This window comes from Bacillus sp. mrc49, from assembly GCF_002803435.1.
The window spans coordinates 1-40,634 of the sequence record NZ_PHNG01000697.1 but is presented as its reverse complement, the minus strand read 5'-3'; the positions used below and the strand labels follow the sequence as shown (position 1 = coordinate 40,634).

Sequence of the window (40,634 nt, the reverse complement as noted above, 5' to 3'; positions counted from 1 at the left end):
AAAGGCGACCTCGCTTGAAGTGCTATTGATCGTTCGTGATGGCTTGATCATTTTCCGGATCACGGATGATGGCATCGGCTTTAACACGGAGGATGCAAAAGCCGGATCTTACGGACTGCAAAACATGCATGAGCGGGCCGTAGAGTTGGGGGGGACCATGCAGCTCGTAAGCGTTCCGAATAAAGGGACAAAGCTCGAGGTGAAAATCCCCTTGATACATACAGGAGGTGATCAGGATGATTAAAGTATTATTTGTCGATGACCATGAAATGGTTCGGATTGGGGTGTCGGCCTATTTAACGGCCCAAGCGGACATCGAAGTGATCGGGGAAGCGGACAATGGTTTGAAGGCAGTCGAACTGGCTTTGGAATTGCGTCCGGATATCATTTTGATGGATTTGGTCATGCCGGAAATGGATGGCATAGAAGCGACGAAGCGAATTATCGAAAAATGGCCCGAAGCCAAGATCATCATCGTGACAAGCTTTCTGGATGATGAAAAAGTGTATCCGGCCTTGGAAGCCGGGGCAACGAGCTATATGCTGAAAACCTCGAAGGCAAGCGAAATTGCCAGAGCCGTCCGGTCCACCTTCCAAGGACAAAGCGTACTGGAGCCTGAGGTGACCGGGAAGATGATGGAGAAGTTACGCCGCCCGAAGAAAAACGAGCTGCATGAACAATTGACAAACCGTGAAATGGAAATCCTGCTTTTAATGACACAAGGGAAAACGAATCAGGAAATAGCCGATGAACTATACATTGCCCTGAAAACGGCCAAGGTGCATGTTAGTAATATATTAAGTAAGCTTGATGTGCAGGACCGTACCCAAGCGGTGATTTACGCATTTAAGCATTCACTCGTCGATGATGAACAATAAAGAAAAAAAGGGCCATGCCAAAAGGATAAATCAGCCGAAAAGAACAAATGAAAAAATCAAGATTGCTGTTAAATCAGCATCTTGATTTTAATGATGGGGTGTCAATCAGTCTAAATCGGACTTATGAGACAGCCCCTTTTTTTTATGGTTCTAGGCAGTACTAGAGAAGGCGGGAAATCGCCATACAACGTCTGTGAACGGGAGATGATAAACCTAGCCCCTCTTGGATTCTTGTAGCCCCAGTCCTTATGTTTCACTCTTTTTATTCAGCTTATGATTAACCAACAATAAACCGATTCCAACGATTCCAACAATAATGGTCATTATGAAGGCTTCAGATGTTCTGGTGTAGACACTATATAGAAAGCACGCCAAGAACATGACACTGATAAGAGTGTGGAATAAACGATATTTCGACATTAAAACACCTCTTTAGTAAAAGGGACTTCATTCATAACTTTATAGTAATACAAAGTCAGAGGAAAATAATTCCAGTTTTGAAATGGGGCGTTTCAGGTTTGAGATGCTTACTTTTTTACTGGATGAGTTGAATCGTCTACACTTATCTGTAATAAACGATTCAGTGTTTTTTACAATGACTCTATTCCATATTAAGGAGAAACCGTAGAACTTTACAGTTCAATCAAGCTTCCTCTGCCGTATCAAGCCTTGTGCCGTATATGCGATAAAGCACCAAGGCGAAAACCATGCCGATAAAGGATATCGAGGAGATGAACAAGTATAAAGTCTTGCCTCCGAATGCCTCATAAATGGATCCGCCTACATAAGAAGCGATGATCCCTGATACCCCGAAGAATAATAGCGCCAGGACAGTCTGGCCTGTAGCGCGCCACTCCACCGGAACGATGCGGTACAGGTACTGAATCGCCGCAGAATAGAATATCGGGAAAGTCAGTATTTGCAAGACCTGCAAATAAGCCAGCAGATGCGGATCGGTAATCCAGGCAGAGACGAAATAGCGGATAAAGAAAAACGCCGCTGCAAACGAAATGATGATGATTTCCTTGCCTTTGCGCAGCCACCAGAAGCTTAGGGCGAATACGACGATTTCACTTCCTGCCGCCAGGAACCAGGTCAAGCCGACAAGCTTGGCGCTTCCTCCAAGCTCGCGGATATACACACCAAGGAACGTATCATTCATTCTTGCTGGAACAGCACAGATAAACACCAACAATAAAAAAAGCAGCGTCTCCTTATTGCTGAAAAAGTGCTTCAGGCTCTTCAAGGTGACAGGTTTCCCCGACACCGGTGCATCCGGCATCATCCAGCTAATGATGAAGCTGATCAGCCCGATCCCGGCAAAAAGAAAGGCCAGGCTGTTTGCTCCGAAATAGGACATCACATAGCCAGTGATCAGCGATATGACCGCATAACCCAATGCGCCATAAGTCCGGATCGAGCCATAGCTGATTCCTGATTTCTCCGCAATCGTAAAGTTAAGGCTTTCCGTCAGGGGATCGATCGGCATCAAAAAGAAATAAAGCAGCATGGCAAACAGGATCAGCTGGAGATAGCTGCTTGAGTCATATAGAAAATAACCGATTACACTTGAGAAAAAAATGAGTAACAACAGGACTTTGCGGATCGTCCGCGTTTTGTCGCTGATCATTCCCCATAATGGCTGGGTAATCAGGGTGACAAATCCTCCTGTACCGATGATGAATCCGATTTGGGCTGGCCGCAAGCCTTGATCTGCCAAGTACACGGGAAGAAATGGAATGAAAATGGCAAGCAGTCCAAAATATAAAAAGTTAAAACTTTTTAATAATCGTAAAGCTTTCATAAAAAAAATGATACCTCGCCTGTTCTATAGATTGGATGGGTTCAACCTTGCTATTGTAACATTGATGACAGATTTTGAAAAAAAAGTTTTATGGTCAATTCAGCCGAAATCTGATTATTGCTGGAAAATAGTTACTTTACCTTTTTATAAATGGATGAAGATGATAAAATTAACACTAAATGTTAACGTGGAGGGATGTATGGGAGTGATCGATCAGGATACAAAAGTGGTTCAAGAATTACAGGAGCTAAAGCAAAAGGTCAGCCATCTGGAAGACTTATTGACTGAGCAAGCGAATAGAAAGGAAAAGCCAGGTGTCGTTCGAACCTTTTTGGACGCAGTGGTGTCTTTGCTATTTGGATTATTTATTGTGGGACCCGTTGCAGTGGTCGTGATCGGGGTGCTGATGGTTGCGGCATCATGGTTAGGGCTGGATAGTTGGTAGTTTACGAGAGTCGCGGAAAATAGAGGAGCCGAGGGGGGATTTGGCAGATGGATTTAACTATTTTTTTGGCATTCAGTGCGGGCATACTATCGTTTATATCTCCATGTTGTTTACCGTTATATCCTGCCTTTTTATCTTATATTACAGGTTTATCAGTTAGTGAGTTAAAAGAAGGAAGCAACACCTTCAATCGAAAGGCATTGCTTCATACCTTTTTCTTTTTGGTCGGGTTTTCCATCATATTTGTGGTACTTGGGCTTTCGACCACGATTTTTTATGACCTTTTTTATGAATATATTGATTTGATCAGGCAGGCAGGGGCTATATTGATCGTCATGTTCGGACTGATCCTCATCGGATTTTTCCAGCCGAAATTCTTGATGAAGGATAGGAAAATCCATTTTAAAAACCGGCCATCGGGATATATCGGTTCGATACTGATTGGTATTGGCTACGCTGCTGGCTGGACTCCATGTGTCGGTCCGATTTTGGGGGCAGTCATGGCTCTCGGTTTATATACGGGACAAGGCCTGCTCTATATGATTGCTTATATTCTTGGATTTTCCATCCCATTCTTCATCATGTCATTTTTCATCGGCAAATCAGGCTGGATCAGGAAGTATAGTCATGGATTAACTAAAATGGGCGGATATCTCACGATCGTTATGGGGATTTTCTTGTTTTTTGATTGGATGACGAACATCACGACTTTCCTGACAAACCGTGTATTCGGCGGTTTTACGGGTTTTTGAGTTCTTGGATGATACATAAAAAACGAAAAGAGGATGGCCGCTTAAAGCTTTGCGGTATATCCTCTTTTTTGATGAATCGTTTTAAATAAATCATGCCAAACGGATCTCCCACATTCGGAATCATTCCACTTTGCGAAAAAACTAGATAGATTTTGATTGCTCACAAATTCAATGGTTTGATACCTTAGCCGGTTCCTTTCCACTTCAGGCACTCGCTTTCCGCGGGCGGTAGGGGAGCCACCTCGGCTCTTGCGCCTGCGGTTGTCTCCCCTAGACCGCATTTCCCGCAGGAGTCTCGCCCCTTCCGTTCCAATCCACTTTGCGTGAAAACGCAGATAGATTTTGATCGCTCACAAATTCAATGGTTTGATACCTTAGGCGGTTCCTTTCCACTTCAGGCACTCGCTTTCCGGGGGCGGTCGGGGAAGCCACCTCGGCTCTTGCGCCTGCGGTTGTCTCCCCTAGACCGCATTTCCCGCAGGAGTCTCGTGCCTCTCGTTTTGCTGTCCATTGCATGGAAAGTAAAGTGGTTTTCCCAGATATAACAACAAGCTTTATTTCGAATAGTATTTGACTGGTTCCATACAGCGTGCAACCACAATTTGCTAATATTTACGCCTCTTAAAATACTATCCTAAAAAAGTTATTGACAAAGCTACTCGGAGTCCGTATAGTATTGAATATTATAAAAATATTCAGATATAATTTTTTGAAACGCAATGATCAGGAGTAGTAAAAGCTCATCATTCGGTAAAGAGAGCTGCGGGGTGGTGCAACGCAGTCCAATGAGACTTTGAACTTGCCTGGGAGTGGTAAAGCAAGGGGGTAAAGATTATCTTTTTCTCTTTGTTTTGACGGGTAACCTTCGTTACAGGGTTTGAGAGCAGGGTTCTAAAAGAGCCAAAAAGAGTGGTACCGCGGTAAGCATAAGGCATATCGTCTCTTTCTTCATTTGATTATGAAGGAAGAGACGATATGCTTTTTTTGATATTTTGGGAGGTAAGGATATGGAAACGGACAAAAGGAATTTACAGAGGACCATGACTTCACGGCATATTACGATGATGGCATTAGGCGGGGCAATCGGTGCCGGTTTATTTAAAGGGAGCAGTTCAGCGATTGATATGGCAGGACCGGCCGTCATCCTTGCATACTTGATAGGAGGGATCATCCTTTTATTCATCATGCAGGGTTTAGCTGAAATGGCGGTTGCAAATAGCGGTGCAAGAACATTCCGGGATTTGGTTCAGTCGATTTTAGGAAAGTATCCAGCATACTTCCTGGATTGGATCTACTGGAAGATGTGGGTATTGAACATTACGGCGGAATCGATCGTTGCGGCGATCTTCATACAATATTGGCTGCCTGGATATCCAATCTGGATGTTGGCGTTAGCTGTTTCCGTGTTAGTCACGGCGGTTAACTTGCTGTCGGTAAAGGTTTTTGCGGAAACGGAGTATTGGCTTGCCTTAATTAAAATCACCGTCATCATTGTCTTCATCCTGGCTGGATTATTGTTATTGCTTGTAACGTTTGGCGACCATGCTGCAGTCGGTTTTTCCAACTTGACTGACAACGGCGGTTTCTTCCCGAATGGATCGAAGGGATTGATTACGGCGATGTTGGTGGTCATCTATTCATATGGTGGCACGGAAATTATCGGGGTCACATTGGCGGAAACGAAAAACCCTGAAAAAGTGGTTCCAAAAGCGGTTCGCAGTACATTGATACGGATCATTTCCTTCTATATCATCCCATTTTTCATCATCGTCAGCTTGATTCCTTGGAACGAGGTGAACGGTGTACCGGAAAGTCCGTTCGTGATGGTCTTTCAAATGATAGGGATTCCAGGCGCCGACCACATTATGAACGCCGTTGTTTTACTGGCGATCATATCATCGATGAACTCAGGGTTATATGGTTCATCCCGCGTCCTGTATACACAAGCCGTGGACGGTCGCATCCCGAAAATCTTCTCCCGCTTATCCAAGAAGAAGGTCCCGGTATACGCAATTCTAATGTGTACGTCCGCTTTATATATCGGTGTATTGATTTCTTTATTTGCCGGCAGCAAGACTTTCGATTTCTTGATGGGATCGCTAGGATACACGGTCTTGTTCATCTGGTTGATCATCGCCTTCGCCCATTTGAAGTCACGTAAGCAGCAACAAGGAAAACCAAGTGCCTATGCGGTCAAATGGTTCCCCTATACGACCTGGGCTGCAATTATCGCATTACTGATGATTTTGATCGGCATCATTTTCACGACGTCGATGATCGTCACGATGATTACCCTTTGCATTTACATCTTTATTACCTTAACGTATGTATCGAAAAAACGTCATCACAAAATCTAGCATGCAAAGCCATGGCAGCTGACCATGGCTTTTGCTTCGGACATTCGGAAGGATGGGAAATCTGGCGCAGCAGTAGTTCAAGGGAATCATTAACATTCGCATATAAAGCGTCCATTAAGCGAGAAATGTAGTATAATAATCCTTGGAAAATAACCATAATATTGAAAGTCGGCGCAAACTATGAAAAACAATTCTATTTTACCCTTGCACCCGCTATGGTATTCATTGCTGCTGGTGCTTACTAGTTCCATTTATTCGATCATCAATCAATCGTCAGGTCATGCTGTCGATGTTACGACAATGATAGATGGAGAGATTCCTTTTATTAAAGAATTTGTCGTTCCGTATTTATTGTGGTATCCCTATATTTATGGATTGCTGATTTACTATTGTTTTGTTGACCGTAAACACTATTTTGTTGCATTAGGCAGTTTAGTATCGGGAAAGCTCGTCTGTTTTCTTATCTATTGCCTTTGGCAATCGACAGTCCCCCGTCCGGAAGTGATGGGAAATGATATCTTCGCCCATTTGATGCGCGTCGTTTATAGTCATGATCAGCCCGTCAACTGCTTGCCCAGCATTCATGTACTGACAACATTCATCATGATGATCGTCGTTCATAAACGGAGGGAGCAGCATAAGTGGGAGCATGCTGGCGTAACGGCATTCGGAACACTGATTATCTTATCGACCCTATTCACGAAGCAGCATGCCGTTCTGGATGTCCTGGCGGGAATACTCCTTGCTTGCGGAATGTACGCTGCCATACAGTACATGTTCCAAGCCATATCTGCTTATCAGGCAAACCATTTTCCAGCAAGGCAAATGAAAAAATGATTGAAAAAAAAGCCACTGTAAAATATTCGCTCCCGTGAGCTGATGTTTTACAGTGTTTTTTTGTGTGGAAATATATTTGGGAATTTGTGTTAAAATGAATGGAAACAGTGGAGGAGAGGAAGAAAGTGCCTCAATATCTTAATCGAATTGCGGAAGACTTGGTTCTTGAGAAGTTGGAGAATTATTGGTCGGGTTTTGAACTTGTTGCATATGCCTTATATGACAAGAGAAATGTTTATCTATTCAATCATCCTAAATTCAGTAACAATCCACAATGTACCTATCATATTTTAAGCTGGGATATACAGTTTATTGGAGATACAATGATTCTGTATGAAGAATATCCCACTGCAATTGTTAATTTGGATTCTTATAAGGATTACGAGGATTTATATTCCGTATTAATTCACGAATTATTTCACGGCTATCAGTATATAAAAGATGAAAACCGGTTTCCTGATGAAATGATGGGAGTCACATATCCCCTGTCACAAGAAAATGTGGAATTACGAAATCAGGAACGAACAAATCTTTATCGTGCGTTGTTGGAACATAACATAGTAAAGAAGAAGCACTATATTCATACTTTTATTGCCTTAAGGGAAAAAAGAACAGCCAAGTTTGAAGAATACCTAACCTATGAGAAATTGATTGAAACGATTGAGGGACCCGCGTGGTATGTTGAACTTAGAGCGTATTCGGAAAAAGCACCGATAGATGACGATTCCGTACTAAAAAAGTATGCACAACAGCTAATAAACAAATATGAATCTACCTCAAGTATCAGAAGGAGTTGTTATAGTTCCGGTTTGTTTATTTGTTTGTTACTGAACGAGCTCTCACCAGGATGGATGGAAAGTTTTTTTGATAAAAAGGAAACATTATATGAGCTATTAATACAGCAGGCCGGTGACTATATGGAAATTTCAATAGCTGATGTGAAAATAGGTACTGAAACTGTGGAAGTCGTTAATCTGGCTATAGAAAAGAAAAGGAAAGCATTTGAAGAGTTTAATAAACAAGAAGGAATTCATGTATATATTGAAGGGGAAATAACTGCTGTATCCTTTGACCCGATGAATATCATTCCTTTAGAAGATAGGCTTTTACATAAGAGCTTTATAAAAGTAAGAATGAACAATGAAGATTTTCTAATTCAACAACCGGTTATTACTCATGTCGATGATGGTATTCATAACATAAATAAATTACATCTGATAGTAGACTATATACCGATTGAAAACATTGATTCGCTTATCATTGATGGTGTTGGAGTGATAAAGGGAAGATATAAGAAACAAGGAAATATGTTGCATGTACTTATTTAAATGGAATCTTATCTAGGCGATTAGCTGGAAATGCACAAGTAAAGCTTGGTTCACGAATGATAAAAGTGGTCGGAACTTGGTCAGATTGGGAATCTTACGCATTTCGTAGATACATCAAAAAGTTTGGTGGATAAATTTCAACTTACGGTGGAATTGGCTGAGTTTCAATGTAAATCAAATAGTAAGGGACGAAGGAGGAATGTAGTGTGAACACGTCGTTGTCCAAGGATAGTCAGCATTTCTTGGGAAATCTCAGGTTATACCTTATTGCAAATGGAAAGAATACGGATGAAATTGAGGAGATCATGGAGGAACTGGAGGTTCACCTTACAGAGGCTGAAAGTAACGATAAGAGTGTCGAACATATTGTAGGCAGTAGCCCAAAAGAATATATGGAGCAAATTTCTGCTGAAATGCCGGTTGATTTTATGGGCTCGCTAAAATATATCGTAATGATTTTATTCGGTGCAGCTTCTTATTTGATAATGGATAAAGCTCTAAATGGCGGAATCGAATTTTCTTTTTTGGAGCTCATTGGTTATCCTTTGGCCGGAACTCTTTCAATCGTAGTTTATATGATATCTTTTAGGTATATGGCAAGTCACACATTATCCATGGTAAGGCAAAGTGTACTCCTATCCACCCTAGGCATAATTTCAATAGCGTTGTTTGCAAGTGTCATGATTCTCAGTGGAACACATAGCACACCTTTTGTAAAACTTGAAAATACAGGTAACGTTGTTGCCGTGATAGCAGCTATTTCGATATTAATCATTTTATCCATATGGAGTGGAACGTGGATTTCGATCATCATCCCCATCCTTCTTTTTGGTCCCACCCTTATATTGGACAACACCCATTATCAGGAAAGTGTAAAGGTGGTGTTGAGCAGCCTGATAACGATGCTCGGCATCCTGCTTTATTGTGGAATTACTCTCAAGAAATTGAAAAACGTGCAATCATAAATGAAAAAGGCACCAAACTTCCTCTAGGGGAGGTTTGGTGCCTTTTCGCTTTACATTTCTGCTTCCACTTCCAAGGATGATTCTTGGCTGAATTGCTGCTTATCAAGGTCTCCCGTAATTTTACTTGTCAGGATACCTGAAGTCATGCTGCCGCTGACATTCACGGCCGTTCTTCCCATATCGATCAATGGCTCGACGGAAATCAACAGACCCGCCAAGGCGATTGGCAAGTTCATTGCCGATAAGACGAGGATGGCAGCGAAGGTTGCCCCTCCGCCTACTCCGGCAACTCCGAACGAGCTAATCGCTACAATCGCGATCAACATGGCAATGAAGGATGGCGTAAGCGGGTTGATGCCCACTGTTGGTGCGATCATGACCGCTAACATGGCCGGATAGATGCCGGCACAGCCGTTTTGCCCGATCGACAAGCCGAACGAGCCGGCAAAGTTGGCGATACCTTCGGAAACTCCTAGCTGTTTCTGTGTTTGGATGTTCAATGGCAGAGCACCTGCACTCGTTCTTGAAGTGAAGGCAAATGACAATACAGGGAAGGCTTTCCTCATATATACCATTGGATTCAGCCCTGCAAGCGTAAGCAATAATAAATGGATGAGGAACATGACAATCAGTGCCGCATAAGAAGCTCCGACGAATTTCCCTAATTTCAGGATCGCGTCCAAATCACTTGTCGCTACCGTCTTGGTCATGATCGCCAAGATGCCGTATGGTGTCAAACGCAGGATCAGCGTTACGACGCGCATGGTGATGCTATGCAATGTATCTACTATTTTTGCGAAAAATTCAGCATGTTCCGGCTGCTTTCTTTTGACCCCTAAATAGGCCATACCAAGGAATGCAGCAAAAATCACGACGGAAATCGTTGATGTCGGGCGAGCCCCTGTTAAATCGAGGAACGGATTTGCCGGGATCAACTCAAGGATTTGCTGTGGCATCGTTTTATCCTGAATGGTTCCGTATGTCTCGGATATTTGATCTCCGCGGCTTAACTCTGCTTCGCCTTGCTCGATTTGCACGGCCTCCAAGTTGAAGACAGTTGCCGAAGTGATTCCGACCGCTGCGGCAATCGCAGTGGTTCCAAGCAGGATTCCGATGATTAGCACACTGATCTTACCGATATTGCTCGTAAGCTTCAATCGTGTAAATGCGGACAAGATCGAGATGAAAACAAGCGGCATGACGATCATTTGCAGGAACTTTACATAGCCGGAGCCTACAATGTTAAACCAATCGACCGATTTAACGATTGCGTCTGACTGCGGTTCATAGAAATACTGTAAAAGAAGGCCGAACACAATACCTAATCCAAGCCCGGTAAAGACCTTTTTCGTGAAAGAGATGTGTTTCTTATTCATGTAGAATAAAACGCCTAAAAGAATGAGCATTATGGCAAGATTTAAAAACACGTAACCTATCATATATATTCCCCCTAATTCCGATTAACCTAATACGAATAATGAATATGATACAGCATCCCTTGCTTTTTTACCAGAAGAAAATTATATATTTTTGACTTTTCAAGTAATTCATGAATGCATCCCCATCCAGAGGAAGCTGGACAAGCTAGGGTGCAAATCTTCCATTATATAGTTCCCAGGAAGGATAAGCCGTTGGTTTTCTTGAATGATATAAAAGGCCGCATATGCTGCTTAGTGTTTTTTAGAAAGGATGAAGGAATGATGGAGATATACATTGACAGGCTGAATGTAGAGGATGCAAATGAATTATATGCATTTGAGTGCAAGAATCGAGCGTTTTTCGAGCAAACGATTTCAAGCCGGGGGGATGATTATTATCACTTTGGTACGTTTATGATCAGGCATATGGAATTATTAAAAGAACAAGAGGATGCGATCTCCTCATGTTATTTAATTAAGGAAGACTCAGGAACGATCGTCGGCAGGATTAATCTTGTGGATATCGACCCAATTAAAGGTACGGCTCAAGTCGGTTATCGAATCGGTGAAGCGTTTACGAAAAAGGGGGTGGCAAACGAGGCTTTACAGCTTTTGGTTAAGGTGGCACCGGAAATGAAGGTGACTCAGCTACATGCCAAAACGACAAATGTCAATATTGGCTCCCAAAAGGTATTGGCGAAGAATGGCTTTGAACGAATCTCCGTTAGTGAGGAAATCAGTGCGGATTCCAGTGAAAAGCTAACACTCTACCATTATAAAAGGAACCTATAAATCATTTTTATCCGTTTAATGGACAGCCCACATGGACAAAAAAAGTTTTAGGAGATGCAATAATGAAAGAAATGATAGAATATTCAATATACCCAAGAACGAAGCAGTCGATTGCAGCGGATTTACGAAAGCTGGGAGTGAAGCGGGGGATGACGATACTCGTCCATTCCTCCTTATCCTCGATAGGATGGGTGAATGGGGGAGCGGTTGCGGTCATTCAAGCCTTGATGGAAGTTGTTACGGAAGAAGGAACCATCGTTATGCCTTCTCAATCCGTCGAACTATCCGACCCTGCAAGATGGGGAAATCCCCCTGTTCCACAATCCTGGTGGAAGGTTATTAAAGAAAGCATGCCTGCATATGACCCTCGATATACCCCTGTTACAAGAGGATTGGGGCAAATCGCAGAATTGTTCAGGTCTTTCCCAGGAGTGGAAAGAAGTGAGCATCCGAACTATTCCTTTACAGCCTGGGGAAGGGATAAAGATAAAATCCTTTATCCGCATCCTTTGGAATTTGGGCTAGGTGAACGATCTCCTTTAGGGAAACTGTATGATCGTGAATCATATGTTTTGCAATTAGGGGCTCAATTCGACAGTACGACGTGCTTCCATCTTGCTGAATATCGGATAGAATATAAAAAAGTGATAAGCTTGGGCGCTCCCGTGTTAGTGGAAGGGGAACGGGTTTGGAAGGAATATCAAGAACTTGAATTCAGGGAAGAGCTTTTTACGGAGGTTGGCGAATTTTACAAAAGAGAGTATGAATTGAAAGAGGGATATGTGGGTTCAGCATGTTGCCGCCTTTTCTCCATCAAAGAGTCGGTGGATTATGCGGAGAAATGGTTCAATGAGTTTGATTCCAATCAGAATGCTGTGCGGGAAATCCAAGCGAGAAAGGATGGTATATAATGATAGAAGGTTTATATGAAGCGCATTTACCAGTCGAAGATTTGGAAGTTTCCATTCATTTTTATAAGAAAATAGGTTTGAAGCTTGCTTGGAGGGATGAAGAGACAGCCTTCTTTTGGATAGAGGAGAACAAAAGCTGGGTCGGTCTATGGGAAGGAAAAGAATACAAAACCCCTTATCACCCCTCATTAAAGCATATCGCCTTTCGGGTAACTTATGAAAATATGAAACATGCAATGGCTTGGCTCCAATCCTTGCAAATAGAAGTGGTACCTTTTGGAGGAAGGACATCCATCGAACCTTTTGTCCGTCCGCAACAAGGGAATGCCTCTGTCTACTTTCAAGATCCGGATGGCAATAGCTTGGAATTGATGTGTCCGGTTGACGTCCCTGATGCGTATAAGCAGATGACCGACAAGCTTTCATTGGAAGAATGGGAGGCTCTATTGCTCAGGTGAAGGGATTTTTACATACAGGAAAAATGGAGAAAATAGTATACGAGTATGAGCAATCAATACGGAAAGGCTGAAAGGCATAAAAGTGGACGTTAAACATTTTAAAGTGAACTTATTAACTCAAATGACCTTACTCATCATCTTCGTAGTTTTTATCAGTACCTTGCTTGTGAGTATTCTATTCTCTTCATTGCTGGAAGATATCGTTGAAAACTATGTGGGCAAGCAAGCAATGACCGTGGCCAAATTAGCGGCTCAAAACCCAAAGATCATCCAGGGATTCAAGGAGGATCATCCGTCGGATGTGATCCAGCCCGAATCGGAAAGAATCCGTCATACTACAGGTGCCGATTATGTAACCATTGCGAACCGTAAGGGACTTCGTTACTCCCATCCTAATCCGGAATATATCGGGCAGCCTACGGCAACCAGTAATGATGCAGTATTCAATGAACACAAATCAATCATCTATCAAGGAAATGGGATATCGGGACCGGCAATTAAGGCGAAGACACCTATCCTGGATGATAAAGGCGAGATCATCGGTGTTTCATCTGTAGGTTTTTTAGTGGAGAATGTGCAAAATCAACTATCCAATTATAAAATGAAAATCTTTCAATTGTCGCTGATCCCAATCCTGGCAGGAATCGTATGGGCCATATTCATAGCTCGACGCTTAAAAAAACTTATTTTAGGTTTAGAACCGGAGGAAATTTCTTTTTTGTATCAAGAAAGGGAAGCGGCACTTGATGCTATCCGGAATGCCACCATTACGATCAATATTGGAAAACAGGTTACTTCCATGAATAAAAGGGCACGTGAATTGTTCCATGATCATCAGCTTATGGTGGGAAAGCGGATTGTAGATGGCCATTTAGCAAAACTCATCAAAAATGTATTCAGCACAAAAGAGGGGAAGTTCAATCGCAAGGTACTTTTAGGGCAACAGCTGTACATTGTGGATTTGTCACCGATCTTAAATCATAATGACGTCAGGGGCGTCGTGTTAACAATAAGGACGGTATCCGAAATTGAACAATTAACGGAAGAATTTTCGGAAATCAAGGCCTTTTCAGAAAATATGCGGGCCCAAAACCATGAATTCTTAAACAAATTGAATACCATTTATGGATTGCTTAGCTTAAAACAGTATGATCGGGCATTGAACATCATCTCATCTGAAGTGAGGGAGAGGCAGGATATCATATCGTTTCTTATGTCATCGGTTCAAGATCCTTTAATTGCAGCCTGTTTACTTGGGAAGAAAAACCGTTCAAAGGAATTGCAGGTTATGCTGGAAATAGATCATGAAAGCAATTTAAACAGCACGTTAAAGCCCGAGGATGCCCATCACTTGGTTTCCATTATTGGTAATGTCATTGATAATGCGATGGAGGCAGCCTGGCAACGGAATAAAAACAAGGGGAAGGTCAAAGTTTCATTTACGGATTTAGGCAATGAAATTATATTTGATATTGAGGATAACGGTCCAGGCATCCCTCAAGGAATGGAAGATATTATTTTTACAAATGGATATACGACTAAGACTGGGGAAAATCATGGAATCGGTTTAGCGATTGTGAAAAATTCCATTGACCTTTTAAGCAGTCAAATTTATATTGATCGCAGTAACTTGGGCGGAGCGAGATTTACGATTGCCTTACCGAAGGATATAAAAGCATGAATGGAGGCGCCTGCATGTCCAAAGGACCGATTACAGTCGTCATTGTGGAAGATGACGAAAATGCAGTGAACATATATAAACATTTCACCAATCAACTAGATCAATTCACTGTCATTGCCACCGCCAGTACAGGCAAGCAGGCATTAAACATATTGGATGTTGCCCAACCGGACTTGATTTTATTGGACATCTTTTTACCGGATATGAATGGAATTGAGCTTCTCCGGGAAATCAGGAGCGAATACAGGGGGATTGACGTAATCTTGATCACCGCCGCGAATGATACCGAAACAGTCAGTGAGGCAATCAGGGGCGGGGCTTTTGGTTACCTTATAAAACCCATCATGATCGATAAGCTGCTTGCAACGCTCAATCAATACGAGCAGACGAGAAAGCAGCTGGAGAATAACAACTTGGTAAATCAGGAGAAAGTCGATACTCTTTTTCGGACCCCAAGTCATTCACCTGCAGCAATTGATGTCCAAATGAATTCTCTTCCCAAGGGAATTGACAAGCATACTTTGAAGATGGTCAGAAATAAGATTCAAAACGTCAATGGCCCTTTAAATGCTGATGAACTAGGTCAACTCGTTGGCATCAGTTATTCCACCATGCGTAGGTACTTGGAGTATCTGGTTTCCTGCAATGAAATGGAAGTCGAAGTTTTGTATGGAGGTGTGGGACGGCCTGAGAGAAAATATAAGCTAAAAAACCGCTAATGATGGAACTCGCCTTCCTCCTTAGCGGTTTTTCATTTTCATGCGTGAAAAATATGATCAAAACTCCATTTATGAAAAAAACTCTAATTATTTCCTTTATATGTGAAGAATGCGTAATGGATGATACTCTCTAAAGAAAGCGCTATCACGTTTGACTATAGAAGGGAGCTTGAAGATGTTATCCATTTTAGGATTTTCCATGATTGCCGTATTCATGTATTTAATTATGTCGAAGCGACTATCTGCACTAGTGGCGATCATGCTCGTGCCAATCATATTTGGAGTGATTGGAGGATTTTTGACTGAACTGGGACCGATGATGCAGGATGGTGTTGAAGGTATTGCTTCAACAGCCATCATGATTTTATTCGCCATTTTATATTTTGGAATAATGATAGACTCCGGTTTGTTTGATCCTCTTATTTCTAAAATATTGAAAATAGTAAAAGGGGATCCATTGAAAATAGTATTGGGAACAGCCATTCTCTCCATGACCGTCGCCTTGGATGGGGATGGGACAACTACCTACATCATTACTGTTTCGGCACTATTGCCCCTGTATAAACGCCTGGGAATGAACAAATTGATTTTAGCCACCGTAGCGATGTTATCCATGGGTGTAATGAACATGACACCGTGGGGGGGAGCCTCTGCCATGGCCATGGCTTCTTTGAATCTTGAAGCATCTGAATTATTCTTGCCAATGATTCCTGTCATGGGCTTTGGCCTCATTTGGGTTCTTATTGCAGCCTTTATATTAGGTAAAAAGGAACGAAAGAGATTGGGCGTAATAGAGATCCAGCATAATCACTCGAAAGCTAATTCCGAATTAGCTGCAACAACCGTTTCCCGTGATTATCGCCGCCCGAAATTGGTCTGGTTCAATTTCATTTTAACGGTCGTGCTGATGGCATCATTAATCATTGATTTCATGTCTTTGACCATTTTATTCATGGTTGCGTTCGCCATTGCGTTAGTGGTCAATTATCCTGATTTGAAAGATCAGCAGGATCGAATCGCCGTCCACTCGAAAAATGCATTGGCCGTCGTGTCAATTGTCATCGCAGCCGGGATTTTTACCGGCATCATGTCCGGAACGAAAATGATCGATGCGATGGCCATTACGTTGGTCTCGCTGATCCCAGAACCGTTGGGGCCGTTTTTACCGGTCATAGTAGCGTATGCCAGTGCCCCGTTCACGTTCTTTATGTCGAATAATGCATTCTATTTTGGTGTGCTGCCCATTATCGCGCAAGCCGCTGATGCTTATGGGATCAGCGCGGCGGAAATAGGGCGTGCTTCCTTGATAGGTCAGCCGATACACGTACTGAGTCCTTTGGTGGCGGCAGCCCATTTGCTGATCGGTTTGGTTGGCACGGATTTCAGGGATATCCAGCGGTTCGCGATAAAGTGGGCATTGGGGACTGTCACTGTCATGACCATAGCCGCGATAATCATCGGAGTCATTTAGTAAAAAAGGGACTGTAGCCGTATCTTACGGCCAAATGTCATTGATAATTGGAGGGTTTCTTAATGTGGATCATCACACTCTATAAAAGCAGAGGTATCGTCATGTATGAATTTGAAACGGAACAAGCCGCACGGGAGGTTTATTGTAACATTGAAGGGGATAGGATTTTATCAGAGGTTATTTACTTTAATGATCCAGGTGTAGCATAAAAGATTGGGTAAGAAGCATAATGATTGATGAATGGTCGTTGCAAAAGTGCGGGTCAAACACAAACCAAACAGCAAATTCACACCCCAAAATAGCTAATGCTTTATTGGGGTTTTCCCATTTTTCACGACGGTGTTACCAATGATATTTCGCGGTTACCAAGGCCACATTCATGACAGTATCCAATCCCGCATCGATTCCAAAATATAGCGATCAGTAAATGGTGTTTTTATTTCGTTCAAAGTATTTTTAAAATTAAGGGCGTGAACAGGTTCTGATAGTGTTCCAAAGATATGATAAGGGACTTGTTTTTCCTTTAACATCGTTCCTGCTAAAGCTCCGAATGAATCTCCTGTGGAACGATCTGAACCAATACATAAAAAGACCATCTCTTGAGGGTGCGACTGAAGGATTCCTGCGATTCGAGAAGACATCTCTGCCGCTTCTGCTTCTCCATCCGTTTTCAATATGTATGGGGTGCAATCGTGCATTTCTTCTTTTGACTTCCTTTTTTTCTTCCGGTAAAAGGATACATGCCCGCACCTCTTTCCCCATTTACTAAAGGACCGTGACATCTTGATCAAGATTATATATTCCCCCAAAAAGATCCAGGGTAAAGGATAAAGCGATCAGTTATGGACTTTGCTCGCTTTTGTGAGTAGGAAGAAAAAACTTCTTTTTCCCATTTGACCCTCACGTTGCGTAATACTTTAAAGTAAAAGATACGAAAGGAGGTAAGACACAGTGGCAATGAAAGTGAAAGAACTTGCTGATTTAGTGGGCATCAGTGTGCGGACCTTGCATTATTATGATGAAATCGGGTTATTATCGCCAGAGGAAACAACCGATTCCGGTTATCGGCTATATTCCGATGAAAATTTGGAGATGCTGCAGCAAATCCTGTTTTTCAGGGAACTTGACATGCCTTTGAAGGAAATCAAACAAATGATAAGCAGCGCCTCGTTTAATAAGCAGGAAGCGTTGAGAAAGCATCAAAAAATGCTTATAGAGAAGCGCAGTCAGCTGGATAAATTGATCAATACGGTAGATAAGACGATCAAGCATATGAAAGGGGAAATCCAAATGACGGACAAAGAAAAATTTGAAGGGTTCGACTTCAGTCATAATCCATATGAACAGGAAGCCCGCAAGCGATGGGGGGATGAAGCTGTCGATGAATCGAATGCAAGAGTGGCGGGGCTGTCCAAAGATGCCCAAAAAGCCGTTTCGGACATATATACAAAACTTGCGTCCATCCGGGCAGCCTCTCCTCAGTCAGAAGAGGCACAGGCAGCTATTAAGGAATGGTATGACTGCTTGAACCATAACTTCGGCAAATATTCACTTGACGCTTTCAAAGGATTAGGGCAAATGTACGTCGATGACCAACGCTTCACGAAAAATATCGACCAATATGGTGATGGCTTAGCCCAGTTCATGTGTGAGGCGATGGCACATTTTGCCGACGTTAATCAAAAGTAGGGGTTCCTTGACCAGAAGACGAAAAAGCGGCGGAAGTCCACAAGCTTCCGCCGCTTTTTTGTACAGTCCATTATATTCTTGTATCTGGAATGATTTGTGTCGAGGCTTCGAATAGGTCTTCCCGTTTTCCTGTTAAAGGCGGATAAATGACCGCTTGATTGATATTCATTTTTATTTTTTTCGCTTCTTCCCCTTGATATTGCGGAATGCGGTCCCAGCCATTCGTAAATAGGGCACCCCATGGACCTAAATCAAGGCAAGTGACATATTGTTCCTGTTTGTAGGGGATCCCCTCAATTCCAAGTAAGTCGCAGACAACGTTATGGCCAGCGACTTTTCCTTGAGGCATGGCATGCTGGCAGGTCATCAAGGCTGCATGATTTTCATCCGTCATTGCAAGAGCTGTATCTCCGGCAGTGAAGACGGAAGACAATCCTTTCACTTTCAAATTAGCATCGACTGGCATGCGTCCCAATTCATCCTTCTCTACAGGGAAATCTGCCGCCAACGGACTTGCCTTAACACCTGCTGACCAAATGGCCGTTAATGCCGGGATCCGTCCGCCTGATTGTAAAGTCACTCCTTCTGAATCTATCGAACTCACTGTTTCATTTACATAGATTTCAATATTCATATCGCGTAAAGCTTCTTCAACGATCGGGCGTGAATGTTCCCCCATGTCAGGAGCTACGGAAGACGTTCTTTGCACGAGGATGACTCTTACATCCGCTTCTTTATTTTCCTGCTTAGCCACTTTTTTCAGGCGGGCCGTCATTTCCGAGGCAATCTCAATTCCTGTAAAACCAGCACCCACAACCACCGCGGTATATTTGCCTTCAACTTTATCCGAGTCAATCAACCCATTGATATGATCATCAAGTTTGAGCGCCTCCTGATATGTATCCGTGGAAAAAGCATAATCACGTAATCCAGCGAGATCAGGAAGCACCAATTGACTGCCGGCCGCAAAGACCAAACGGTCATATGCAAGATCCATCTGCTCGTCTTTTTGATGGACCGACACTTTTTGTCCTTTGGTATCGATTTTGCCGACTTCTCCTTCAATGAAGCGAACTCCAACCGGATCCAGGACCTGGCTTAAAGGGATTCTCAAATTTTGTGGATTCTGTTCGTAGAAGCGCGGACGGACGCCAAAATAAGGATCCCGGTTTATTAAAACCACTTCCACTTCCGTACGTTCCAGTTGTCGTTCATGCAATTGTCGTGCAGCACTTATTGCACTCCACACACCTGCAAAGCCTCCACCAATAATGACGATTCGTTTCATCATGAATTCCTCCTTCTAATTATATATATAATAGATAATTATTATCTGTAATTAAGGGTAAAAAATTTTTGACTGTTAGGAGCGTAGCATTGGAACGAAGGTTCCATTGCTACATTTATCGCCGGTTCAATGCTTCCCGAAACCAATTGACTCCCTCTTCGTGTTGGCCCTTCTGTTTGGATAGTATCGTTTCATTCAACCAGGCAATCGTTTTACTCTTGAGATGATCGCGCATCAATTCTTCAGCTTCGAGCATGACTACGTTGATTGTACAAGGTGCACAGTTCTTGGGATCATTATCCTTTCCTTCGAGCAAGATACACTTTTGCCTTATCTCTGCACATTGGAAAAAAGGCTGAGTTCCCTCGATCGCTGCGATAACATCCCAAAAATTAATCTTCCCCGGATGCCTGGCCAATTCATAGCCGCCTTTAACACCAGGCATGGAACGCACGATACCCGCCTTTTTTAATTTTGTAAAAATCTTGGAAAGGTATGTTTCGGAAACGCCTTGAAACGTTGCCAGTTCCTTAACTCCAATCGTTGTCCCCGAAGGAGTGTCAACAAAGTAAGTCAGGCAATGAAGCGCATATTCCACTCCTATACTGAATTGCAAAAAAAACAACCTCCTAATTACAGATACGGTTTATCTATAAATGAATGTACTTGATTTTGTGATTCCTGTCAAATGAAAAAGGGGATCAAAGAAATGATCCCTTTTCCACTTTGTCATCCTTTTTTTAGCAAATTAACGATTTCCTGCGCTTTTTCCAACTCCACGCCCTCAATGAGACCGTTGTTTTTCCGCACAGCCGTACCGAAATGATAGTAATCGGTATTCAATTCGGAAGATATCGAAAGGATGTTATCCTTATTCAGCCCGCTTCCGACCAATATCGCCATGTTGCCAGAGACGCTTTTCATCCGCTGAATCGTCTGCATGCGGCTTGGGAGATCGCCGTGTCCTCCGGAAGTCAAAATCGTTGTAATTTCAGGATACCGAGCTAACATTTCCGCTGATCGGACGGGGTCTGGCGTATCATCGATGGCTCGGTGAAACGTGATCTCCAAGCCGGCACATTCCGCTATCAGCTCCTCCAGGTATGTTTGATGGATTTCATTTCCTTCATTTAAAACACCCAGTACGACTCCATTGGCTCCGAGGGAACGAATGATCCGGATATCATTTTTCATGATTTCCAGGTCGCTTACTGAATAAGAGAATGTTTGGCTATGCGGTCTTACCATCACGTTGACTGGAATGTTTACAGCACGGACGGCAGCTTCAACCAAGGCGTGACTCGGAGTTACGCCTCCCTCCGTTAAAGAACTGACCAGCTCGATGCGATCTGCCCCCGCTTTTTCGATTAAAATAACATCTTCAATGGTAGTGGCAATGAATTCTATGTACATGGATTGGATTTTCCTTTCCTGGCTCGCTTTATGTATAAGATAATTAAAACCATTAAAAATCGTAATGTCAATCGGACCGAAATTTCTTCATGAAATATGAAACGAAATGAACATTCAAACGTATAAAAACAGAACAAATGAAAGTGAAAGACGGATGCAACGCATAGTCATTAACGGACTATCATCATGACGGAGGTTATTTAATTGAATAAAGAAGGTAAGGAAGTAACGAAATCAAGGTTTTATAAATTAGGAATGGGCTTCTTGATCATTTCCCTGCTCACCTGGATCATTCCGGTAATCGCACCTTTTACCCCATTATCGGCTGCGGCCAAGGCAGGAGTCATAACCGGGGCTATCGTATTCGCGGAAGTCATGTTTTGGGCAGGGGCGCTATTGGTCGGCAAAGAAGTGGCTGCTAAATATAAAAGTTATCTAAACCCGAAAAATTGGCGAAAAGAAAAAGGGTGAATACGGAGTGTAGGGAAGAGTGAACGATGGAAACGGAGACTACATGCGGATCGTAAACGAGCAGGCCAAGCTACGCGTAAGAAGTACATAGGCTTGGATTTTCATGAAGTTTTTGATTTGCTGGCGTGGATTACTTATGGCTTCGACATCGTTGCTCGCTCACGAAACAGTATGCGACGGGTTTGATGGGTCAATTCCATTGCCAGTCACCCCCGATCGAGATGTTGGCAGAAGCGAATTTGTGCCGTATGACAATTCCGATCATGAAAGCATCAGTAAGCTGATCAAGTAAATCTTCAGCGGCTGATCGACGCCAAATGGAGCCCCGCCAAAACTTTTTAGGTTTTGGCGGGGCTTTTTCTTATTGGATTTAAGTACAATGGCCTGTCCGATACCATTCGAAGTGATGGCCTAATGGCTTGTTTTCTCCGGTACATTTCCTTTTGGTCGCCTTTTTGCACTGAATTCCTCATGGGGATATATACTTTGTCTGGTAAGTGAAATCGAGAAAAACCCGATACATACTAGACTGCAAGGGAGGAAGGCCAAGCTTCGGTCATCTCATTTCCTTAATTAGGGAATTTATCACTTGTAAAAATATGACAAAAACGTAAGATGAACAGTGTGTAAATTTTGTAAAGGAGATGAGTGAAACTATGAAAAAGATAGTTTTATGTTTTTCATTAGTAGCCGCTTTCTTAGTCGCTTTCGGCACCCTGGATTCAATTTCCAACAGGGCGTCAGCAGAAACCCACAACTATGATGGAAAAAGTCCTTACTATAATGATTGTGCCGATAGTGCCGTGACCAAGAAGTCTGTGAAGATCAATGCAAATGGCGCTACTGCCGATTTGGAGCTGAAATTCAGTAACACCTGCAAAACGGCTTGGGCGAAGATCACGCTCAGCAGGCCGGCTAAAGCGGATGGTGAAGCGACTGCATTGGTTGTCCGCAGCACCGATAATAAGCAATATAGCTGTGCTTCTCCCGGAGGAAATGGTGAGATCAACAAAGGGCAAACGACCTGCTATACCCCCATGGTATATGATTTAGACCCGCGAAAAGCGAAAGCGGTCGGTTATTGGCCATATACAGCGGGTGAAACAGGCTGGTATTAATGATTTTTGATTCGCAGAAAGGATGAAGGACTTGAATACAATTAGAATGATCGGGTTATCGCTATTGATGACCGTATCACTATTCATGCTGGATTTCATGATCATCGGTAATGATCAAGCATTGGCTGAAACCCATAGTTATGATGGCAAAAACCCGAACTATAATGGTTGTGCAAATTCGGCGGTAACGAAGGATAAAGTATGGATCGATTCCGTTTCGTACGTAGAATTGAAATTCAGCACAACTTGTAAAACCGCCTGGGCGAAAGTCACTGTCACCCGTCCAGCCGTCTATAATCATGAAGCGGATGCCAGAATCGTCCGCAGCACGGATGGGAAGGCCTACACGTGCGAAAGCTCCGAAGGGAATGGGGTTGTGAATAAGGGTCAGACATCTTGTTATACACCAATGGTCTATGGCCTGGACCCAAGAAAAGCCCAGGCCCAAGGGATACACGCGATCCCTAATAGCGATGCGTATAATAAAGCGGTGACCATCTGGTTTTAGGGGCAGCAAACGGCATGAAAGCATCCGAATGATCGGATGCTTTTATTAGTTAAGAAGGCCTTCCCTCCGATAGTTCGCTTCCAATTGAAGTAAATATTGTTTCATCTCCGTACCGCCGCGGTAACCGGAAATGGCGCCATTCTTTCCGATGACCCGGTGGCATGGCACCGTGATCAATACAGGATTGGCGCCAATGGCCGTACCGACAGCCCGAACGGCTGCAGGTCTTTGAATGAGCTGGGCAATATCGGAGTATGAACATGTCGTCCCATAGGGGATTTGCTTCAATGCTGCCCAGATTTCTTGTTGGAAGGGAGTACCTTTTACATCCGTTGTAAATGAGAAGGTTTGCCGCACTCCTTTTAAATATTCATGCAGCTCTTGGATATATGGTCTTAATGCTTCTGGATTTTCGGCAAGCTTGGCCGTGGGGAAGCGCTTTTGCCTCCATGCGTCCAGGTCTTTGAATGATTGTCCCGGTGAACCTACATAGCAGAGTCCTTTCTCCGTCTTGGCGATATATAATGGCCCCGCATCATAACTTAGTATCGACCAGTCAACTGTTTGCATCTGGTTCACGCTCCTTCGTTGCCATCTTGGTGGCATCTTTGCGGTAGCCCATTGGTGTAATGCCCATCTTCATTTTGAATAATGTCATGAAATAGGGAGTGCTTGAGAAACCTACGGCCAACCCTATGTCTGCTACAGTCAGCTCGGAGCTTTCGAGAAGACTGCATGCTTTTTCAATTCGGAGGCGCTGAACGTATTCACTGGGTGTCATCCCCTTCACACGCTTGAAGGATCGTTGTAAATGATAGGGGCTCCCGTGGGCAATATCGGCGATCCTGTTCAATGTGAGCGATTCACGGAAATGCTGGTCGAGCCATTCGGCTATCTGTTCAATCCAATCTTCCATTGGCAGATTCAGTCCTTCCGGTTTACATCGTTTACAAGGCCGGAAGTCCGCCTCCAGGGCCATTCTGGCATTTTTGAAAATCTTCACATTTTCCTTATTAGGCACCCGGGATTTGCAGGAGGGCCTGCAAAAAATGCCTGTTGTCATTACTCCATATAAAAAATGATCATCATACGCTTCATCACAATCGACGATGGCTTTCCAATAATCATTAGGGATGTTCGAATCCACCATGCTCACCTCTCCTTTAGTATACAAGAAAGTGTAGATATGCAAACAAGGCGATAATATAAAAGCAAGATAACGTAATTCATTTTGGTTAAAGTTAAAATCAATGAGAAGATCATGATGTTGGAGTTCCCCCTGCTCATTTATAGTCAGAAGACAGCTCTAGCCTTTATTTTAACTGTTACCCGGTATTTAAAGGAAAGAGCAAGTTGATTAAAATAAAGGAAACCGAAGAAGGAGGAGCATGAATGAACGAGACATTTTATGATAGATGTGAATGGACCATCCTTGCACCGCGTGAATTCCGCTTTACGGAAAATCTTACATACTTATCAAGATCCGCCAATGAATGTTTATTCGACATTGTCGATCAAAAGATATATCGTGCCTTGTCTTTCGAAAACGAGAAACTTTTAGTGGAAATCAGTGCGGTGAATGAAACGGAGCTGCACGTTCGAATACCAGGACGGACGGAACCAATCGACAAGCGTATTGTTGATGCTGTTTCCGCATACATTCGCACTTGGTTCGATCTAGACACAAATATCTTGCCCTTTTATGAGCTTGCAAAAAAAGATCCCTTATTGCAAAGGCCGGTCAGCCAGTTCTTCGGTTTAAGGAACATGGGCATCCCAGATTTATTTGAAGCTATTGCCTGGGGAATTCTTGGACAGCAGATTAATTTGACTTACGCTTATACATTAAAGCGGAGGCTTGTTGAATCATTCGGCGAAAGGATTGAATACGAGGGGAAGTCGTATTGGCTGTTTCCGACGCCCGAATCGATAGCCAAATTGACGGTAGAAGATCTTTCCGTAATGAGGATGACCGTGAAGAAATGCGAGTACTTGATTGATGTGGCCCAACTGATGGCGAAAGGTGAACTTACGAAAGAAAAGCTGCTGCTGGCAAACGATGTAAAAACCGCTGAAAAAATGCTTACGAAAATACGCGGGATCGGTCCATGGACAGCGAATTATGTACTCATGAGGTGCTTGCGGTTTCCAGCTGCATTTCCAATCGATGATGTCGGTCTGCATAATTCCATCAAGCTGGTCCTTGAAATGGAAATGAAACCAACAAAAGCCGAAATCCAAACATGGTCGGAAGCCTGGTCTGATTGGAAATCCTACGCAACATTTTATTTATGGAGACTGCTTTACTGAATCCACGTAGATAAATCAACGCGATTCGTAGATATAAAACAAAATTCGTCAATAAACCAGTACAATTCGTATCGATATATCTCCATTTTAGGAGATGAAATGTGGGTTGCTTCATAAATCGTTCGTTAAGAGCCCATACAACCTTGATCCATATATCATACTGTATATCATTCAATCATATAGGGGTGAATGACCATGTATGTGTACCCAACGTATTATTATGAAGATCCAGCGTATCAAGATCGGGTGTTTCCTGAACTACCCGGATTTCCAGGCTTTCCGGGCGGGCCCCAATTTCCAGGTCAACCGGGGCCATCTCCGTATTCGCAAGCACCAACAGCGCCACCGCCAGCGTTTATCCCGCAACAGCAGCAGGCCTCAACATTTGCTGTAGATCCAGGGGCGATTTCGTTTTGCTTATTCAGGAATACGTTCATCTGGTTGAATAATGGGGGGAGTTTTTGGTATTACCCCATTTTCGTCGGTCCGCGATCTGTGGCAGGCTTCAGATGGAATGGGAGATTCTGGACGTTTTTTGGAATCGATACAAGACAAATTAGATCTTTTACTTGTTTTTGAATATATGATCGAAGGGGTTGCCGTCAAGGGAACTCTTTTTTTGATGCTTTTACCTTCCTCCAATTCAAATAAATCTGGAAGCAAGGTAAAAGCAGGACAAGCCAAAGAAAAGCGTTATCGAAGGAAATGCCAACAGACGATTTTCCACCTAGAGCGGTCAGCAAGCCGATCAGGAAAAGAAGGTACAAGGTGCTAAGCATTTGCTCTTTGAACTTCGCCCTATGATCGGCATGGCGTTCCTTTTTCAAGAGGAGACTGAGATAAAAACCGATCAAAAGGCCAAGAATTATTTTCGGTAAAATGATGTTAGGAAGAATGCTTGGGAAAAAGTCGAAAACCAGCAAACAGGTAATTACGATTATATATATGGGATTCAAAAAATCGCCTTCTCTTTTTTGTTATATTATACCATGCGGTGCTTGAATTCTTTCATTACTTATCACAATGTTCAAATTTTAATAGAAATGGTAAAATCATTATGCTGCAATAAAATATAATGAAAGAATGTGAAAATAGGGGATGCGGTTGAATATGAGAAAAGTATCGCTGGAAACCAAGATTCTCGGATTAGTTTTATCGTTGAGCCTTTTTTTGATTCTCTTATTGGCGATCTCTTTTTCATATATGGAAGGAAGGCAAATCGCGACGGATAAGGGCCAATTGGCTTTGGAACTTTCTAAAACGATCAGCTTCATGCCTACCGTCACGGAGGCTTTTGAAACGGACGACCCGGCGAGTGTCATCCAGCCGGTTGTCGAAAAGATCCGCAGGGAAACAGGGGCTGAGTTCATTGTTGTGGGGAATGACAAAGAAATTCGTTACTCCCATCCGATGGCATCTGAAATCGGGAAGCGGATGAAAGGCGGCGACAATAGCAGGGCCATCCGCGAGGGCAAATATTATGTTTCCGAGGCGGCGGGCTCGCTGGGTCTTTCGATTCGGGGGAAATCGCCGATCTTCAATCAGGATGGGAAGATCATTGGGATAGTCTCGGTCGGTTTTTTGGTAGAAGATGTCCGGGCCCAGATTTTCAAGGACCTTTCGAAAGAAATGTTTATTTCTTTATTGGCGATCATGATTTCGATCATTGGCAGCTACATGCTGGCAAGAAGCATACGTAAAGATACATTAGGACTTGAACCATTTGAAATCGCCAATTTATATAAAGAAAAAAATGCGGTGCTTCAGTCGGTCAAGGAAGGTATTCTCGCCATTGACCAAAATGGATTGATCACCTCGATGAATCAGCCAGCGAAGAAATTGCTGGATATCAAGGAATCCGTCCGCCATTTGAATGTCGATGGGCTTTTTCCATCGAAGTATTTATTTGAAGTGCTAAGGTCTGGGGAGCCCCAGGCGGATAAAGAGATAACGTGGAAAGATAAATCGATTATCGTGAATTGTACGCCAATCTTCGATAGTGAGGGAGTAAGCGGTGTTGTCGCTTCGTTCCGTGATCGAACGGAAATTGAGGAAATGGTCCATACATTATCGGAAGTGAAGATGCATTCAGAGGATTTACGGGCCCAAACCCATGAATTCACCAATAAGCTTTATGTTCTCTCAGGACTGATACAATTAGGGGAATACGATGAAGCAATAGATATGATTCAAAGCGAAACATCCGAATTGCATTCCTTGAACCGTGTCGTGTTTGAACAGATCAAGGATACTAAGGTACAAGCCCTGTTACTCGGCAAGATCGGAAAAGCATCGGAGAAGAAAATCGTCTTCGAAATAGATGCAGAAAGTTACTTGGAGAAGCTTCCAGATCATATCAAATTGTCACAGCTCACATTGATAGTAGGTAATATCATCGATAATGCGCTTGAAGCGGTTTCCGGCATGGACGAGCCGCTCGTGAAATTCTTCGCAACCGATATTGGAAATGATCTAGTATTTGAAGTCAGTGACAACGGAAAAGGAATACCTGAACATGATATTTCCTATATTTTCAATCGGGGCTTCACTTCGAAAAACAGTGGGAGTCCGAGTGGCTATGGACTTTCAAACGCCGATCAGGTCGTAAAAGAGCTGGAGGGCATCATCGAGGTTCAAAGCGAAAATGGAAACACCATATTCACCGTGTATCTTCCTAAAAAACGGAGAGGAGGGTAAAAATGTTGAAGATAAGAGCCGTCATAGCGGAAGATGATTTCCGGGTAGCGGATATCCATGAAAAATTCTTGAAAGCCTTTGATGAAGTAGAAGTGGTCGGAAAAGCCGTCAATGCCAAAAAAACATTGCGGATATTGGAGCAAAAAAAACCGGATTTGCTTTTGCTTGATGTGTATATGCCGGATCAGCTAGGTACAGAGCTCCTTCCCGACATTCGAAAAAAATTCCCGTATGTCGATATCATCATGATTACGGCTGCGACAGAAAAAGAACAGCTTGAAAAGGCGCTTCACTACGGTGTCGAGAACTATTTAATTAAACCAGTGGAAATGAAGCGCTTCAACCAAGTCATCGGGGAGTACCTTAAAAAAGTCCAGCTGCTTAAATCCAAGCAAGAGATCGATCAGGATTTTGTTGATCTTATATTGAAAAAGGGAGACGCTCCGCAAGAAACGAACGAAGCCGCCGCCTTGCCGAAGGGGGTCGACGAAATCACCTTGACGAAGGTGATCGAGGTTCTCGAAGCAAGCGATATCGGCTTGTCGGCGGAACAGGTAAGCGGTCAGATCGGTGCGTCCAGGACAACGGCTAGACGCTATTTGGAATATTTGATTTCCGTTAAGAAATGCAAAGCGGAAGTCGTATATGGATTGGTCGGCAGGCCCGAGCGAAGATATTATAAAATTGAATAGTGCCTATTGGACACCTCCTCTAATTGGAGGTGTTTTTTTGTTGGAATCAGGGACCCTGTTCACCTGTGAAGTACCTCCGTGAACACAATGAACACAATTAACAAAATAGTTTTAAAACACAATAAATTGAAAACGCTTACAGATAAAGCGTTTTCCGATACAATTTAGCTTATTAGAAGATGAGGAGTGATCATATGCTCGCTTTATTGGGATATTTGATGATTTTGGTTTTTATGATATTAATTATGACAGGGCGACTTTCAGCCATGATAGCTTTGATTGTAGTACCGAGTGCTTTTGCGCTAATCGGCGGATTTGGCGGCGAGATGGGTGCAATGGCGCTGGAAGGAATCAAAAGTGTGGCGCCAACGGGAATCATGATTTTATTCGCGATCCTTTTCTTCGGCATTTTGATCGATGCTGGCGTTTTTGATCCGATCATTCGGACGATCCTTAAGCTTGTAAAAGGAGATCCAGTGAAAATTGCCATCGGCACGGCAGTCCTGGCGTTGCTGATTTCGTTGGATGGAGATGGTACAACCACTTATATGATAACGATTTCCGCCATGCTTCCGCTTTATAAACGGATTGGAATGAAACCGCTTATATTGGCAGGCATCGCCGTTTCATCATCCGGTGTCATGAACCTTCTTCCTTGGGGAGGACCGACAGCACGGGTGATGACCGCTTTAAAGCTTGAAATGTCCGATGTTTTCACCCCAGTCATTCCTGCAATGATTGGCGGAGTCCTATTCGTCTTATTCATGGCTTATTGCCTTGGGAAAAAAGAAAGAAAACGGATCGGTATCATCGAAATCGATCAATCCATTGCGGCCCAGCATGCGGCAGCAACGGAAGATGCTTATCTTAAGCGTCCTAAATTGATTATTTTCAATTATGCTTTGACGCTGACCCTTCTTGTGGCGCTGATTATGGAGCTTATGCCTTCGGCGGTCTTGTTCATGGTAGGTTTTGCAATCGCCATCACGGTCAATTATCCTAAGATCAGTGACCAAAAAGAAAGGGTTGCCAATTACGCTGACAATGCTTTATCGGTCATTTCAATGATTTTTGCTGCTGGTGTCTTTACTGGGATACTTGCCGGCACGGAAATGGTGGATGCGATGGCTAACTCTTTGATCCAGCATATTCCTGACCAAATGGGTGCCCATTTTGCCGTCATTACAGCCGTCATCTCCGCACCTTTTACCTTCTTCATGTCCAATGATGCATTTTATTATGGGGTACTTCCATTGCTTGCAAAAGCGGGAGCCGCTTATGGAATCGATCCTGCCTTGATCGGCAGAGCTTCCCTGTTAGGGCTGCCTGTTCACCTATTAAGTCCGCTCGTGCCATCTACCTATCTATTGATTGGAATGGTAGGGGAAGATTTCGGAGCCCTGCAGCGCACCTTCTTGAAATGGGCCTGCGGATCGACGCTTGTCATGATCGTGGTGTCTGTCATATTGGGCATCATCCCCCTATAAGTTGTAACAAAAGGGTCCCGTTCTTAAAAGAACGGAACCCTTTTCTTTTACCCCCATGTAGAATTGACCACGACCTGAATAAAACTGGAAAAATGAGAAACATTATGTTTGTCTCCCCTTCCGCGACAAAGTTAGCTTTATCTTTTATTGAATGCGGAAGGTACGTGATTTAAGATGAATGTAAAATATATCATTAATGAAGGGGAGAGAGTAAAATGGCTCACTTTAATATAAAGGTTGCAGTTCAAAAGTTCGGTAACTTTTTAAGTTCTATGGTCATGCCGAACATATCGGCTTTCATCGCTTGGGGGTTAATCACGGCCCTATTCATTCCATCGGGATTCCTGCCAAATGAAAGCCTTGCCAAAATGGTTACTCCGATGGTCACGTTTTTACTGCCGCTCTTAATTGGGTATACAGGTGGTAAGCTATTCCATGACCACCGAGGCGGCGTAGTCGGTGCCATCGCGACAATGGGTGTCATTGTCGGATCTGACATCCCGATGTTCCTTGGTGCGATGATCATGGGACCATTCGGTGGGTATGTCATCAAGAAATTCGATCAACTGATCGAAGGTAAAATAAAAGCAGGATTTGAAATGCTTGTCAACAATTTCTCGGCTGGGATACTTGGAGGTTTGCTGTCCATCCTATCATTCCTGGCCATCGGACCAGCCGTTGACGTGTTTACAGGGTGGCTTGTAGCAGGAGTCGATTGGCTTGTCGGTACAGGCTTGCTGCCATTGACGAGTATCCTGATCGAGCCTGCCAAAGTATTGTTCTTGAACAATGCAATCAATCACGGTGTATTATCACCAATCGCTTTAGAGCAAGCGAAACAAACAGGGTCTTCCATCCTGTTCCTGCTTGAATCGAATCCAGGACCAGGTCTTGGCGTCCTGCTTGCTTATTGCTTCTTTGGAAAAGGAACGGCGAAAAGATCGGCGCCAGGAGCTGCCATCATTCAATTCTTCGGCGGGATCCATGAAATTTATTTCCCTTATATCCTGATGAAGCCGATGTTATTCATAGCGGTCATCCTTGGAGGCATGAGCGGAGTCTTCACTTTGGTTCTTTTAGGCGGAGGATTATTCGCGCCTGCTTCACCAGGCAGCATTCTTGCCATCACTGCCGTAACTCCGCATCATGCTAGCGCATATATTGCTAACTTTGCAGGTGTACTTGTCGCTGCAATCGTATCATTCGTTGTCTCTGCATTCATCTTGAAAACAGGAAAACAATCCGAAGAGAACATTGAGGATGCCGCGAAGAAAATGCAAGAAATGAAAGGCAAGAAAAGCTCTGTTGCCAATGTGTTCGCTTCAGAACCGGGAACAATGCCGACAAACGTCAACAAAATCATTTTTGCTTGCGATGCTGGTATGGGCTCAAGTGCAATGGGAGCTTCGCTGCTTCGCAAGAAGGTGAAGGAAGCCGGAATGAATATCTCGGTTACCAATACGGCGATTTCAAATATTCCTGCTGATGCACAAATCGTCATTACCCAGGAAGAGTTGACGCCAAGGGCCAAAGCTAAAGTGCCTAATGCGTATCACGTATCTGTCGATAACTTCTTATCAAGCCCTGAATATGATTCATTGCTTGCACGTCTTCAGGATGACGGTACAGATGAGCTGCATGAGATTGTCGAAGAGGCTGAAGAAAAGGTTCCCGGCGTTCGCGAGCATTCCATCGAACCGGGTATTGAGGAAGAAGAACAAGCTGATAATGAATTGCTTCGTGAAGAAAATGTCTTCCTCAATCAACAATTCGCCAATAAGGAAGAAGCGATCCGGTTTGCCGGCAGAGCTTTGGTCAAAGCAGGTTACGTTAAGGAAAGCTATATCGAAGCAATGATTGCCCGCGATGAGATGACTTCCACTTATATGGGAAATGATGTAGCGATCCCACACGGAACCGAAGAAGCGAAGAAGGATGTTCTTAAATCCGGATTCACCGTTTTACAAATTCCTGATGGGGTTGACTTTGACGGTCAAAAAGCACGATTGATATTCGGGATAGCCGGTAAGGATGGAACACATCTCGAAATCCTATCTGGCATTGCCGTCACTTGTTCCGAAATGGAAAACATTGAAAAAATGGTCAAAGCCACAACAGCCAGGGAATTGATGGATATCATCAATGTAGAAAAAAATTAAATATTTTTCACCATGAATAGAAAAGCGTTTTACGCTTTTCTATTCAGTATTTTCTCGTGTTACTCCACCTGAAATGAGTTGGTAGCATGTATATTACTTCAAGGGAAAAATCAATCCTGGAATTGATCATAAAAACGTCTGGAAAGCATACGGCCGTTTCCATTGCCACACAATTGAATGTAAGTGTCCGCACGGTTCAGCGTGATTTGAAATCGATAGAAAAAATCCTGCAATCTTTTGAATTGCAGCTTACACGCAATACACATGAAGGGTTGTCTATCGACGGCAAGAATGAACAAATCTTTCGGCTAGTGCAGCACCTGATGGGGAATCATCCAATCGATCAGACGCCGCAAGAAAGAAAGTTGCATCTTCTTTTGGCTTTACTTCAGGAAGAATCGTATAAAACGCAAGCACTTGCGGTGAATCTTGGCATCAGCATATCGACCCTTACCGTCTATTTGGACGAATTGACGGAGTGGCTAAGGAATTTCAATATCGTGATTACAAGGAAAAGGGGAGTGGGGATAGAGCTTGCCGGTACTGAAGAAAATAAACGGAAAGCACAGGCTGCCTATTTCCTGCACTTTTTTAATGAAGAGCTGATCGAAAGCTTATTCTTGCTCCAAGAAGGGGAAATCCGCAAAGGGAAAATTCTCGACTATTTTGATCCCGACTATCTTTTGGCCATTGATGGCGTGCTGAACTCCACCTTCAATAGTATCCATTCACGTTTGGCCGATAGCGGGTATATAGGGTTGGTCGTACATATTTACGTAACCCTCCAAAGGAATGAAAGCCAATTTTATTTGGAGAAGGACTTCAAAAGACTAAGCGACCTCTCGGATGAGAATAACCTGATGGATAAAATCTGCAAGGAACTCAAGACCAAGCTCAAGGTTTCCTTTACAATCGATGATATAAGCTATTTGGCTGCCATCCTGAAAGGCTCCAAACTTCATGCCGCCGATGCCGTTCCGTATGACAGCGTGTTGCTGGGCAAGCTCATCAGGAACTTGATCAAGGATGTTTCAGAGCAGCTGCAAATCAACTTGACCAAGGATTTTCCGCTGTATCAAGGGCTTCTTGCCCATATGGAGCCTTCGCTTTTCAGGATCAAACAGGAAATGGGATTATACAATCCCTTAACGGAAGATATTAAACGAAAGTATCCCGTTCTCTTTTTAGCCGTTAAGACCGGCCTGGAAAGGGAATTCAAGGAAATTAAGGAATTCCCTGAAGATGAGATAGCCTTCATCGTCCTCCATTTCGGATCTGCGTTGGTGCTGCGGGAAGAGGAAATTGCCATCAGGGCGCTCATCGTTTGTCCGACGGGGATAGGTACATCAAAAATGCTGGCCAGCCGGATCAAAAAAGAAATCATCGAAATCCAGACGGTTGAAATTAAAACGATCAAGGATATCCAGATGCAAGACAACCTGCAAAATTATGATGTTATCATTTCCACCGTTCGCCTTCCGTATATCGATATGGATTATATTCTCGTATCCCCTCTTTTGAGTGAAGAAAATATCGAGAATATCAGGAATTATATCAGGAAGAATATTGAAAAGTTCACGAAGAATAAACGATATCGGAGTCAGGCGGCTAACAAGGATTCGACTTCGAAAAAACCTGACGGCGAATTGAGGGAAGTTTTGCAGGAATTGAAAAGTGCCGAGGAAAGTATCCAGTCGATCATTGATAATTTCCGATTATATCGCCTGCCGCATTTGAAAGGACATCCGGAGATCCTCGAAGAAATGGTTATGATCGCTGAAAAGGAACAATTGATCATCCATGCCGGTGATGTCATTGGAGCCCTGGACGAAAGGGAAAAAAAAGGCGGTTTAGGCATTCCTGGCACAAGCTTGGGACTTTTTCATGCCAGGCATAAAAACGTGAAAGAGTTGATATTCCAGATCGCCCGTCTTGAGGAAGATTGTCTTGTTAAAGGAATGGACGGAAAAGTCGTCCATATGAAAAACTTACTGCTGATGCTGGCTCCTGAAGACTTGAGCGTGAAGCAGCAGGAAATTGTCAGCCTGATCAGTTCCAGCTTAATTGAAAGTAATGAATCGATCATGGTTTTTTCATCTTCGGACGAAGAACTGATCAGCAAAAGATTGGAAGCCATATTTTTGGACTATTTATATACTAACTTGATAAAGGGATGATTGTAATGAAACAAGCCGTACATTTTGGTGCAGGAAACATTGGAAGAGGATTTATCGGAGCACTCTTTTCACAATCTGGATATCATGTCACATTTGTAGATATAGCTGAAAAAATCATCGATCAGTTGAATGAAAAAAAGCAATACCAAGTCAAATTGGCAACGGATCAACAAGAATCGGTCACGGTGGAAAATGTCTCAGGCTTAAATAGCTTGAACCAGGAAGATGAAATCATTAAAGCCATATCGGAAGCAACCTACCTTACCACGGCGATCGGACCGAATATCCTGCCCCATATCGCTCCTTTGATTGCAAAGGGATTAGCTTCAAGAGTGAAACGAACCGATGAAAAGCTATATGTGATCGCATGCGAAAACCAAATTTCGGCAACGGACCTTTTAGAAGGATACATCCTGCAACACTTGGATCAGGAAACGAAGGCAACCCTTGCTGAAAAAGTATCCTTCTTCAATTCAGCTGTCGATCGGATCGTTCCTTTGCAAAACAACGAAGGGTCACTGGACGTATTGGTCGAACCTTATTATGAATGGGTCGTGGAAACGAATGAAAACATTCCTGCTGTGGAGGGGATGACGATTGTAAAAGAGCTGGCTCCATTCATTGAAAGGAAATTGTTCACAGTCAATACAGGACATGCATCGATTGCGTACCTCGGCTACCTTAAAGACAGCAAATTGACGATTGACCAATCTTTGGAGGATGAAGCGATTGTCGAGCAAGTCAAGAACATACTAGGGGAAACGGGCGCCTATTTAATAAAGCAATACGGATTGGATGCAGACGAGCATCAGCGTTATATTGAAAAAATCATTGCCCGATTTAAAAATGCCTACTTGAACGACTCGGTGAATAGAGTGGGCCGTTCACCGCTGCGCAAGCTCGGACCGAACGACCGTCTCGTACGCCCTGCCGTAGAAGCGCAAAAGGCCGGTCTTTCTTATACGAACTTGGCGAAGGCGATTGCATCCGCATTGCTGTTTGATTTCCACGAAGACGAAGAAGCGATCAAGCTGCAAGCGATGATCAAGGAAAATGGTGTACCAGCCGTACTTAAGGAAGTTAGCGGCCTGGACGAAAACAGTGAAATAACGAAAGAAGTCATCACTCATTACAATGAGTTGCAAAAATAATGAACCTAAGCTCCTGAAATGTATTTTCAGGAGCTTTTTGTTTGTGGAAAAAATAAAACCAACTAAACCACTAAAGTTAATTGACTACTGTTCAGGATTTTTATATGATAAGACTGACTGACTAATCAATCGGGAGGTGAGTACGGATTTCTACTCAAGAAAAGTTGGAAAGAAGAGAGCAAATATTAGTGATTTCGCAACAGCTTTTTGCTTCCCTTGGTTATCATAAAACGAAGATTTCCGACATCGTTCGCGAGGCGGGCATTGCTCAAGGTACTTTTTATTGGCATTTTAAAAGTAAAGAAGCGATTGCTTTGGAAATCATTGAACAGGGGCGAATGGGACTTCTGGAGGTAGTGGCGCACGGACACCGAAAATCACCTGGCACGGTGCAGGATGTCTTGAATTCCTCAGAAAAGCTATTCGTGGAGTTGTTTGATTTTTCGCAATCCAACCGATATATGATGGAAATGATATTCAAGGGAATTGATGGGGAAGAGTCACTTAAACAGGCAATCATTGAAACTCGCTTGAAGGTGGAAGAAGCTTTCGAGAATAATATTAAAAGAGCAATGGAGCTGAACATCCTGCCGGAAAGGGATCCTGGTTTACAAGCTGCATTATTAATGAGCTTATTCGAAGGAATCCTATCTAGGTGGTTATTCGGACCGGTCTCGGCTGGCTCGAATATTAGAAACCGAACAACGGCAGAGCTGTCTAAGGAAATGGTTAGATTCGAATTTTACGGATTATTAGGAAAGTGAAAAGGAGATAAATTAAAATGAAGAAAAAATATTCATACCTTACATTGGTTTTATTAGTGGCATTTACTTTGATTTTAAGTGCTTGTGGTTCGAAAGATGATAAGACTAGCGAAAAAAATGCAGATTTATTACAAGAAATCAAAGATCGTGGAACCCTTAAAGTAGGGCTTATGGGTACATATCAGCCATACAATTTCTTGAATGATAAAAAAGAAATGGATGGATTTGATGCGGATATCGCGAAGGAATTGGCCAAACGGCTCGGAGTGGATGTTGAATTTGTTTCTCAAGAATTTTCAGGCATGGTGGCAGGATTGCAAACCAAAAAGTTTGATGCAGTGATAAGCCAAATGACGATTACGGATGACCGAAAAAAACAAATGGACTTTACGGAGCCATATATCACAAACAATGTGAAAGTGATCGTCCAAGAAAAAAATAATACAGTAAAGTCTGTAAAAGATTTCAAAGGCAAGAACATCGGAGTGGGACTGGGAACGAATGATGAAACCTATCTTCGTACAGAGCTGCTTCCAGAGGTTGGCGATTTTACGATTAAAACCTATGATGACGTGATAACATCATTGAAGGATTTGGACTCTGGAAGAATTGATGCAACGATCAATAATATGTATGCGTTGAAACCAGTTGTCGAGAAAAATGGCTTCAAGATCAAGGCTGTTGGTGAGCCGGTTAAATCTGATAAAGCAGGAATCGCGATTCGTAAAGGTAATGAGTCACTCTTGAAAGAATTGAACAAGCATCTAGCTGATATGAAACAAGACGGCACGTATAAAGAGATTTTTGTTAAATGGTTTGGGGAAGAGCCGCAAGAATAAACCGATTATCGTAGAAAGGATACAACCAAAGCTATGGATGTTATTTGGACTAACCTGCCATTTTTATTGCAGGGCGCATACTATACGCTCCTGATCACCATTATATCCATGTTTTTTGGATCGATTATCGCTGTGATCGTGGCGGTAGCAAGATTAAAAGGCAATACATTTATTAGATGGATCGCTCGTGCATATGTTTCGATCATAAGAGGTACGCCCACATTGGTCCAAATCATCATTGTGTATTATGGACTGGCTGATTACGGTTTTAATCTTCAACCATTGACAGCGGCTTATATCGCGTTAAGCATCAGCATCGGGGCTTACCTGTCCGAAACCTTGCGCGGGGCGATTCAGTCCATCCCTAAAGGGCAATATGAAGCGGCATATGCATCGGGAATGTCACCATATCAGACGATGCGCAGAATTGTTTTTCCGCAAGCGATTAGGGTAGCCATCCCGCCTGCTGGCAATACATTCATTGGGATGTTAAAAGAAACATCGCTTGTTTCCGTAATAACGGTTACCGAATTATTGCGATCTGCCCAACTATTAATTGCTCAATACTATGTGTACATGCCATTTTATTTATCGATTGCGTTAATGTATTGGATCATGAGTACAGGATTTTCCTTTGTATTGGAAAGAATCGAAAAACGGTTATCAATTTATGATTAAGTATGGTGAGAGAGAATGATAAACATCAGCAACCTATCGAAGAGTTTCTCAACCTTGGACGTGTTGAAGGATATTAATTTACAAGTGAAAAGCGGCGAAGTCGTCGTGATTCTTGGACCGAGTGGTTCAGGTAAAAGTACTTTGCTTCGGTGTATCAATGGCCTGGAAGAATTAACGAGTGGAACCATTGAAGTGAGCAACATAGTCGTTGATGCGAAGAAAAGTCAAAAAGTGCGCAATAAACAAATTAAAAAAGTCCGTCTTCATACGGGAATGGTTTTTCAACAATTCAATTTATACCCGCATAAAACGGTACTGGAAAATGTTATGGAAGCATTGCTGATCGTGAAAAAATGGCCGAAAAATGATGCAGTGAGAAAAGGGGAAATACTGTTAAACAGAGTAGGGCTGATAGATAAAAGAGATGTGTATCCTTCCCGATTATCTGGAGGGCAGCAACAAAGGGTTGCGATTGCCAGAGCACTTGCAATGGAACCCGATATCTTATTGTTCGATGAACCAACGTCTGCATTAGATCCTGAGTTGGTGGATGAAGTGCTGGCTGTCATTAAAGAACTCGCTCTTGATGGAATGACCATGGCTATCGTTACGCATGAGATGACATTTGCTGAGGAAGTGGCTGATAGAATCGTTTTCATGTCCGATGGTGCCATTGTTGAAGAGAGTCCGCCAGATGAATTCTTTTCACGCCCACAAAGCGAACGAGCCAGGAAATTTTTGAAGAAAATGTAGTTCATACAAGGGAAGCGGGAGGAATTATTATGAAAGTGGTAACAAAATGGGGAGGCCAGCGTGCTTTTACAGCGGTTGGAGATTCAGGCTATGAAGTCAATATGGACGCAACACCTGCATATGGAGGCGAAGGGAAAGGGTGTACGCCGACAGAAATGCTTCTGGCGTCCCTGGCTGGATGCATTGGAATAGATGTCACGATGATTCTGAAGCCATATTTGTCATCTATAGACAGACTCGAAATTGAAACAGATGGTACGAGAAAAGAAGAATTGCCTAAAGGGTTCACATCCATCGTCGTGACCTTCATGATCGATGGACAAGTGGACAGTAAACGAATCTGGAGAGCAATCAATCTAGGAAAAGAAAAATACTGTGCAGTATCGGATTCTCTAAAAGCCGATATCTCATTCCGGTTGATATTAAATGGAGAAGAGCAAACGAAAATGGGACCGGGTCAGGACGAAGTAGAACAATGATACCTATCAAAAGCACAGTAGTTAAACAACTACTGTGCTTTTATCGTTTTAAAAGAAGACCGCTAATTTAAAAAAACGCTTGTAAATAGTAATGATTACGTTTTATAATGAAGCAGGCGAGAAATACTGGTAGCGATCATCGTTGCTAAATCGTAATCTTTTTGATTTGTGTGAAGGAGGGAATCATTTCGGAATTTAGAGGCTAGTGCAATTCCAGACCAGTTCAGTGCAAATACTCGCGTTTGGCAGGATTTACGTAGCTAAGAGCGCAGCATATCTTATCTTTACATAAAGGCTGGAAGCGCAAATTCATCGTTATTAAATCGTAATGTTTTCGATTTAATAGTATGTAGGAATTATGGAGGAAATGGATGATGTCGAGAAAATATCAATCAATTATTATCTTATGTCTATCATTTTTTGTTTTGGCTGCTTGTGCTAAGGAGTCATCCAAGGAGCAAGGGAGAGGGGGAAAGGAGGTGAACTTGCTGTTTAATTTTGCGACGGGCTCGCTCGATCCCAATGTGGATACAAGTTATGTGTCATTGCGGGCTGGCATTACGGAGACATTGGTCCATCTAAATGATAAGGATTTGACTATCGAGCCATGGCTGGCAAAAGGCTGGAGCAGCAAGGATGGTCAGTTATGGGAGTTCGAGCTTAGGGACGGAGTGACGTTTCAGAATGGAAGGCAGATGGACGGACAAGCCGTGAAGGCGTCGTTGGAGCGGGCGATGAAGGACAGCCTGGCGATCAAGAATGCCTTGCGCATTGAATCGATAACAGCGAAGGGAAATAAGCTGACGATCAAGACGGAGGTGCCCTTTCCGGAGTTTCCATCGGAATTGGTCCATCCCAATACATCGATCATTGATGTAACGGAAAGCGACTTCATGAACAAGCCGATAGGGACGGGACCATTTGCCGTCTCGAAATTCATTCCGGGCACGGCGGTTGATTTAATACGTTACGAGGCTTACTGGAATGGAGCTGCGAAGCTTGCAAAAGCAAGGTTTTCTTTTAATGAAGATGCCAACGCCCGGTCCCTTGCCCTTGAATCGGGGGATGCCGATATTGTCTTTCGTCCGGAAGTCGAAAGTCTTGAAAGTTTAGAAGCGATAGATCGTGTGAAGGTGGAATCGACC

The 40,634-nt window shown here is 43.1% G+C and carries 44 protein-coding genes and 1 other annotated feature; of the genes, 34 read left to right on the top strand and 10 right to left on the bottom strand.

Annotated elements, in window-relative coordinates:
- Together CVN76_RS15925 and CVN76_RS15920 are read left to right on the top strand one after the other, a co-directional pair.
- The coding region (locus CVN76_RS15925) for a sensor histidine kinase (protein WP_332850644.1) at positions 1-244 on the top strand (244 nt) is incomplete at its 5' end.
- Complete coding sequence (locus tag CVN76_RS15920; RefSeq protein WP_100532090.1) at positions 237-878, top strand: response regulator transcription factor; 642 nt, start codon at positions 237-239, stop codon at positions 876-878. The genes CVN76_RS15925 and CVN76_RS15920, both read left to right, overlap by 8 nt.
- A gap of 246 nt (positions 879-1,124) precedes the next feature.
- Here CVN76_RS15920 and CVN76_RS31065 read toward each other — a convergent pair whose 3' ends face one another.
- Both CVN76_RS31065 and CVN76_RS15915 read right to left on the bottom strand, forming a co-directional pair.
- A complete protein-coding gene (locus tag CVN76_RS31065; RefSeq protein WP_157805678.1) occupies positions 1,125-1,298 on the bottom strand; it encodes a hypothetical protein in 174 nt (57 codons plus the stop codon).
- Positions 1,299-1,521: 223 nt separating this feature from the next.
- The gene (locus CVN76_RS15915; protein ID WP_061141902.1) at positions 1,522-2,682 is read right to left on the bottom strand and encodes an MFS transporter; all 1,161 of its coding nucleotides are present in this window, start codon (positions 2,680-2,682) and stop codon (positions 1,522-1,524) included.
- A gap of 199 nt (positions 2,683-2,881) precedes the next feature.
- On the opposite strand from CVN76_RS15915, the gene CVN76_RS15910 reads away from it, so the two are divergent.
- The 6 genes from CVN76_RS15910 to CVN76_RS15880 all read left to right on the top strand — a co-directional run bounded on the left by CVN76_RS15910 (position 2,882) and on the right by CVN76_RS15880 (position 9,366).
- On the top strand, positions 2,882-3,127 hold the full coding sequence (locus CVN76_RS15910) for a hypothetical protein (RefSeq protein WP_100532094.1): 246 nt from the start codon (positions 2,882-2,884) through the stop codon (positions 3,125-3,127).
- A gap of 47 nt (positions 3,128-3,174) precedes the next feature.
- Positions 3,175-3,879 (top strand): cytochrome c biogenesis CcdA family protein, encoded by a 705-nt coding sequence (locus CVN76_RS15905; RefSeq protein WP_100532089.1) that lies wholly within the window; start codon positions 3,175-3,177, stop codon positions 3,877-3,879.
- A 710-nt stretch (positions 3,880-4,589) separates the two neighbouring features.
- Positions 4,590-4,826, top strand: a binding site (T-box leader).
- A gap of 60 nt (positions 4,827-4,886) precedes the next feature.
- The gene (locus CVN76_RS15895) at positions 4,887-6,236 is read left to right on the top strand and encodes an amino acid permease (RefSeq protein ID WP_061141905.1); all 1,350 of its coding nucleotides are present in this window, start codon (positions 4,887-4,889) and stop codon (positions 6,234-6,236) included.
- 180 nt (positions 6,237-6,416) lie between these two features.
- Positions 6,417-7,073 (top strand): phosphatase PAP2 family protein, encoded by a 657-nt coding sequence (locus CVN76_RS15890; RefSeq protein ID WP_100532087.1) that lies wholly within the window; start codon positions 6,417-6,419, stop codon positions 7,071-7,073.
- Between the two features lie 125 nt (positions 7,074-7,198).
- On the top strand, positions 7,199-8,401 hold the full coding sequence (locus tag CVN76_RS15885; RefSeq protein WP_100532086.1) for a hypothetical protein: 1,203 nt from the start codon (positions 7,199-7,201) through the stop codon (positions 8,399-8,401).
- Positions 8,402-8,607: 206 nt separating this feature from the next.
- Entirely contained in the window at positions 8,608-9,366 is a 759-nt protein-coding gene (locus CVN76_RS15880; protein WP_100532085.1) for an HAAS domain-containing protein, read from the top strand.
- 50 nt (positions 9,367-9,416) lie between these two features.
- On the opposite strand, the gene CVN76_RS15875 is transcribed toward CVN76_RS15880, so the two are convergent.
- Positions 9,417-10,805, bottom strand: coding sequence for an L-cystine transporter (locus CVN76_RS15875; protein ID WP_100532084.1), 1,389 nt, complete (start codon positions 10,803-10,805; stop codon positions 9,417-9,419).
- 258 nt (positions 10,806-11,063) lie between these two features.
- Between CVN76_RS15875 and CVN76_RS15870 the strand changes: the two genes are divergently transcribed.
- From CVN76_RS15870 to CVN76_RS31460, 7 genes are all read left to right on the top strand, one after another.
- Positions 11,064-11,576, top strand: a complete 513-nt coding sequence (locus CVN76_RS15870) for a GNAT family N-acetyltransferase (RefSeq protein ID WP_232732275.1) — start codon at positions 11,064-11,066, stop codon at positions 11,574-11,576.
- A gap of 62 nt (positions 11,577-11,638) precedes the next feature.
- A complete protein-coding gene (locus CVN76_RS15865) occupies positions 11,639-12,487 on the top strand; it encodes an aminoglycoside N(3)-acetyltransferase (RefSeq protein ID WP_100532083.1) in 849 nt (282 codons plus the stop codon).
- On the top strand, positions 12,487-12,945 hold the full coding sequence (locus CVN76_RS15860) for a VOC family protein (RefSeq protein WP_100532082.1): 459 nt from the start codon (positions 12,487-12,489) through the stop codon (positions 12,943-12,945). The genes CVN76_RS15865 and CVN76_RS15860 overlap by 1 nt, the downstream gene beginning before the upstream one ends.
- Before the next feature lie 82 nt (positions 12,946-13,027).
- The gene (locus tag CVN76_RS15855) at positions 13,028-14,626 is read left to right on the top strand and encodes an ATP-binding protein (protein ID WP_232732273.1); all 1,599 of its coding nucleotides are present in this window, start codon (positions 13,028-13,030) and stop codon (positions 14,624-14,626) included.
- 14 nt (positions 14,627-14,640) lie between these two features.
- On the top strand, positions 14,641-15,345 hold the full coding sequence (locus tag CVN76_RS15850; RefSeq protein WP_100532080.1) for a response regulator: 705 nt from the start codon (positions 14,641-14,643) through the stop codon (positions 15,343-15,345).
- 175 nt (positions 15,346-15,520) lie between these two features.
- Positions 15,521-16,816, top strand: coding sequence for a CitMHS family transporter (locus CVN76_RS15845; RefSeq protein ID WP_100532079.1), 1,296 nt, complete (start codon positions 15,521-15,523; stop codon positions 16,814-16,816).
- Between the two features lie 62 nt (positions 16,817-16,878).
- The gene (locus CVN76_RS31460) at positions 16,879-17,025 is read left to right on the top strand and encodes a hypothetical protein (RefSeq protein WP_185113077.1); all 147 of its coding nucleotides are present in this window, start codon (positions 16,879-16,881) and stop codon (positions 17,023-17,025) included.
- Between the two features lie 168 nt (positions 17,026-17,193).
- On the opposite strand, the gene CVN76_RS15840 is transcribed toward CVN76_RS31460, so the two are convergent.
- On the bottom strand, positions 17,194-17,598 hold the full coding sequence (locus CVN76_RS15840) for a DUF1256 domain-containing protein (protein WP_232732278.1): 405 nt from the start codon (positions 17,596-17,598) through the stop codon (positions 17,194-17,196).
- Positions 17,599-17,767: 169 nt separating this feature from the next.
- On the opposite strand from CVN76_RS15840, the gene CVN76_RS15835 reads away from it, so the two are divergent.
- A complete protein-coding gene (locus CVN76_RS15835) occupies positions 17,768-18,505 on the top strand; it encodes a MerR family transcriptional regulator (RefSeq protein WP_100532078.1) in 738 nt (245 codons plus the stop codon).
- A gap of 70 nt (positions 18,506-18,575) precedes the next feature.
- On the opposite strand, the gene CVN76_RS15830 is transcribed toward CVN76_RS15835, so the two are convergent.
- From CVN76_RS15830 to CVN76_RS15820, 3 genes are all read right to left on the bottom strand, one after another.
- Positions 18,576-19,796, bottom strand: coding sequence for an NAD(P)/FAD-dependent oxidoreductase (locus CVN76_RS15830; RefSeq protein WP_100532077.1), 1,221 nt, complete (start codon positions 19,794-19,796; stop codon positions 18,576-18,578).
- A 112-nt stretch (positions 19,797-19,908) separates the two neighbouring features.
- Complete coding sequence (locus tag CVN76_RS15825) at positions 19,909-20,409, bottom strand: RrF2 family transcriptional regulator (protein ID WP_100532076.1); 501 nt, start codon at positions 20,407-20,409, stop codon at positions 19,909-19,911.
- Positions 20,410-20,522: 113 nt separating this feature from the next.
- Complete coding sequence (locus CVN76_RS15820) at positions 20,523-21,206, bottom strand: copper homeostasis protein CutC (protein ID WP_100532075.1); 684 nt, start codon at positions 21,204-21,206, stop codon at positions 20,523-20,525.
- Between the two features lie 204 nt (positions 21,207-21,410).
- On the opposite strand from CVN76_RS15820, the gene CVN76_RS15815 reads away from it, so the two are divergent.
- The 4 genes from CVN76_RS15815 to CVN76_RS15805 all read left to right on the top strand — a co-directional run bounded on the left by CVN76_RS15815 (position 21,411) and on the right by CVN76_RS15805 (position 23,303).
- Complete coding sequence (locus CVN76_RS15815) at positions 21,411-21,677, top strand: transporter suffix domain-containing protein (protein ID WP_311316477.1); 267 nt, start codon at positions 21,411-21,413, stop codon at positions 21,675-21,677.
- 136 nt (positions 21,678-21,813) lie between these two features.
- Entirely contained in the window at positions 21,814-21,969 is a 156-nt protein-coding gene (locus CVN76_RS31060; protein WP_157805677.1) for a hypothetical protein, read from the top strand.
- A gap of 364 nt (positions 21,970-22,333) precedes the next feature.
- Entirely contained in the window at positions 22,334-22,795 is a 462-nt protein-coding gene (locus CVN76_RS15810; RefSeq protein WP_100532074.1) for a YjfA family protein, read from the top strand.
- 67 nt (positions 22,796-22,862) lie between these two features.
- On the top strand, positions 22,863-23,303 hold the full coding sequence (locus tag CVN76_RS15805; protein WP_232732276.1) for a DUF2690 domain-containing protein: 441 nt from the start codon (positions 22,863-22,865) through the stop codon (positions 23,301-23,303).
- Positions 23,304-23,348: 45 nt separating this feature from the next.
- On the opposite strand, the gene CVN76_RS15800 is transcribed toward CVN76_RS15805, so the two are convergent.
- Both CVN76_RS15800 and CVN76_RS15795 read right to left on the bottom strand, forming a co-directional pair.
- Positions 23,349-23,873, bottom strand: coding sequence for a methylated-DNA--[protein]-cysteine S-methyltransferase (locus tag CVN76_RS15800; protein ID WP_100532073.1), 525 nt, complete (start codon positions 23,871-23,873; stop codon positions 23,349-23,351).
- Positions 23,860-24,453, bottom strand: coding sequence for a bifunctional transcriptional activator/DNA repair enzyme AdaA (locus CVN76_RS15795; RefSeq protein WP_100532072.1), 594 nt, complete (start codon positions 24,451-24,453; stop codon positions 23,860-23,862). The genes CVN76_RS15800 and CVN76_RS15795 overlap by 14 nt, the downstream gene beginning before the upstream one ends.
- 242 nt (positions 24,454-24,695) lie before the next feature.
- Between CVN76_RS15795 and CVN76_RS15790 the strand changes: the two genes are divergently transcribed.
- Both CVN76_RS15790 and CVN76_RS15785 read left to right on the top strand, forming a co-directional pair.
- Entirely contained in the window at positions 24,696-25,613 is a 918-nt protein-coding gene (locus CVN76_RS15790; protein ID WP_100532071.1) for a DNA-3-methyladenine glycosylase family protein, read from the top strand.
- Between the two features lie 195 nt (positions 25,614-25,808).
- Positions 25,809-26,192, top strand: a complete 384-nt coding sequence (locus CVN76_RS15785) for a collagen-like protein (RefSeq protein ID WP_332850643.1) — start codon at positions 25,809-25,811, stop codon at positions 26,190-26,192.
- A 23-nt stretch (positions 26,193-26,215) separates the two neighbouring features.
- Here CVN76_RS15785 and CVN76_RS15780 read toward each other — a convergent pair whose 3' ends face one another.
- A complete protein-coding gene (locus CVN76_RS15780; protein ID WP_100532069.1) occupies positions 26,216-26,569 on the bottom strand; it encodes a hypothetical protein in 354 nt (117 codons plus the stop codon).
- Between the two features lie 154 nt (positions 26,570-26,723).
- On the opposite strand from CVN76_RS15780, the gene CVN76_RS15775 reads away from it, so the two are divergent.
- From CVN76_RS15775 to CVN76_RS15720, 12 genes are all read left to right on the top strand, one after another.
- Positions 26,724-28,310 (top strand): ATP-binding protein, encoded by a 1,587-nt coding sequence (locus tag CVN76_RS15775; RefSeq protein ID WP_198512579.1) that lies wholly within the window; start codon positions 26,724-26,726, stop codon positions 28,308-28,310.
- A 2-nt stretch (positions 28,311-28,312) separates the two neighbouring features.
- Positions 28,313-29,002: a response regulator gene (locus CVN76_RS15770; RefSeq protein WP_100532067.1), complete on the top strand. Its 690-nt coding sequence runs from the start codon at positions 28,313-28,315 to the stop codon at positions 29,000-29,002.
- A 194-nt stretch (positions 29,003-29,196) separates the two neighbouring features.
- Positions 29,197-30,489, top strand: coding sequence for a CitMHS family transporter (locus CVN76_RS15765; protein ID WP_061140646.1), 1,293 nt, complete (start codon positions 29,197-29,199; stop codon positions 30,487-30,489).
- 215 nt (positions 30,490-30,704) lie between these two features.
- Positions 30,705-32,648 carry a PTS mannitol transporter subunit IICBA gene (locus CVN76_RS15760; RefSeq protein WP_100532066.1) on the top strand — a complete coding sequence of 648 codons (1,944 nt, stop codon included), beginning with the start codon at positions 30,705-30,707 and terminating at the stop codon, positions 32,646-32,648.
- 86 nt (positions 32,649-32,734) lie between these two features.
- Entirely contained in the window at positions 32,735-34,825 is a 2,091-nt protein-coding gene (locus CVN76_RS15755) for a BglG family transcription antiterminator (RefSeq protein ID WP_100532065.1), read from the top strand.
- A 5-nt stretch (positions 34,826-34,830) separates the two neighbouring features.
- Positions 34,831-35,976 (top strand): mannitol-1-phosphate 5-dehydrogenase, encoded by a 1,146-nt coding sequence (locus tag CVN76_RS15750; protein ID WP_100532064.1) that lies wholly within the window; start codon positions 34,831-34,833, stop codon positions 35,974-35,976.
- Between the two features lie 188 nt (positions 35,977-36,164).
- The gene (locus tag CVN76_RS15745; RefSeq protein WP_232732271.1) at positions 36,165-36,740 is read left to right on the top strand and encodes a TetR/AcrR family transcriptional regulator; all 576 of its coding nucleotides are present in this window, start codon (positions 36,165-36,167) and stop codon (positions 36,738-36,740) included.
- 11 nt (positions 36,741-36,751) lie between these two features.
- Positions 36,752-37,579, top strand: a complete 828-nt coding sequence (locus tag CVN76_RS15740) for a transporter substrate-binding domain-containing protein (RefSeq protein ID WP_198512580.1) — start codon at positions 36,752-36,754, stop codon at positions 37,577-37,579.
- Between the two features lie 33 nt (positions 37,580-37,612).
- The gene (locus CVN76_RS15735; protein WP_100532061.1) at positions 37,613-38,257 is read left to right on the top strand and encodes an amino acid ABC transporter permease; all 645 of its coding nucleotides are present in this window, start codon (positions 37,613-37,615) and stop codon (positions 38,255-38,257) included.
- A 15-nt stretch (positions 38,258-38,272) separates the two neighbouring features.
- Positions 38,273-39,010 (top strand): amino acid ABC transporter ATP-binding protein, encoded by a 738-nt coding sequence (locus tag CVN76_RS15730; RefSeq protein WP_100532060.1) that lies wholly within the window; start codon positions 38,273-38,275, stop codon positions 39,008-39,010.
- Between the two features lie 29 nt (positions 39,011-39,039).
- Positions 39,040-39,489 (top strand): OsmC family protein, encoded by a 450-nt coding sequence (locus CVN76_RS15725; protein ID WP_100532059.1) that lies wholly within the window; start codon positions 39,040-39,042, stop codon positions 39,487-39,489.
- A 479-nt stretch (positions 39,490-39,968) separates the two neighbouring features.
- On the top strand, positions 39,969-40,634 hold a 666-nt coding region (locus CVN76_RS15720), incomplete at its 3' end, for an ABC transporter substrate-binding protein (RefSeq protein WP_232732269.1).

Bases quoted from the DNA above. Each gene is read 5' to 3' on its own strand.
- CVN76_RS15910 (WP_100532094.1), top strand. From the start codon at position 2,882: ATGGGAGTGATCGATCAGGATACAAAAGTGGTTCAAGAATTACAGGAG.
- CVN76_RS15750 (WP_100532064.1), top strand. From the start codon at position 34,831: ATGAAACAAGCCGTACATTTTGGTGCAGGAAACATTGGAAGAGGATTT.
- CVN76_RS15770 (WP_100532067.1), top strand. From the start codon at position 28,313: ATGTTGAAGATAAGAGCCGTCATAGCGGAAGATGATTTCCGGGTAGCG.
- CVN76_RS15865 (WP_100532083.1), top strand. From the start codon at position 11,639: ATGAAAGAAATGATAGAATATTCAATATACCCAAGAACGAAGCAGTCG.
- CVN76_RS15785 (WP_332850643.1), top strand. From the start codon at position 25,809: ATGTATGTGTACCCAACGTATTATTATGAAGATCCAGCGTATCAAGAT.
- CVN76_RS15795 (WP_100532072.1), bottom strand. From the start codon at position 24,453: ATGGTGGATTCGAACATCCCTAATGATTATTGGAAAGCCATCGTCGAT.
- CVN76_RS15765 (WP_061140646.1), top strand. From the start codon at position 29,197: ATGCTCGCTTTATTGGGATATTTGATGATTTTGGTTTTTATGATATTA.
- CVN76_RS15860 (WP_100532082.1), top strand. From the start codon at position 12,487: ATGATAGAAGGTTTATATGAAGCGCATTTACCAGTCGAAGATTTGGAA.
- CVN76_RS15755 (WP_100532065.1), top strand. From the start codon at position 32,735: ATGTATATTACTTCAAGGGAAAAATCAATCCTGGAATTGATCATAAAA.
- CVN76_RS15735 (WP_100532061.1), top strand. From the start codon at position 37,613: ATGGATGTTATTTGGACTAACCTGCCATTTTTATTGCAGGGCGCATAC.
- CVN76_RS15725 (WP_100532059.1), top strand. From the start codon at position 39,040: ATGAAAGTGGTAACAAAATGGGGAGGCCAGCGTGCTTTTACAGCGGTT.
- CVN76_RS15790 (WP_100532071.1), top strand. From the start codon at position 24,696: ATGAACGAGACATTTTATGATAGATGTGAATGGACCATCCTTGCACCG.
- CVN76_RS15760 (WP_100532066.1), top strand. From the start codon at position 30,705: ATGGCTCACTTTAATATAAAGGTTGCAGTTCAAAAGTTCGGTAACTTT.
- CVN76_RS15915 (WP_061141902.1), bottom strand. From the start codon at position 2,682: ATGAAAGCTTTACGATTATTAAAAAGTTTTAACTTTTTATATTTTGGA.
- CVN76_RS15840 (WP_232732278.1), bottom strand. From the start codon at position 17,598: ATGTCACGGTCCTTTAGTAAATGGGGAAAGAGGTGCGGGCATGTATCC.
- CVN76_RS15920 (WP_100532090.1), top strand. From the start codon at position 237: ATGATTAAAGTATTATTTGTCGATGACCATGAAATGGTTCGGATTGGG.
- CVN76_RS15890 (WP_100532087.1), top strand. From the start codon at position 6,417: ATGAAAAACAATTCTATTTTACCCTTGCACCCGCTATGGTATTCATTG.
- CVN76_RS15775 (WP_198512579.1), top strand. From the start codon at position 26,724: ATGAGAAAAGTATCGCTGGAAACCAAGATTCTCGGATTAGTTTTATCG.
- CVN76_RS31065 (WP_157805678.1), bottom strand. From the start codon at position 1,298: ATGTCGAAATATCGTTTATTCCACACTCTTATCAGTGTCATGTTCTTG.
- CVN76_RS15830 (WP_100532077.1), bottom strand. From the start codon at position 19,796: ATGATGAAACGAATCGTCATTATTGGTGGAGGCTTTGCAGGTGTGTGG.
- CVN76_RS31060 (WP_157805677.1), top strand. From the start codon at position 21,814: ATGGCTTCGACATCGTTGCTCGCTCACGAAACAGTATGCGACGGGTTT.
- CVN76_RS31460 (WP_185113077.1), top strand. From the start codon at position 16,879: ATGTGGATCATCACACTCTATAAAAGCAGAGGTATCGTCATGTATGAA.
- CVN76_RS15805 (WP_232732276.1), top strand. From the start codon at position 22,863: ATGACCGTATCACTATTCATGCTGGATTTCATGATCATCGGTAATGAT.
- CVN76_RS15800 (WP_100532073.1), bottom strand. From the start codon at position 23,873: ATGCAAACAGTTGACTGGTCGATACTAAGTTATGATGCGGGGCCATTA.
- CVN76_RS15905 (WP_100532089.1), top strand. From the start codon at position 3,175: ATGGATTTAACTATTTTTTTGGCATTCAGTGCGGGCATACTATCGTTT.
- CVN76_RS15730 (WP_100532060.1), top strand. From the start codon at position 38,273: ATGATAAACATCAGCAACCTATCGAAGAGTTTCTCAACCTTGGACGTG.
- CVN76_RS15810 (WP_100532074.1), top strand. From the start codon at position 22,334: ATGAAAAAGATAGTTTTATGTTTTTCATTAGTAGCCGCTTTCTTAGTC.
- CVN76_RS15845 (WP_100532079.1), top strand. From the start codon at position 15,521: ATGTTATCCATTTTAGGATTTTCCATGATTGCCGTATTCATGTATTTA.
- CVN76_RS15875 (WP_100532084.1), bottom strand. From the start codon at position 10,805: ATGATAGGTTACGTGTTTTTAAATCTTGCCATAATGCTCATTCTTTTA.
- CVN76_RS15850 (WP_100532080.1), top strand. From the start codon at position 14,641: ATGTCCAAAGGACCGATTACAGTCGTCATTGTGGAAGATGACGAAAAT.
- CVN76_RS15870 (WP_232732275.1), top strand. From the start codon at position 11,064: ATGATGGAGATATACATTGACAGGCTGAATGTAGAGGATGCAAATGAA.
- CVN76_RS15895 (WP_061141905.1), top strand. From the start codon at position 4,887: ATGGAAACGGACAAAAGGAATTTACAGAGGACCATGACTTCACGGCAT.
- CVN76_RS15820 (WP_100532075.1), bottom strand. From the start codon at position 21,206: ATGTACATAGAATTCATTGCCACTACCATTGAAGATGTTATTTTAATC.